Consider the following 57,671-nt stretch of genomic DNA (forward strand, 5'->3'; position numbering starts at 1 on the left):
CGGCCCGGATCATTATCCAGCGCACTCAGGTTCTCTTCATCCGTGTCACGCAGCTGTCGCGTAACGGAACCCGAGACCCGGATAGGCAGTATGCCCTGATAGGCGGCCTGCGAGAGCTGGCGGCGAAGGCCTTCGATATCGGCTTCCATGGCGCCGGAGAGAACGATGGTTCTGGCATCCTTTTGACGAGCGGCTTCAATGAGTTCGCCAACGGGGACCGGGCCATCAAAAAGCGTGATGTAAAAGCCGGCGCTGCTGGCCGTAAAGGCAAACAGCAACTGCCAGAGCGCGCCGCAGCCACCGGGGAGATAGCTCATGAGAATGCGGGGCTCGGTATTCTCATGATTGCCATGATACAGCCGCAGGCCCAGTCGGGTTCTTAAAAAGGACTCCAGAAAGCAGCGCTGGGCCATGGGCGTGGAATGATCCTTCCAGACATTCTCCAGGCGCTCGACCACAGGCTGCCAGAGACGCGAGATGGCCGTGTTGACCGGATACAGTCCCATGCTTCGAGTGAATAGATTCTCGAGTCGGTTGGTATCGAACTCGGCCACGGCGTCGATGACTTCGAGTCGCTGACCTTCCCAGTCATGATCCGGGGCGGTGTCTTCGGCAACCGACGACTGAGCGCTGTCTTCTGGCGTGGCGGCATCGCTTGAGCCTGAGGCCTGATCGAGCAGTTCTCCTACCTGACTGACCGGTACGCCCCGGTTGAGCCACTGCAGGATACGCTCGACCCGCTCGATATCTTCGCGCGCATAAAGCCGATGCCCCTTGGGGGTACGTCTGGGCTGGATCAGACCGTAACGGCGCTCCCATGCACGCAGCGTTACCGAGTTGACGCCGGTCAGGCGTGACACCTCTCTTATGGGGTAGAGCGGTCCGCCGACAGCATTTGCCACTTTCTCAGTCATAGTAAACGAGAGCCTCCTTCGCAGTTCCTGCTGGCAGGAACGTGGATACGCATATTGAGACGTCCACGTTGCGAAAATGAGCTATTCGACCTGCATGCATGATGGCTTCAGCGATCATGGTCGAACAAATAAATTTAACCTGTGTAGGACAAGAGTGTAGCAGTATTTACACAGGTGTTGTACGTCAATCTTTATTCTGTACAACTGCTGTCACGCTGATTCTCTGCCACGATCGAGACAACAACGTCGGCAAATGACGGGTGCTGGCCGACCGGGTCCAGCAGGGTGAGAGAGAGTTCGGGGCTGGCATGACGCAGCGCTTCCAGCTGCGCCGGCACGTCCTCGCGCAGATGGCGCCCGGCGGCAAAAAAGAGCGGCAGGATATCGATGCTGTTGAACCCTTCGGCGTGCAGCTCCTCGACCACGGTTTCAAGCAGCGGGTCACAGAGTTCCATATAGGCCAGTCGCACCGGAGAGGACATGCGCTCCTTGAGGCGCTGCTCCAGTGTTTCAAAGGGTGCCTGCCAGCGGCTGTCCGTGGAGCCGTGGGCCAATACGATCAGTGCAGTTGTCATGACAGTTTTATTCCTGAGTCAGCAAAATATTATCGAACCGGGTGACCGCGTTCATGAGTTACAAATAGCCCGGGCAAGCCGAGTACCCGATAGCCAGGCCGCCTCGACACGGCCATCAATGTACCCGTCGCCACAAAGTGACAGGCCCTCTGGCATGTCGATGACATAGCCGGCGTTGTCGTCTGCCGGCCTGCGGGGCTGGGCGTATCGCCATCGGTGCGCGCCCTGCGCCTCGATCGCCGGCAGCGCTTCGGGATAAGCCTGTTGAAAGGCGTGCACCATCTCGTCGGCCACTCGAGCAGAGTCTCCTTCAAGGTGGCGATCAGACCAGTCATCGCGTGAGAGCAGCGAAAGGCGCTCTCCGTCGGGCTGTCCGGGGCGTGTCTGCTGGCGGGCCGCCCAGCGCAGCACCGGTGAGTCCTCAAGGAAGGCGCCGTGCCATGTGTCGATCCCCGCCGGCATGTTCAGCGGTGCCTCAAGGCACACCCATGTGCTCCAGCACGACGACATGTCGGGCAGGGAAAACCGGGAGGCCACATCGCCCAGCAATTCAGCCGCCTGAGGCGCCGGGATGGCCACGATGACATGGTCAAATCCCGACCAGCAGCGACCGTTCTGATCCTTGAGCACCCATTTTGACCGGGCACGAGTCATCGAGGTGATTCGCACCTGCTGGCGTATTTCCAGCGATTCGGCCAGCGCCTCGGGCAGAACCGCCATGGAGGGCATTCCCGCATAACGGGGATGCTCGGGGCGCTGTGTTTGCCATTGTCCGCCGCTTTGGGATGCCATGACCTGCGGCCAGCGAGTGACCACATCCTGCTGTTCGAAGGACTGAATGAGACGTGCGAAGTCAGGATCCCGTACGGTGAAATACTGGGCGCCCAGATCGAACAGGCCGTGCGCGTTACACCGTGAGGACATTCGCCCACCCGGGCGGCGCCCCTTATCGAAAATTTGTACATTCTTCCCCGCCTGCTGCAGCACTCGGGCGGCCGCCAGCCCGGCCATGCCGGCGCCGATGACGGCTATATTGTGCAAGAAGTCCACGAAAGCCTCAAATTGTCTGAAGGCGTTGAGCCCCGATCTCGCCGGGGCCACCGGGCGCCATCCTGATAAATCTTGTACGTTATATGTACCAAAAGGGCGTTGACGTTGAAAACGGCGCGTACGAATTCTGAATACCGGCCGTGGCCGGTCGGCACGATCTCCATGAACCGGAACGGGGGAGAGTAACGTGAATATAGTGATTACCGGAGCGACCGGCTTTGTCGGGCAGGCACTGTGTCAGTATCTGCATGAGAAGGGGCACACGCTGATGGTGGTGTCCCGCCAGCCGGACAAGGCGCATGCCACCATTGGTGTGCCCGTCATGGCACGTGCAGCCGCCATCGATTTTGCCGGCCAGACGGTGGATGCCGTGGTCAATCTGGCCGGCGAGCCCATTTTCAATCGTCGCTGGAGCGAGGCACAGAAACAAAAACTGATCGCTTCACGTCTCAAGGCCACGCGCGATGTCGGCGAGCTGTGTCAGCGTCTTGCAACGCCACCACGCCAGCTGATTTCAGGCTCTGCAATGGGGTACTACGGGGATCAGGGCAGTCGGGAGGTGACCGAGCAGACCTCGCCTCATGACGAGTTTGCCCACAGGCTCTGTCGGGAATGGGAAGAGGCCGCGCAGCAACTGGCCACGGATCAGATGAAGGTCGCCTGCATCCGCATCGGCCTGGTGCTGGACCGCGACGGTGGCATGCTCAAGCCCATGCGACCCATGTTCCGCCTGGGCGTGGGCGGTCGGCTGGGCAAGGGACGGCAGTACATGCCCTGGATTCATCGCCACGACCTGGTGCGCATCATCGATTTTCTGCTGCAGCGTGATGATGCCGAAGGCGTCTGGAATGCCGGTGCGCCGCAGCCCGTAACCAACGCGGAATTTACCCGCACGCTGGCGGCCAGCCTGAATCGGCCGGCGCCCTTTGTCGTGCCGGGTGGGGTTATATCGATGGCGCTGGGCGAAATGTCACAGCTGTTGCTGACCGGGGCACGCATGCTTCCGGCAAGGCTTGAAGCCGCCGGTTTCCGGTTTGACTATCCCACCCTTGAAAAGGCCCTGACCGCCATCGAACATCGCGCCGCCTGAACGGCGCGACAGGCCAGATGACCCGCTTACTGCGGATCAACGGTCACGATGACACGCACGGCATCCAGCTGCAGACGGGTGCCGGCGATGGCATTTTCAAGGGCTGCGCGCTCCTGGCGGAGCATTTCAACCTCCTCGGCGCGCACGTCCGGATTACGCTGTGCCAGTGCCTTGAGCCGATCGATTTCACTATTCAATTGCTGCGTCATCTGCGCTCTGGCCTGATCCACCAGTGCCGGCAGCTCCAGCTCGGCCTGCTGTTCGGCCTGATCGAACAGCTCGCGCAGCTGCTGCTGGCGTTCCCGCACCAGATTCCGGGCCACCCCTTTCTTGACGTGACGCAGGTTCTTCGCCAGACCGCCAAAGGAGACCTTGTCGGAGAGCACCTGGCCCGATTCATCCAGCAAAACGCGCACCGTGGCCGGCGGGAAAAAGCGGTTGACGTGCAGTGCCTTCGGCGCGCTGGTACGCGTACGGAAGATGGCTTCCAGCATGAAGCGACCACCCGGGATGGACGGATGGGCCAGCAGTGCCAGCGCCGTATTGCCCATGCTTTCGTTGGTGGCCCGCGAGAGCATCTCACGCACCAGCGGATGCTCCCAGGACAGGCGCTGCAGGTCATCGCGGGACAGCGCGCGCTGGCGTGAACGGGTAGCGGTAAAGCCCTCTTCACCACGGATCAGGCCGGGCATGCCATCGACCATGTGAGACCCCGGGTGCAGATAGCTCAGGCCTTCGTCCGTTTCACGGGTGTCGATACCAAAGACGTCCAGCGCCTGCTCGAGATAGCGATCAAGCGTTGCATCCTCATCCAGTGACTGTACGGCCTCGATCATCTCGTTGGCGTGATGGGCGTCAAACGAGCTCCAGCTCAGCAGACGATCACGCCCGGCCTCGCGCTCCTGGCGTGTCTGCACGGCCAGCGTACGGGACGCCTCGATCACTTCCTCCAGGGCTTCATCGTCCAGCAGGGCTTCAAACAGTGCATCCCCATGGGCATCGCTGATAACGCTGCCCAGACCACTGGGGGCCTCAAAGGCGGCCAGTGCCTCCTGATACCAGCGCAGCAGGGCGGCGGCCGGGCTGCCTGCCATGACCGGCAGATGGATCTCGACATCGTGCTGCTGGCCGATACGGTCCAGGCGGCCGATACGCTGTTCCAGCTGATCGGGATGGGGCGGCAGATCGAACAGGATCAGGTGGTGGCAGAACTGAAAGTTGCGGCCTTCCGAGCCGATTTCCGAGCAGATCAAAAGCGGGCTGCCATCCTCGGCTTCGGCAAAGGCCGCCGCGGCGCGGTCGCGCTCGATCAGTGTCATGTTTTCATGAAAGACCGGCACATGCAGTCCGGTGAGGACCTGCAGCCCGGCGGCCAGCTCGCGCGCGGTTTCGCCGTAGTGGCAGATCAGCAGGGCCTTTTCGCCGGGATGCGCCTTGAGCCATTCACGCAGCCATGTCATGCGCGGATCAAAGCGCCACCAGCGGTCATCGTCCTGGGTGTCCTGCCGGCGGGCCTCAAAGGTGGCCTCGGGGTAGAGCAGAATCTCCGGGTAGTCCAGCCCGGTTTCGATCAACAGGCTGTCGAGATGGTCCTCATCCCGGCTGATGCGTTGCTCGATGCGACGATAGGCGCCCGGGTTTTCCAGCTCGCTCACCTGCAGGCGACGCGCTGGGAAACCGCTGACATGCCGGCGACTGTTGCGGAACATGACCCGGCCCATACCGTAGCGGTCAAGCAGCACCCGGCGCAGCGATTCGCGCAGCGACGGCTGTTCGTCATCTCCGGCCTGCATCAGGGACTCCAGCAGGGTCAGCGCCTGCGGGTCATCCTCCACGATGCGGTGCAGGACATCACGATGCTGCGTCTGCGCGGGCAGGTGCTCGAGGGCCTCGATCGCCTCGGCAAGCGTTGCGTGGCCGCGCTGCTCGGCGCGAAAGGCGTCAATGTCATGATAGCGCTCGGGATCCAGCAGACGCAGACGGGCAAAGTGGCTGACATCGCCCATCTGCTCCGGCGTGGCGCTCAGCAGCAGCAGCCCGGTACGCTGGGTCGCCAGTGCTTCAACGCACTGATAGCCGGTATCACCGCCGTTTTCCGGGTCCCACTCGAGGTGCTGGGCTTCATCGACGATCAGCATGTCCCAGTCACAGGCCTGGGCCTGACTCTGGCGCTCGGGATTGGCGAAAAGCCACTGCTGGCTGGCCAGTACCAGCTGCGCGGACTCAAACGGGTTGCCGTCGCTGCCACGCGCCTCGCTTTGCTGCTCATCCAGCAGCGTGACTTCAATGGAGAAACGACGCAGCAGCTCTACCAGCCACTGGTGCGTGAGGCTGTCCGGGACCAGAATCAGGGCGCGCTCGACGCGGCCGGTCAACAGCAGGCGATGCAGCACCAGACCGGCCTCGATGGTCTTGCCGAGGCCGACCTCATCGGCCAGCAGCACACGTGGCAGGCGGCGACTGGCGATATCGTCGGCGATATGCAGCTGATGCGGAATCAGGTCGATGCGCGGGCCGGAAAGGCCGAAGCCGGGGTGGCGTTCGATGCGCGCCAGATGCTGAAGGCTACGGTAGCGAAGGTTGAAGGCGTCATTGCGATCGATCTGGCCGGTCAGCAGTCGGTCACGGGCCTGATGAAACTGCATTCGATCGCTGATGCGTGATTCGGGCAGTTCACGCTCGCCGTTGCTGTCCTGACCGATATAGGTGATCCGACCGCCTTCGTCGCGCAGCTCGCTGACCAGCAGGACCTGACTGTCATCGGTATCGATGCGGTCGCCGCGTCCGAATACCACGCGGGTCAGGGGGGCTTCACGCACGCTGTAGGTTCGGGTTTCATCGCTGGCGGCAAACAAAACGGTCACGCTGCGGGCATCGCAGCTCAATATGGTGCCAAGACCCAGCTCGGTTTCGCCGTCACTGATGAAGCGTTGACCGGGAATAAAATTGCTCATGATGCCTCGAAAATGTCGCCTCGTGGGGGCGCGGTACAGATGTGAATCGGTCATCGACTGGAGATGAACTGTCGTGGATCACCGGCACGGCCTGCCGTCAGCGATGACCCTTGAAAAGGGTGCCCATCTTAACCAAAAGAGAGGACCTGCGGGGCGTTGATGTGAGCATGTGTTACCGCGGCGATGACGCGATCAGAGCCGGCAGGTCATCCACGCGCCTCAGGGCGCTGTCCGGCCCGACCTGCAGCAGCACCGGCAGGCGGCGGCTTCCGGTCAGGGCCAGCAGGTGCTGACGAGGATCCAGCAGCAGTGCCGTGTCTTCCAGTTCGAGCTGGTGGTCGGGATGTTGATCCAGATAGCGGATAACGCTTAAAAGCGGCTCTCCCTGATTGACCAGCGCAAGTTCCGGGCGTTGCCCGGCGGGCAGATCGGCCAGCTTTTGAAGCCACTGTCGGCAGGGGGTGCAGTCACTGCGCCACAGCAGGAGATGACGGGCAGGGGCATCATGGGCCGGTGTGATCGAACGGCCTTCAAGTGACTTGAGGGTCAGCGCGGCCAGGGTGTCGGGAAGCGGTGTCTGCAGACCTGATCGATACTGCTCCAGCCCCCACCAGAGCCCGTTTGTGATCATGATCAGCAGGCAAAGCCTCTGGCGCAGGGTTGGACGCTGGCGGCAGTACCACAGTGTCCAGACCAGCAGTGCGATCAGACCGCCGGCGGGGGCAACGCCGGTACTCCAGAGATGCCCTGACCACACAGGATGGCGCAGGGTGGTGTCCTGGAAAAGCCATGTCCAGAGGCTGGCGCCGGTCAGCCAGAACACCAGGGCGCCCAGTGCCCAGCATGTTGTGGTGGTGCGTGCCGCCGGGCTGATGACATGTGCCGCCAGCAGCGTCATCGTGGCGCATGCCACGGCCAGCTGCACAGGAGACAGGGAGATCATGGCACCCTCAAGAAGATCCATTGGTTTTTTCCATCATGCGTTAAACTTGGACAGTCCGGCATGGCCGGTCATGCTCGCTGATCCATGTCGTTGCCGGTGATTGTCATGCCTGATTCCCGTTCCACACGCCCTCGACGTCGCGATACACCACGTATCGTGGCCATCTCTGCCCAGGCGTTCGGCTTTATTCTGATCGTGCTCTTTGAGACCCTGTTGCCTGAACATCTGAAACGTCCATCCCAGGGCCTGGTCCTGGCCGCCATGCTCGTGGCAGCGCTCTATTCTGCGCTGCTGCGCCGTTATTACCGCAATCGGTCGCTGAAGCGCCGCGACCATGAGTCCTTCCATGACCAATGACAGCAATACCGGTGCGCTGGTGCACTGGGCAAGCCAGCATGGCGCAGCGTCGGACGAGTGCAGCGGGATGCGCCTGTTGTCCGACGGTCTTGATGCCTTTGAAGTGCGTGCCCATCTGGCACGCCATGCTGAACACAGCATCGACAGTCTGAGCTATATCCTTGAGGAGGGCACCACCACCCAGGTGCTGATGGCCGAACTGCTGGCCGCGGCCGAGCGCGGTGTCGATGTCAGGATGCTGGTGGATGACATGAGCGCCATCAACGTGCAGCGCAAGCTGCGCGCCATGCAGACTCATCCGCGCATCGAGGTGCGCCTGTTCAACCCGGTGACCTTCTGGCGGCGCCATTACTGGAGCCATCGACTGGCGATGGCACTGACCATCCGCCGCTCGCATCGTCGCATGCACAACAAGCTCTGGCTGGTGGATGGTGCGGTCGGCATCGCGGGCGGGCGCAATCTCAGCGATGACTACTTCATCACTGAAAGCAACTACAACTTCGCCGATCTCGACATGCTGGTCGCCGGCGGCCGTATCGCCGATCAGATGCGCGAATGCTTCAGTCGGTACTGGCATGGTCACTGCGTGCGTACGCTGGCGGCCCTGGTACCGGAAGAGCCGGGCTACGACTGGCAGGCGTTGCGCGATGAGCTCAGGCGTAAACTGTCCGGCGAATCACTGGCGGACTCTCCCTTTCTGCCCATCCATCATGATGAAACACGCGGGCTCGACGAGGGGCTGGGCGAGCTGGTGCAGGCCAGCGGCGAGCTCTACTGGGATCATCCCGACAAGTCCTGCCAGCCGGGCCGGCCTGGCCGCGAATTCATCATGGGGCCGCACATTGGTGCCATGGTGGCCGATACGCAACACCATATAAAGATTGTCTCGGCCTACTTCATTCCCAGCGAGCGGGACGTCATCGATCTGGAAGCGCTGCTGGAAAGAGACGTCGAGGTCACCGTGTTGACCAACTCCCTGAAGGCCAGCGATACGCCGGTGGTCAACGGCGGCTATGCCCCCTGGCGCCGGCGCTTTCTGGAAAGGGGGGCCCACATGTATGAGCTGCGACACGGTCACAAGCCGCGCCGGCGGCGCATGTATCACTTTGGCGCGATGGCCTCGAGTCTGCACGGCAAGGCCATGGTGATGGACGATAAAAGACTCTTTATCGGTTCGTTCAACGTGGATCCACGCTCGACCTGGTGGAACAACGAGATGGGGTTGCGCGTGGATCATGACGGTCTGGTGTCAGAGCTTGATGACGTGATCGAGAGGGCGTTGAGCCCGGCCAGCAGCTTCAGGGTTGAGCAGGATGGCCGGGGGCAACTCTCCTGGGTGACCGTTGACGAAAATGAGCAGGAGCACCGCCTGACCAGAGAGCCCGGCAGCCTGCTGGCTCGGGCCCAGAAATGGCTGGGTGGTCTGCCAGGCGTCTGGAGGCTGCTCTAGCCGTGTCGTGAAAGACGCAAGGGGCGTGGTGGGGGCTTAGCTGTTGTGTTCGATGGCTTCCTCGGCGGTACAGGCGATATTGTCGATGATGGTCCACTGCTCCGGTGTGCCCCCTTTTTCTACCGCTTCAATGAGGGCTGCGGTGGCACGGCGTACATAGGGCTTGCCATCCTCCTCGTGCGCCTTTTCAAGATCACTTTCCATATCCGCAATCAGCGCCTCGACGCCGTCGTAGTCATCACTCCACTCCAGCGCCTGTTCGGCCGCCTCGTTGATGGTCTCTCCAACGCCAATGATGGCGCTGTCACTGGCGACAATATAACCGCTGCTATTCATGGGTATGCATCCTCTGTAGCCGTTCGAGGGGTACCGGCAGTACCGGGATTTGTCGGACATGAGCCCAGTATAGGCATGCCTGTGCGGTCATCGACAATCGATCGCTGCCATATACGATGACGAAAGCTATGCTCAGCAGGAAATTTCAACCTTTGTGTCAGGGAGAGAACATGCTGCCACTGATCGATCGTGGCCAGGGCGATACTGCACTGGTGATGATGCATTTTTTCGGCAATTCACACCGTGAATGGCTCGATGTTATCGAGCATCTGGGGGCGGCCCATCGCTGCATTGCGCTGGATCTGCCGGGATTTGGCGATGCTGCCGACCGCGACGGGTTTGATACCCGCGCCATGGCGGATCAGGTGGCGCAGACCATCGAGGCGTTGGGGCTTGAGCGGGTGGTGCTGATCGGCCACTCCTTTTCCGGCAAGGTGGCCATGGTGCTGGCGGCCAGACGGCCAGAGTGGCTGGCCTCGATGGTGCTGGTGGCGCCGGCCCCGGCACTACCGCAGCCGGTCAGTGACGAGGAGCGCGAGTTTCAGCAGGCCTTTGATCACAGCCGTGAGCAGGCCGAGGCCTTTATCGACGGCGCAATCGCACAGCCCCTGTCGCCGGCGCGCTATCACGATGCTGTAGAGGATGCCATGCGCGCCTCGCCCGAGGCCTGGCAGGCCTGGCCGCGTCACGGCAGTCGAGAGGACGTCTCGGTCGAGGTCGGTGTGCTGGAATATCCCGCGTTGATCGTCGTGGGAGATCAGGATCCCTCATTACCGCCGCGGACCCAGCGCGAGCTGGTGCTGGGCCAGTTCGCCGCACCGCGCCTTGAGATCATTCCCGATCATGGGCACCTGCTGCCAGTGGAGATGCCACAGGCACTGGCGGCGCTGATCGATGATTTCGTCGGCCACGACGGACAGATATGAACGCTTGAGCATAATCTGTGGTGCCTTTTCAATACGACCAATGGATGCCCTGCCTGGCGCGCCCGAAGCGCCGGGTACGTTGTGTTACGACAGGGCCCCTGTATACATTGATCCCGCATAACAGCGTTCGAGTGACAAGGGCGTACGACGATCAATGGATCAGGGGAAGGCATCATGACTTATAAAAGCGGACTGATAGCGGCCTCGCTAGCACTGTTGATGCTCGGTGGCTGTGGTGATGACAGCGACACCGAGCAGGCGGACAGTAGCGGTTCGAACGCACAGCAGGACAGCGGCGACAGCCAGAACAACGCAGGCGAGGCGACGGCGGATCCCGTTCAGGTGGTGTTTGGTACCGGGGGCACCTCCGGGGCCTACTATGCGCTCGGCGGTGCGTTGAAGTCCGTGCTTGAAGCCAGTCCGCTGGTGCGTAACGTCCAGGTGGTCTCCACCGGTGCCTCGGTGCAGAACATCCAGAACATTCAGGACGGCCTGAATCAGCTGTCGATCGTCATGAGCGATGTGGCCTATGACGCGGTCAACGGCCAGAATCAGTTTGAAGGCAACGCCGCCGATATCACCGCCATCGCCGGACTGTATCCCAACGTGGTCCAGGTCGTGGCGCTGGGCGACAGCGGCATCGATAGCATCGAGGATATGGCCGGCAAGCGTATTGGTGTCGGCCAGGTAGGTTCCGGTGTGGAAGCCAGCGCCAAAATCGCGCTGGCCTCGGCAGGCCTTGATTACGATGATCTGGCACGCGTCAGCCATACCGGTTATGCCGACAGCGTGACCGAGATGAGCAACGGCAATCTGGACGCTGCCTTTTTTACCTCGGGTGTGCCCAACAGCAATATTACCGGCCTGATGCAGAGCCGCGACATCAGGTTCGTCAACATTGACGGCGATATCGCGCAGACGCTGATGGACGACTATCCCTACTATCAGAGCTACACCATCCCTGCCGGCGCAGCCGAGCGCTATAACCTCTCCGAGCCGGTCAATACCGTGGCCATCCGCAACCTTCTGATCGCTCCGGCCAGCATGCGTGACGATGTGGCCGAGGAGCTGGCGCGTCGCTTTGACGATTATCTCGGTTCCGGGCAGGTGGCTGTGGGTGCCCTGCGCGAAGTGGGTGAAGATACCCTGGATCAGGATCTGGTTTTGCCGGTGCATCCCGGCGCGCAGCGCTACTACGACAACCGCGCAGACAGCGCGTCGCAGGACGACAGCGCCAGCGATGGTGACAACAGCGACAACAGCTGATCCTGCGCGTGCCGCGTCGCCGGCTCTGGCTGACGCTGTGTGCGCTGGCCCTGACGGTCGCGCTTGGCTGGCCCCGCCCCTGGCTGGTGGTCAGTGAGCTGACCGCTCAGGGGGAGGTTGCGCAACGCTACGTGTTTCCCGGTGGCGATGGCACGACCTTTTCGCTGCGCTGGCAGCACTCGGTCGAGCGTGAGGACTGGATCGAAACCTTCAGCCTGTCCGGCGGCGACATTCGCGTGGTGCGCAGTCGTTTCAAGACCTTCGGCGCCGGCGTGCCGGATACCGGCCATGCCAGTCACCTCGAGCGCGGCTGGGTGGTGCTGGACGATATCGCACGCCAGGTCGATCCTCTGCTGGTTCAGGCGGCCTCGCGCGAGCACTACCGCATGGGATACAGCGGTTACTGTTTCGACCTGAAGGCCCTGGGCGCAGCGCCGCTTTTGCACTTTCAACAGCAACGGCTGCCAACGGCGGCAGTGATCGGCGCCCTGTGGCGTCCATGGTGGCATTGGTTGACGTCGAAGGGTCGACAGGGCCCCGCATTGTCACAGAGAGAACAACATGAGCAAGAAAATGGATAACCGCGACGGCGCCGAGCTGACCGGTGGTCTGGCAGGCAGGGACGATAGTGCGGCGCTGGACCCGGCGCTGATGGAAAAATACGACCGCGAAAGCGCCATACGTCATAGCCTGCCGCGCCTTTTTGCCCGTATCGTGACATGGCTGGGCGTGGCACTGGCTCTCTTTCATCTTTATACCTCGACGGCCGGGCCGCTGATTGATATCCAGCAGCGCAGCATTCACCTCTACACGCTGCTGGCGCTGGCCTTTGTGCTGTATCCCTTCACCCGCAAGGGCGCGCGCGATCGCGTACCGATCCGCGATGTAATACTGGCGCTACTGGCGCTGGGCATTGGCATCTACATGATCGTGTCCACCCAGCGAATCATTCTCGCCGCCGGGCGCATCACCGATCTGGACATGGTGATTGGCATAGTAGCCATTTTGCTGGTGCTGGATGCCACCCGGCGCGTGACCGGCTGGGGGTTAACGCTGCTGGCCACGGCCTTTCTGGCCTATGGCCTCTACGCACGGCTGTCGTTCTACCCCGAGCTCAATCCCGATATTCTGATGGCGATCGGCCGTCAGCTGATGTCACATCTGGTCTATATCACCGAAGGTCTGCTGGGCTCGGCGATCGCCGTGTCGGCCAGCTATATCATCCTGTTCATTCTCTTTGGCGCCTTTCTGGGCAAGTCCGGACTGGGGCAGCTCTTCAATGATCTGGCGCTGGCGGTGGCGGGCCACTCCCGCGGCGGACCGGCCAAGGTGGCGGTGATTGCCAGCGGGTTTCTGGGCTCGATCAACGGCTCGGCGATTGCCAACGTGGTCACCACCGGTGCCTTTACCATCCCGTTAATGAAAAAGACCGGCTACAAGGCCAACTTTGCCGGCGCCGTGGAGGCGGCGGCGAGTGTGGGGGGGGCAGATTCTGCCGCCGATCATGGGGGCGGCCGCCTTCATCATGGCCGAGGTGCTGTCGGTGCCGTATACCCAGGTGATGCTGGCCGGCATCATCCCGGCGCTGCTTTTTTATCTGGGCGTGCTGATCCAGGTGCATCTGCGTGCGCTGCGCAATGGTCTCAAGGGCATTCCGCGCGACCAGCTCTCCCCGGTACGGGCGGTCATGGTCGAGCGGGGCCACCTGCTGGTGCCAATGGCCGTGCTCATCTGGCTGCTGGCCGACGGACGCGCGCCGTTTTTTGCCGCCTTCTGGTCGATCGGCGCCACGGTGCTCATCTGCGGCACGCGTCGCGTGGTGATCGGACTGTCGTTGATTCTGCTGGCACTGATCTTTCAACCACAGCTGGAAGGGCTGATTGGAGGTCGTGGCATACCCGATATCTCTTCGGGACGGCTGTGGCTGCTGGCGGTAATCGCGGTGCCGGTCATCATCAACGCGTTGCGCGCCACGCGCGGGATCGTGGCCGAAACCATGACCGCGCGTGACTGTGTCGATGCCATGGAGGGGGGAATTCGCAACGCCATTCCGGTGGCCGTGGCCTGCGGTGCGGTGGGCATTATCGTGGGCGTGGCCACGCTGACCGGCATTGCGCTGGAGGCGGCAGATGCCGTGGTGGCGCTGGGCTCGCAGATTCCGAGTCCGATGGTGCAGCTGATGGTCACGCTGCTTTTGACCATGCTGGCGTCCATCGTGCTGGGCATGGGCCTGCCCAGTATCCCGACCTATATCATTACCAGCACCATGGCCGCGCCGATTCTGCTCAATCTGCCGCTGTTTCGCGAGCTCTCCGGCAGCAATGAAACGGCGGTGTTCGTGGCGCACATGTTTGTCTTCTACTTCGGCATCTTTGCCAACCTGACGCCGCCGGTGGCACTGGCCGCCTATGCCGGCGCCGGTATCAGCGGTGGGTCGCCCAACGCCACGGGCTTTCAGGCCATGAAACTGGCCATTGCCGGGTTCGTGGTGCCCTTCATGTTTGTGTTCGCCCACGAAATGCTGATGATCGATTCCACGATCACCAACATCCTGATGGTGCTGGTGACCAGCGTGGCCGGGGTCACGTTGCTGGCCATTGCCGCCGAAGGCTACCTATGGACGCGGGTCAACATGGCCATGAGGCTGCTGTCTCTGGCAGGCGCGCTGATGCTGATCTTCCCGGGACTCTGGACCGACCTGGGCGGTGCGGGTATCGCGGTGATGGTGTTCATGATCAACCGGGCGCTGGCGGCCCGGGAGAGGGCAGGGGCGTCAGGCAGTCCTGCCTGACCCCCTGAAAGACCGGTCGGGGCGCTTAACGGCGTCCCGACCGGATATCGGCGAGAATCTCGTAGCTGCGCAGTCGGTCGGCGTGATCATAAAAGTCCGAGTTGATCATCACCTCGTTGGCACCCGTGCGCTCGATAAAGGCTTCGAGCTCGCGGCGAACGGTGTCCGGGCCGCCCACGATGGACGCGCCCAGATTATTGGAGATGGCGGCCTGCTCATGCGGGCTCCAGTCCATCTCGCGCACCGGCGGGGCCAGCTGAATACGACGACCGCGTATCAGCGACAGGAACTTCTGCTGCTGGGTCGTGGCCTGATACTGCGCCTCTTCATCGGTATCGGCGGCCACCACCGGAATGCCGACCATGGCATAGGGCTCATCAAGCACATCGGAGGGCTGGAAGTTGGTGCGATACAGGCGCAGCGCTTCCATCATGTAGCCCGGCGCGAACTGCCCGGCGAAGGCGAACGGCAGGCCCAGATGAGCGGCAAGCTGCGCGCTGTAGCCACTGGAGCCCAGCAGCCAGAGCGGCACGTGAGTGCCCTGACCCGGCCAGGCACTGACGCGCTGTCCGGGCTGCTCATCGCCCAGATAGCGGGAAAGCTCCGCCACCTGCTGTGGAAAATCGTGGACGCCACTTTGCGGGTTGCGGCCAAGGGCTGCGATGGTGGCGCCATCGGTGCCGGGCGCGCGGCCCAGGCCCAGATCGATGCGATCAGGATAGAGCGTGGCCAGTGTGCCGAACTGCTCGGCTACCATCAGCGGCGGATGGTTGGGCAGCATGATGCCGCCGGAGCCGACCCTGATGGTGGACGTGGCACCGGCCACATGGCCGATCAGCACTGAAGTGGCCGCGCTGGCGATACCGGCCGCGTTATGGTGTTCGGCCAGCCAGAAACGATGAAAGCCCAGCGACTCGGTATGGCGTGCAAGGGTGACCGTATTGTCAAACGTCTCGCTGATGGTGCCGCCCTGACGTACGGGCGCCAGATCCAGTACGGACAGGCGGGTATTGGCAAGTAGGGACATGATGGCCTCTGGAAATTGCGAAAAAGCACTGCTGCCAGCATATCATTAGCAGGCTCATTATGCGTGACGTCGGGGCGTATGACCGGTAATTCAAGGGCTGCCGGGCACATGACAGGGTCACCAATGCCAAAAAAGCCGGCAGAGCCGGCTTTTTAACGATGGGGCAGAGACACCCGACTAGCGATGGCGTGCGTGGCGAATCTCGTATTCACCTTCCAGCGTGGCGTGGTCGTCGGACGCGCCGGTCTGCCCCTGCCAGGTTTGGCCCTTCTGGCTCGCCTGTTTTTTCATGCGATGACGCACCAGCGGCATCATGGCCCAGCCCAGCAGGATAAAAAACAGGGCCAGTACGCTGCCAAGCATCAACAGGATGCCAAAGATCATCCAGGCGCCCAGCATTTTCAACGCGCCGGGCTGTCGAGAGGGCTGTGCTGCCCGGGCGCGTGACTTCATCTCTTCGGCCATGCGCCAGGCGGCGTTATAACTCTGATCTGCCATGTAAACACTCCTCACGGGTAGTGGCTGAAACAAAATGGCTGACTATAAGACAATAGCGTCCATGACAGGTTCATGCCCGGATGCGTGATTCAGTCTGATTTATGGCGCAGCGATCTGACAGGGAGAGGGGGTCATGCAGGATCAGGGTAGGGCAGCCCTGACGCCCGAAAGGGGTTCTTTCGGGCATACAGGAGCGCTGCGGTGTTCGGATATCGGTCCGAACAGGCCGTGCTACACGGGCGAAGCGCGCCCGGAGTCTTACTCGGCGTTGTTGCGCGTACCGAAGTTGCCGAAGCGACGACGGAACTGTGCTGCACGACCTTCAGAGCTGGCCTGACGCTGCTGGCCGGTATAGAAGGGGTGCGATGCAGAGGAAATATCCAGACGTACCAGCGGATAGGTCTCGCCTTCAAACTCGATGGTCTCGCCAGTGCTTACTGTCGAGCGAATCTTGAAGTGTGTATCGGCGTTGGTGTCGTGAAAGATCACCGTACGGTACTGGGGATGGATGCCTGCTTTCATGGCGCGCTCCGGAAAGATGTTGGTCAGCCAAATTTAATGGCCGGGTATGATGAGCCAGCGTCAATATTTTTTCAACCGTTTTCCGGCCGGCGCGACCCGCCAGGGCAGGTTTTCGCCGGCCTGCCCCGGAAAGTTCTGGCTGTAAAGGGCGGTTGGCAGCCCTCTCCCGGAGATGGATCCTATTGAACCCACGACTTGTGAGCCGCGCCCGACCAGGTCACGCTGCCTGCCGGTTGGATCGAAAGGACTATCAGGCAATGCAGGCGATAACAGGGCTCTGGCCGCTGACAGCCATGCGCCAATTGTGCGCAATATTTACGCTGATGTTGATGATGCTGGCGATGGTACCGCAGGCCCACGCCTCGGCCGCCGAGCTTGCCGGGCTGGGTTCGGGCGGCGGCGACAGCGCTGACAGCAGCGAGCAGGCCTCCCCCGAGCAGATTCGCGACTCGCTGGATCAGCTGATCTCCACGCTTGAGAACAGCGAGCAGCGCGACTCGCTGTTACAGGGGCTGCGGGATCTCAGGGAGGCGAGTCAGGCGCGTATCGACAGCGATGAGGCGCAGGGGCCGCCGGGGGCAACCGGGCGCGGCCTGCTGGGAGCGTTGGCGGCCACCTTTGAGGAGGTGACCGGTCAGGAGGGCGAGGGGCGCAGTCTGGCCCAGAGCTGGCAGCGAAGCGCCGATAACGCCCTGGATGACCTGTCCGAGCGCTTCGGCGAGCGCGGCAGTCGCTGGACACTGCTGCGGGATTTTCTGGTCACGCTGGCAGCGCAGCTGGTCGCGGGCCTGCTGCTGTATACGCTGATTCGTGCCGTGGGCAAGCATTATGGCGTGGTGCAGCGCCTCCCCGAGCAGCCCACCGCGGTGGTGCTGATGCGTTACTGCCTGAGAAGGCTTTTGCCCATGGGCCTGGCCTTTGCCGGTACCCTTGCGATCACCTTTCGCATGGGCCCCACCCCCGGCATGACGCTGGCAACCACGCTGGGCTGGGCTGCGCTATGCGGCATGGTGTTTGCCTCGGTCTGTGAGGTGGTCTTTTCCCTGTTTTCCTGGGGGCATCGCCGTACGGCGCTGCGTCTATTGCGCCAGCAGGCGGCATGGCCGCTCTTTTATATCGGCAGTGTCGCCGCGCTGGGAGATGCCCTCAATGCTTCCCTGCTGACCGAGGCGCTCGGCAGTGATCTGGCCGGCTTCAGTGCCGAGGTGGTCAACATCACGGCCGTCTTGCTGACCGGATTTTTCGTGGTGCGCTTTCGGCGCCCGATTCGCCATCTGATTCGCAATCGCCCGCTGAGCCAGCGCCAGCAGGGCGGTGCCATCAGTGACCTGATTCAGGTGCTGGGCAGGGTCTGGCATATCCCGGCGCTGTTGATCGTGGCCGCTTCGCTGCTGGCCATTTTGACCTACAGCGGTGACGTGCGTTCGGTCTTTGCCCGGGCGCTGCTGACGGCCGCGCTCATGATCGTGACGCTGATCGTGACCGGGCTTTTGCGCCGCAGCAGCCAGCAGGTTCGCCAAAGACCGCGGCGCTCGCTCTATGTTCGTCGCCTGACCCGGTTCGGCTACGTGCTGGCGCATCTGGCCTGCTGGGTCATTTTTGCCGAATGTGCCGCGCAGACCTGGGGGTTTTCGCTGTTGAATCTTGGCCGGACCGGCGGGGTGGGCGAGCGCATCGCTCAGCCCCTGATCAGTATCGGGCTGACGGTGCTGTTTTGCTGGCTGATCTGGATTCTCACCGATACGGCGATCCATCGCGCCATGACCTCGACCTCGCGCTCCCAGCGCGGGCGGGCCCGTCGCGCGCGAGCCGAAACCATCACACCGCTGATGCGCAACGTGGTGTTTGTCACCATTGTGGTGATCGGCTCGATCGTGGCGCTGGCCAATCTGGGCGTCAACGTGACGCCGCTGCTGGCGGGTGCCGGTGTCATCGGTCTGGCGGTGGGCTTTGGTGCCCAGACGCTGGTGCAGGATCTGATTACCGGTATCTTCATTCTGGTCGAGGACACCCTGGCCATTGATGACTTTGTCGACGTGGGCGGCAATCTGGGCACGGTCGAAAAGCTCAGCCTGCGTACCATTCGCCTGCGTGATCTGGACGGCATCGTCCACTCGGTGCCCTTCAGCCAGATCAAGGCGGTGCAGAACTATTCGCGCGAGTTCGGCTACGCCATGTTCCGGGTGCGCGTGCCTCAGCGCATGACCATCGACCGGGCCATCGAGATGATCGAGGAGACCGCCGGTGGCATGCGCAACGATCCGATGTTTCGCTTCAAGATCTGGTCGGCGCTCGAGATGCAGGGCGTGGAGAGCTTTACCGAAGGCTCGGCCATCGTACGGGCCCGCTTTCGTACCGCGCCGGTCATGCAGTGGGAGGTCGCCCGCGAGTTCAATCTGCGCCTCAAGCGGCGCATGGACGAGGAGGGCTTTGACCTGGCCGTGCCGCGCACCAGCATCCACCTGGAAAACATCGATGCGCTGCTGGCGCACCTGCAGGGGAAGGAAGCCGGTGCAGACCAGCCGCGCGAGAACCCTGACGTGATGGCGGCACCGCCCGAATCGCGTGATGAAGAAGATGCTGACGCGCCGTCGGACGCCCCGCCGGAGGGGGGTGATGCCCCCTCGCGGCCCTGATGCGATACTTCGGTGTCGCTCAGCCGGTTTCGCCGGACAAGTGAAGGTGGCCTCGCACCACCTGGCGAGTGCCGCGTCGACTGCCGGACTGCAGGGCATCCTCGATCAGATCCATGGCCTGGGTGGCCATGGTCACCAGGTCATGGCGGATTGAAGGAATGGCCGTGCCCAGCAGTTCGGCATGCGTGATGCCGTCGATGCAGAAAAGACGTGGCCCGCCGGGGTGCTCGGGCAGGGGTAGCTGTGCCCGGCGATAGGCGGCAAGAACACCCAGCGTGATCTGGTTGTTGATGCCGATCAGGGCATCCGGCAGCGGCGCCTGGCCGAGTCTTTCGCTCAGGAAGCGCTCGGTAGGTGACATGGAAAAATCGCCATAATGCACTTCAAGACTGATGGGGCTGCCGGCGAGCGCCTCACGAATCCCTGACACCCGTCCGATGGTGACCAGTGAATCCGACGGTCCCGACAGAATCAGCAGCCGCTCGACCGGCTGGCGGCGCATCCAGCGCCCGGCCTGATAGCCACAGTCGAGATTGTCGATGTAGATGCCGCCATGGTGGGGCCCCTCGACCTCCCGATCCAGCAGCACTACGGCAATCCCGGCCCGGGCAAGCCGCTCCAGACACGCCGCCTGATGATGCGTATCCGATGAGATAAACGTCAGAATAATGCCATCCACGCCACAGGCGATCAGCCGATCGATGGCCGCCCTTTCCTGTTCGGGAGAGTCGCGGGAATCCATCGTCAGCACATCCACTTGGCGGGTCTCGCCCAGCTGGCCGATAAGACAGGTCAGTTCATGGAAAAAGGGGTTGTCGGACTGTGGATTGATGATGCCAATCACGCCGCGCGGGGGGGCGACAGGAAGTGCCGTTGACTGGCGCGGGCGTGCCAGATAGCCCATGGCACTGGCGGTATCCAGCACATGCTGGCGCGTCTGCGGATGCAGCTGGTGGGGCGAGCTGAAGGCGCGTGAGACGGTAATCGGGCTGACGCCAGCGGCCATGGCGACATCCTTTAACCGAATTCTGCCCGTTGATGGGGGTTTTGCCATGGCATTCCTGCGTGTCTGTTCAGTGAAGGCCGCTGGCACGGCCGTGCAATCAATACCTTTATCTATCATTTTTTGTCATCGATGCCGCCTGAAAAGTGGTCGCGGTGGGGGTGACATTCGTCGGTCGATAGCGTTGTTGTTTTTCTACCAAGGCTTATCAATTGGTCTTTATGGTTTTTAACCTTATGTTTTATAAAGTTTTTAAGAAAATGGCTCGAGTTGCTTGAAAGACGTTACTGCTTAACGATATGTCGATGATGTGAATGACACCGAATGACAAGAAAAGACAGATCGGTGCACCACAATGAAGCGACTTCCTGCCGCGGGAAGTCCGTCAATGACCAGGGCAGGCATTACAATGAAAACGTCATGGATCGTGCTATTGGCAGGACTCGGAAGTGCCGGTGTGGCTCAGGCGCAGACCACGATTACTGTAGCGACCGTCAACAATCCCGACATGGTCACCATGCAGAAGATGACCAAGGCCTTCAACGAGGCGCATCCGGATATTCGGGTCAATTACGTGACGCTGGCCGAAAACGAGCTGCGCCAGAAAATTACCACCGACATTTCCAGCGGCGGCGGTCAGTATGACGTCATTACCGTCAGCAACTATGAAACGCCGATCTGGGCCAAAAACGGCTGGCTCCGGGCGATGGACCATCTGCCGGAGAGTTATCAGGTCGATGATCTGATTCCGACCGTGCGCCAGGGCCTGTCCGTGGACGGCGAGCTGTATGCCCTGCCGTTTTACGCCGAATCCTCGATGACCTACTACCGCAGGGATCTGTTCGAAAAGGCCGACATCGAGATGCCTGACCATCCGACCTGGAGTCAGATGGAGGAGTTTGCCCAGAAGATTCATGACCCGAAAAACGGCGTCTACGGCATCTGCCTGCGCGGGCTGCCCGGCTGGGGCGAGAACATGGCGCTGTTCAGCACCATGGTGAACAGTTTCGGCGGGCGCTGGTTCAACGAGCAGTGGGAGGCGCAGCTGACCTCTCCGGAGTGGAAAAATGCCGCCAACGCCTACAAGACGTTGCTGACGCAGTACGGCCCGCCGGGGTCCACCTCCAACGGCTTTACCGAAACCGAAACGCTCTTTGCCAACGGCCAGTGCGGTATGTGGGTGGATTCCACGGTCGGTGCCGGCTATCTCTCCAACCCCGACAACTCGAAGGTGCACGAACACCTCGGTTTTGCCCAGGCGCCGCATGAAACCACCGAGGCCGGCTCGAGCTGGCTCTATGCCTGGGCGCTGGCGGTACCGGAGTCGGCCAACAATCCTGAAGCAGCGCAGACCTTTGTCGACTGGGCGACCTCTGCCGACTATATCCAGAACGTGGCCGATACCCACGGCTGGCTGTCGGTGCCGCCCGGCACGCGTGAATCGACCTACGACAGCGAGGGCTATCAGGAGGTGGCGCCCTTCGCCGGTCTGGTCGAGGAAGCCATTGCCAGCGCCGACCCTGAAAATCCGACCGCCGAGCCGGTACCTTATACCGGTATCCAGTTCATCAGCATCCCACAGTTTCAGGCCATCGGTACGCGGGTCGGCCAGATCATGGCCGGTATCCTGAGCGGCCAGACCAGCGTGGACCAGGGGCTTGAACAGGGGCAGGCCTTTACCGAACGGCTGATGCGTCGTGCCGAGGTGGCGCAGTAATCGGTGGCCCACCGATGACCGAGCGTCGGTAACCAGTGTGACCACGCGGGTATTGCCCGCGTGGTCTCCGGCGTTGATGATTTCTTTCATGCGAGGCCCATGACATGAGCGCTCCCTCCACCAATGCGCCACCGCAGCGGCGTGCACCGACCAAGCGTCTGATGGCGCCGTCCGTGCTGTTTCTGCTGGTCTGGATGATTGTCCCGCTGGCGATGACGCTGTACTACTCCCTGCAGGACTACAACCTGATGATGCCGAACACGCGCGGCTTCGCAGGGTTTCTAAGCTATGAACTGCTCTTTACCGACCCCGTGTTCTGGGACGCGCTGCTCAATACGCTATTGCTGGTGGCGACCTGTCTGCTGGTGACGGTTGTGGCGGGGCTGGCGCTGGCGCTGTTGTTCAATCGCACCTTTGTGGGCCGGGGGATTGCGCGAACGCTTGCCATCTCGCCGTTTTTTGTCATGCCGGTCGTCACCGGACTGATCTGGAAATACATGCTGCTGGACCCGGTCTACGGGCTTTTTTCCTGGGTGATGCGCTCGGTAGGACTTGAACCCATTCAGTGGCTGTCGAGCTATCCGCTGCTGTCGGTGGTAATGATGATCAGCTGGGAGTGGACCCCCTTTGCGCTGCTGATTCTGCTGACCGGACTGCAGTCGCTGCCGGAGGATCAGCTCGAGGCCGTGCGTCTGGACGGCGCCAATCGCTGGCAGGAGTTTCGCCACATCGTGCTGCCGCATCTGGGGCAGGTGCTCTATGTGGTGATCATGCTGGAAAGCATCTTCTTTTTGACCTCCTTTGCCGAGATCTACGCCACCACCAGCGGCGGCCCGGGCACGGCGACCACCAATCTGCCGTATTACATCTATCTGAGTGCGTTTTTCCAGTACGACATCGGGCTCTCCTCGGCGGCGGCTGTAGGAGCCGTCATTCTGGCCAATATCTTCGCCATATTCCTGATCCGGTTTGTGGCCGGCAACCTTAATGCAGGGAGCCAACGATGACTGCCTCCAACGTTGATCAAGCGCCCGGGCGCAAGAGCGGTGCTGGCGGTACAGCGCTGACGCTTTTGGCCTGGCTGATCGGTATCACGATGTTTTTTCCGATCCTCTGGGTGGTACTGACGGCGCTCAAGACCGAGCAGACGGCGTTCAGCATGACGCCGACGTTTATCTTTTCGCCCACGCTCGAAAGCTTTCGCAGTGCGCTGGCCCAGGGCAGCGGCTACTGGCACTACGCGCTCAACTCGGTGATTACCGCGCTGGGCTCGACCCTGGTGGGGCTGGCACTGGCCATACCGGCGGCGTATGCCATGGCGTTTTATCCCTCCAGGCGGACCGACTTCACGCTGGTCTGGATGGTGTCGACCAAGTTCATCCCGGCCGTGGGCGTTCTGATTCCGGTCTTTCTGGTCTATCGCTCGCTGGGGCTTCTGGATACCCGACTGGGCCTGACAATGCTGTTTACCGCCATGAACCTGCCCATCATGGTATGGATGGTGTACTCGTACTTTCGCGATATTCCGGTCGACATCGTCGAGGCGGCCAGCATCGATGGTGCCAGCACGACCCAGACCATGTTCCGTGTGATTCTGCCGCTGGCCCTTCCCGGCCTGGCCTCGACCGGGCTTCTGGCGCTGATTCTGGCTTGGAACGAGTCGTTCTGGAGCCTGACCATGACCGATTACCACGCCGCCACGCTTGCCGTGTATACGGCCTCGTTCAAAAGCGGTGAGGGGCTTTTCTGGGCGCGACTGTCGGCCGCTTCGGTGCTGACTATTGCCCCCATCGTGGTGCTGGGCTGGTTTGCCCAGCGCCAGATGGTCCGCGGACTGACCTTTGGCGCCGTTAAATAGGCGCAGTGACTCGATCTGCGCAGCCGGATGGCTGTGCCTGAAAAAGGAAGAGCTTCGATGGCGATTGTAGAACTCAAGGATGTGGCCAAGCGCTACGACAGCGTGCCGGGCAAGAAGGGCGCCGAGCACGCCAATGCGGTCGAGGATTTCAATCTGACCACGAAGGATGGCGAATTCGTGGTGCTGGTCGGGCCGTCCGGCTGTGGCAAGTCCACCACCATGCGCATGATCGCAGGCCTTGAGCACAACACGGCCGGCGAGATCCGCATCAACGGTCAGGACGTCAGCGACGTCGAGCCGCGCGACCGTGATATCGCCATGGTGTTCCAGAGCTACGCGCTCTACCCGCACATGAGCGTTTATCACAACATGGCCTTTGCCCTGGAGCTTAAGAAAACCCCGAAGGAGGAGGTGAAAAAGCGCGTCCAGGAAGCGGCCAAAATTCTGGATATCGAGCATCTACTGGATCGCAAGCCGCGGGCACTTTCAGGTGGCCAGCGCCAGCGGGTGGCGCTGGGACGAGCACTGGTGCGCCAGCCGCAGGTCTTTTTGATGGATGAGCCGCTGTCCAACCTGGATGCGCGCCTGCGCGTCGAGATGCGCGCCGAAATCACGCGGCTGCATCGGCGGCTGGGCGTGACCACCTTCTACGTCACCCACGACCAGACCGAGGCGATGACCATGGGCCAGCGCATCGTGGTCATGCGTGATGGCCGCATTCAGCAGATCGACACGCCCTATAATCTCTATGAACGCCCGGTCAACCGGTTCGTGGCAGGCTTTATCGGCACGCCGTCGATGAACTTTCTGCAGGCCGATCATCAGGGTGAAACGCTCAAGGGCGAAGGGTTTTCATGCTCGCTGAGTGCGCACCAGCGAACGGCACTGGGCGATGCCGGCCAGCGCCCACGATGCTGGCTGGGCATTCGGCCCGAACATCTGCATCAGGTCGGGGCCTCAAGCGGCAGCGGCCGACTGGAGGGTGTCATCGAGGTCATCGAGCCGCTGGGACCGGTCACCATGGCCCAGGTGCGCATCGGTGAGACGCTGGTGACGGCGCAGCTGGGGGCGCATCCCGGGATACAAATCGGTGACACGCTGACGCTGGCCTTTGATCCGGATCATGTCCATCTTTTTGATATCGACAGCGACGAGGCGCTGGGGGTGGCAGAAGCCCCTTCCGCATCCTCGGCGCAGGCCACCGCATAATGACGGCAACGGGCCGGGTAAACGATCGACAACACAGGGAGTGACGGCATGACAGCGCTGAAGGCAGACAATCTTGATCAGCTGGGCGGGGAGATCGCACGGCCTCGCTACAATCGTGACGATGTCAGCGTCGGCATCTTTCACTTCGGCGTTGGCGGCTTTCACCGCGCTCATCAGGCCATGTATCTCGACGAACTGATGAACGACGGCCGTGCGCTGGAATTCGGCATCTGTGGCGTTGGCGTGATGCCGGGGGATCGACGCATGCAGGAGGTGCTCAAGGCGCAGGACGGTCTGTACACCCTGGTGCTCAAGCATCCCGATGGCCAGTGGGAACCGCGGGTAATCGGCTCGATCGTGGACTATCTCTATGCCCCGGATGACCCCGAAACACTGATCGAGCGCCTGGCCGCCGACACCACCCGTATCGTCTCGCTGACCGTCACCGAGGGCGGCTACAACTTTCATCACGTCACCGGTGAGTTCAATTTCGACAATCCGGACGTGCGCCACGATCTGGACGCCGACGCCACGCCGAAAACCTTTTTCGGCCTGATTACCGAGGCGCTGGCGCGCCGGCGCGAGAAGGGCCTCGAGCCCTTTACGATCATGTCGTGTGACAACATCCAGGGCAACGGCGATGTGGCAAAGGAGTCCTTTGTGGCCTTTGCCCGCCGTCGCGACCCCGAGCTGGGGGACTGGATCGAACAAGAGGTGCACTTTCCCAATTCGATGGTGGATCGCATTACGCCGGTGACGACCGACGAGGACCGCGCCGAAATCCAGCAGCGCTTTGAGATCGAGGATGGCTGGCCGGTGGTGTGTGAGCCCTTCACCCAGTGGGTGCTGGAGGATCATTTCAACCAGGGCCGCCCGGCCTATGACGAGGTTGGCGTGCAGGTGGTCGATGACGTCATGCCCTATGAGCTGATGAAGCTGCGCCTTTTGAACGCCAGCCATCAGGCGCTGACCTATTTCGGCTATCTCGACGGCTACCGCTACGCTCATGAGGTTTGCCAGGACGAGCTGTACGCCGATTTTCTGCTCAATTACATGGTCGAGGAGGGCACGCCGACGCTCTCGCCCGTCCCCGGGGTCGATCTTGACGACTACCGCCGTACCCTGATCGAGCGCTTCGCCAATCCCGAAATTCGCGACACCCTGGCAAGACTGTGCGCCGAAAGCTCCGATCGCATCCCGAAATGGCTGTTGCCGGTGATCCGCGAGCAGCTCGAGCGTGACGGCGAGATCAAGCGCTCGGCGGCGGTGGTGGCCAGCTGGGCCCGCTACGCCGAAGGCGTTGACGAGCAGAATGAACCGATCGAGATTGTCGATCGCATGAGAGACGAGCTTCACGAGATCGCCCAGCACAATCGCGATAACCCGCTGGCCTTTATCGAAAACCGGGAAGTGTTCGGCGATCTGGTCGACAACGAGCGCTTTGTCGAGGCTTACACCCAGGCGCTGTCTCGCCTGCATCAGCAGGGCGCACGGGCCACGGTGGAATCGGTGCGCTAACCCATTCCCACGACAGCATTTTCGAACAGGACGGGAACATGTATATCGGCGTGGACTGCGGAACGCAGAGTACCAAGGTGGTGGTGCTGGATGCGCAAGAGGGCATCATCATCGGCGAAGGACAACACACGCACGAGCTGATCAGTCGTGAAAGCGGTCGCCGTGAGCAAAATCCCGAGTGGTGGATCGAGGCGTTTGAAGTGGCGTTCCATCAGGCCATCGAGGCCGCCGGAATCGACGTCGGTGCGATTCGCGGCATCGGCATTTCCGGGCAGCAGCACGGCATGGTGGCGCTCGATAGTCAGGGCGTGCCGGTCTATCCGGGCAAGCTCTGGAACGACACCGAATCCTCGAAGGAAAACGCAGAGTACGTCGAGGCCCTCGGCGGCGAGAAGGGCTGTCTGGACGCGCTCGGGCTGGTGCCCCAGACCGGCTACACCGCCTCCAAGGTGATGTGGCTGCGTCGCCACCATCGCGACGCCTATGACCGTATCGCGCACATCCTGCTGCCGCATGACTACCTCAACTTCTACCTGACCGGCGAGTACACCGCCGAATGCGGTGACGCCTCGGGCACGGGCTGGTTCGATACCCGACAACGCTGCTGGCATCTCGAGGCCTTTTCACACGTGGCCCCCGAGCTGGACCCCGAGCGCGTACTGCCGCGGCTGATCGAGCCACATCAGCCGGCCGGCACCGTGCGTCGCGACATCGCCGGCCGTCTGGGGCTGGGAAGCAATGTCATTGTTTCGGCCGGCGGTGGTGACAACATGATGGGGGCGATCGGTACCGGCAATATCCAGGCAGGCGCTGTCACCATGAGTCTGGGCACCTCGGGCACCATTTATGCCAGCGCCAGCCAGCCGGCGATTACCGATAATGGGCTGGTGGCGAATTTCTGCGCCAGCCACGGCGGCTGGCTGCCCCTGATCTGCACCATGAACGTCACCTCCGCGACCAGTCAGCTAAGCCGCGTACTGGGACATGACGTCAAGGCCTTCAATGAGGCCGTGGCGCGGGCGCCCATCGGCGCCGAGGGTGTCAGGGTGCTGCCGTTTTTCAACGGTGAGCGCGTGCCCATGCTGCCGGAGGCCACCGGCAGCTTTCTGGGGCTTTCGGCGCACAATTTCTCGGCTGACAATCTCTGCCGGGCGGCCATGGAAGGCGCAAGCTTTGGACTGCGCTACGGGCTGGACCTGCTGGAGGCGTTCGATATTCGCCCTGAGCAGCTGCGCCTGGTCGGTGGCGGGGCCAACAGCAGTGTCTGGCGACAGATGATTGCCGACATCATGAACGTGGAAGTGGTGTGTCCGGTGATTCGAGAGGCGGCCGCGCTGGGCGGCGCGCTGCAGGCGCAGTGGTGTGATGAATACATGCAGGGGCGCAAGACAGCACTGGCCGATATCTGCCGCCATGCGGTTGATATTGACCAATCTACCCTCACATCTCCTGACAGGGATAACGTCTCGCGCTATGCAGATGTCTACGCAGACTATGTCGAAACGCTTAAAGACCGCTATCCTGAATCTCTGACACGGTAGAATTTCGTTGCAGACGGTCATGAGCCGTCTCTACATGAATATCGCGGTCAGTCGATGCTGCCCGTCGGCTGCCCCCAATCGATTCGATGGAGTGATACATGGCAACTCAGCTTGAATCCCTCAAGGCGGTTTCCAAGGTTGTCGCCGATACCGGTGACCTGGAAGCGATCAAGAAATATCAGCCCCATGACTCCACCACCAATCCTTCGCTGCTGCTCAAGGCCTTTGATCTGGAAGGCTACCAGGAGCTGATCGACAAGACGCTTGCCGAGGTCAAGAAGGAGACCGAGGGCCAGAGTCGCGAAGCGCGCCTTGAGCACGCCGTGGACCGTCTGTCGGTGGTCGTGGGGACCGAGATTACCAAACTGGTACCGGGGCTTGTCTCCACCGAAGTGGCGTCCAAGCTGTCCTTTGATCGCGATGCGAGTATCGAGAAGGCACGCAAGCTGATCGATCTGTACAAAAAGGCCGGCGTGGATCGCGACCGCATCCTGATCAAGCTTGCGTCCACCTGGGAAGGCATCCGCGCCGCCGAACAGCTGCAGAGCGAGGGCATCAACTGCAACCTGACGCTGCTGTTCAGCGATGCCCAGGCGCGTGCCTGCTTTGAAGCCGGTGTTTTCCTGATCTCGCCCTTCGTGGGCCGCGTCACCGACTGGTACAAGAAGCGTGACGGCGTTGAAAGCTACAGCCCCGATGAAGACCCGGGCGTGAAGTTCGTGCGCGGCGTGTGCGACTACGCCAGCAACTATGGCTACGACACCGTGGTCATGGGCGCCAGCTTCCGTAATACCGATCAGGTGTTGGCACTGGCCGGCTGTAACCGCCTGACCATCTCGCCGGACCTGCTCGAAGAGCTGGCCAACGCCGAAGGTGAGGTTGAGCGCAAGGTGACCGATACCGGCCCCGGCGACAAGAAGGTCGAGAAAATGACCGAAGCCGAGTTCCGCTGGCAGCACAACCAGGATCCCATGGCCAACGAAAAGCTGGCTGAAGGCATCAGCAAGTTCGCCGATGATCAGGAAAAGCTGGAAGGTCTGATCGAAAAGCGTCTGTAAATTTAGCGCTTTCCATGAAAAGGCCGGCTCCATTGGAGCCGGCCTTTTTTTATCCTTGATTCGATGCTCCGGGGCATCAGCTTAGCTGGCGGTCGATACGCTCTGGATCCAGTAGATGATCAATGATCAGGTGTGTGGCCCCCATGATGCCGGCGCGTCTACCCAGATGACTGATCTCCACCTTTAGATCACGTGTGGCCAGGGGAAGCGAGCGTTGATACAGCGTCTCGCGAAAGGCGGCAACGCATTCATCCTGACCCTCGATCAGCGTCCCTCCCAGTACCACGACTGCCGGATTCAGTAGACTGACGGCATAACTGGCGGCCAGTCCCAGACGCTTGCCGCTCTGGCGTAATGCTTCGATGGCCTGTGCATCGCCACTTTTTGACAGTTGCACAATGGCTTGGGCACTGTCGACCATATGCCCCTGTTCACGCAGGGTGCGTACCAGCGACCAGCCCGAGGCGTAGGCCTCCAGACAGCCGCGCTTACCACACCGGCACGGGGCCGCCGGCTGTGTGGGCGTATCGGTCTCGATCATCAGATGGCCGATATCGCCGGCGCTCCCGCGTGCGCCACGCTGTAGCCGGCCCTCCATGATAATGCCGGCACCGATGCCGGTGCCCATCTTGATATAAAGCAGATCCTGTACCTGCGCGCGTGCCGTCCGGTACTCCCCCAGTGCCATCAGATTGACATCGTTGTCGATGATGACCGGGCAGTCGTAGGCCTGCCGGAGTGTCTCGACGATTGGATAGTCGTCCCAGCCGGTCATGATGGGCGGGCGGACCACGCGCCCGGTCTCGAACTCCACCGGTCCCGGCAGCCCCATGGCAATGCCGGCCACATCGCCACCCTCTATTCCCGCTTCCAGCAGCAGCGCTGCAAGTGCCTGTTTGATCAGGGCCAGTGTCTCGTCGGGGCCCTTTTCTATGGCATGAGCAATTTCCCGCTCCAGGCGGATCTCGAGGGTCAGAGTGGTCAGGGCCAGACGCATGGAGGTCGCACCGGCATCCACTACCAGCAGGGCACCATAGGCGTTATTCAGGCAGAAGTGCCCGGCCGGCCGGCCGCCGGTCGAATCACCACTGTCTGCTTCACATATCAGGCGACTTTCCAGCAGTCGCTCAAGACGCTGCGCTACTGTCGAGCGTGACAGGCCGGTCACCCGCATGATCTCGCTTCGAGTGGTGGCACGCCGGGTGCGGATCAGATCAAGAACGATGCCATGGGTCGCCAACACGAACTCCTTCCAGGATTTTGAACAGTTATATTCTGACACAGGGTGGTTATGACGTGTCATCTCCTTACTTATGTATTATTGTCATGCAAAAGGTGTGTTTTTAAAATACATAAATAGCTTGTTTCTTGGCCTTCAGGTGGAAAACGTTATGGCAGCAGGAAATTCGATGGGCATTCATGCCCTGGTCTGGACCGGTGGAGTCGATGGGCAGTCGCTGGAACGTGCCGTCAGGCAGAGCGCTGACAGCGGTTATCAGGTGCTGGAGCTGTCGCTTCATGACCTGGAAGGGATGGATGCAACGCGGACACGTCGTGCGGCTGAAGACGCCGGTATCGAGCTGATCTGTTCGCGCGGGCTGGCCTTTGACGCCGATGTCTCCAGCGATGATAAGGAGGTGGTGGCGCGTGGCGAGGCGCTTTTACAGGCCTCGCTTGAGATGGCTGAATCGCTGGGATCGCGCATGCTATGCGGTGCGCTTTACAGTGCGCTGGGCAAGTACGGTCAGCCTGTCAGCGCCCAGGGTCGTGCCAATGCTGTTGAGGTGATTCGCCGTCTGGCCGACAGCGCGGCGAAAAAGGGCATCACGCTGGGTATCGAGGTGGTCAATCGCTATGAGTCCAACGTGATCAATACGGCCGGGCAGGCGCTGTCGCTGATCGATGAGATTGGCCGAGACAACCTCTGTGTACATCTGGATACCTATCACATGAACATTGAGGAGGCCGATCTGGTACGTCCAGTGATCGAGTGCGGTGATCGCCTGGGCTATGTCCATATCGGCGAGAACCACCGCGGTTATCTCGGCTCGGGATCAATCGACTTCAATGCCTTCTTCCACGCTTTGGCGGGCATTGGCTATCAGGGGCCCATTACCTTTGAAAGCTTCTCCTCGGCAGTCGTAGCGCGCGGGCTTTCCAATGATCTGGGGATCTGGCGCAACCTCTGGTCCGACAGTGATGACCTTGCACGTCATGCGCGTGAATTCATGGGCAATCAGCTGCATGCCACGCAGCAGATGATACGTGTGCAATAAGGCACGACCGGACTGCGCCCGCACGTTCTTGCCGAAAGACGTGCGGGCCGCGTTTTGCTGTTAATCAGGATGTAGAACATGGATGCCGCTCAATCCGGGCCGCTTTTAAGCCTGAACGTAATTGATTACATGATTCTGGTGTTTTATTTCGCCATTATCATCGCCATCGGCTTTCTCGCCCGTCAGACCACGAAAACATCTCAGGATTTTTTCCTGTCCGGGCGATCGATGCCGGCCTGGATGACGGGGCTGGCCTTTGTTTCGGCCAACATGGGGGCACTGGAGATCATCGGTGGTGCGGCCAACGGCGCCCAGTATGGTGCCTCGGCCGTCCACTTTTTCTGGCTCGGTGCGATCCCGGCCATGGTGTTTCTGGGTGTGGTGATGATGCCCTTTTACTACAGCTCCAGGGTCCACAGCGTGCCCGAGTATCTGCGGCGACGTTTCAATGAACCCACGCATCTGCTCAACGCGATGGTCTTTGCCGTGGCCCAGCTCATGATTGCCGGGGTCAATCTCTACGCTCTGGCGCTGATCATCGAGAGCCTGACCGGTATGCCGCTGTGGACGTCCATCGTGATAGGCGCGGTGGTGGTGCTCATGTACATCACCCTGGGCGGACTGACTGCGGCCATTTATGGAGAAGTGCTGCAGTTTTTCATCGTGCTGGCAGGGCTGACCCCTATCGTGGTGGTCGGGCTGCATCACGTGGGCGGGCTGGACGCACTGATGGAGAGTGTCAGCAGCCACGGCCCGCAGATGCTGTATACCTGGGAGGGGACCTCAGTCGGCAACTGGGTCAACCCACTGGGGGACTGGATTGCACTGGCGATGGGGGAAGGCTTTATTCTGGCCTTTGGCTACTGGACCACCAACTTTGCCGAGGTGCAAAGGGCCCTGTCTGCGGGAAGCCTCAACAGTGCGCGCCGAACCCCGATCATCGGGGCCTTTCCAAAGATGGCGCTGCCGCTGTTTACGATCGTGCCCGGCATGATTGCGCTGGTATTGATACCGGGGCTGGGTGGTGGTGAAGGTCCCTCCTACAACGATGCCATCCCGCTTCTGATGGCGCGCTTCCTGCCCAATGGGGTGCTGGGGCTGGCCCTGACCGGGCTGCTTGCGGGCTTTATGGCGGGCATGGCGGCTAATATCAGTGGTTTCAATACGGTATTTACCCAGGATATCTGGCGTACCTATATTCTGCGAGGACGCAGCGATGCGCACTATCTGCGCGCCGGTCGTGTGGCCACGGTGGTGGGCATTATCATCAGCGTGGGCACGGCATTTATCGCTGCGGGCTACAGCAATATCCAGAACTACCTTCAGCTGCTGTTCTCGTTTTTCAACACACCGCTGTTCGTCATTTTTATCCTGGGACTTTTCTGGGCACGCACCTCGCCCTGGGCGGCCTTTACGGGCATGCTGGCCGGGACCATGGGCGCCATGGCGGCGCATCTGAGCGCACCTCATATCAGCTATTTCTACCAGGGTGGTGTCATGGAGGCGGCGCGCTACAGTCCGCAAATGGCCAACTTCTACTGTGCCATTGCTGCCGGTCTTGCCACGCTGGCGGTGGTTGTGGGTGTGACGCTTTTCACTCCCGCAAAAGCGCGCGGCGAGCTCAAGGGGTTGGTCTGGGGCATCCCTGATCCTGAATCGCCCGACCTTGCCGAAATCAAGGCAGGTGTTCCCTGGTGGCGTTCTCCTATCCTGCTGGGCGGTCTGGCGCTGGCGGTGGTGGCCGGGCTTTATATCACCGTGATGTGGCGCTGGTAGAGCGCCCCTAAAGGGAGAAAGGCATGATACGTAACGAGTCAAAAAAGCGGCGCCCCTTCGACCTGCGCCACCTGATTGCCTTCGTGCTCGGGGTCTACGGTATTCTGCTGGGCGGCAAGGGGCTGCTCGATAATGCGCAGACGCTCGAAAAGGCGGACGGGCTTGCCATCAATGCCTGGATGGGGGTCGCCATGCTGGCCCTTGGGGCGTTAATTTGGCTATGGAGTCGGCTGGACCCTCTGCCACCGGTCAGTCCTGATGACGATACGGATGAATGATCAAATTCAGCGGACGCATGGCGCGTCATGTCTGATCCTTCTGTAGAGGAAATGCAATGAGTACCCCTGTCTCGAGTGACCATGGTGCCTCGGAAAACGATATTGCCGGGATAGCAATCGATGAGGCAGTGGTCGCGGCGGCCCGGGCGCTGATTCGTGATCGGCCCCGGGCACTGCTGGGGCTGGTAGGCGCGCCGGGGGCCGGCAAGTCCAGTGTCAGCGAGGCGCTGTTGAGCCATCTCGGTGAGCAGATGCAGGTGGTGCCGATGGATGGCTATCACCTCTCCAATCGTGAACTGGCCCGTCTTGGGCGTGCCGAGCGCAAGGGTGCTCCGGATACCTTTGATGGCGCCGGTTATGTATCGCTGCTGGAGCGATTGCGCACGCCCAAAGCGGATGAAATCGTCTACGCGCCAGGCTTTTATCGTGAGATCGAGGAGCCCATTGCCGCCAGTATTGCCGTGCCACCGGACACGCCGCTGGTGGTGACCGAGGGCAACTATCTCCTGATGGAAGAGGCGCCCTGGGATCGCGTCAGGGCGATGCTCGATGAAATCTGGTATGTCGAGGTCGACACCGAACTGCGCGAGCAGTGGCTGGTGGAGCGGCATATGCGCTTTGGACGCAGTGAGCTTGATGCCCGGGCGTGGGTGGCCAGCACCGATCGTCCCAATGCCGAGCGTATTGAAGCCACCCGCGCGCGCGCTGACCGTCTCATCGGCTGGGATGGCGGTTGCATCCGGTTTTTATAAGCTTGCGATGGTTTTTAACACGATGTCACCATTTTCAGGCGTTTTCGCCGCTCATCCGGGGCGGCATCAGCGTGGCTTCAGGCTATAATCATGACCAGCAGGCTCCGGCGTTGATCGTCGGGGCATTTTTTTGAGTATCAAGCTGACACGATTCAGTTAGTTTCAGGAGTTGTTCATGAACCATCACGCAGGGAGTGCGCACAAGGGGCCGCAGGGCAAGACCCTGGTAGCGCTGGTATCCATCATTGCCGCCCTGGGCGGTCTGTTGTTTGGCTATGACACCGGCATTATCGGTGTTGCCCTGCTGGGGCTGGCCCGCGATTTTGCCCTCGATGACACGCTTAAGCAGATCGTGACCGGCGCGATCATCCTCGGCGCGCTGGTGGGGTGCCTGGGCACCGGGCCCATCTCGGATCGTATCGGTCGGCGCTGGTCGATCGCGCTGGTTGGGCTGGTGTTCACCCTGGGATCGATCCTGTCGGCGGCCGCGCCCAGCGTGGGTGTGCTGATTCTGGCGCGCTTCATCCTGGGGCTTTCCGCCGGCAGCGCCACGCAGATCATTCCGGTCTACATTGCCGAGGTTACGCCCCCGGCGCATCGCGGCAAGCTGGTGGTGATGTTTCAGTTCATGGTGGTCTTTGGCATCCTGGTGGCCTATCTCACCGGGTATGGCCTCGGGCACCAGTGGCGCTGGATGTTCGGACTCGGCATTATTCCCTCGGTGGTGCTGATGATCGGCATGCTATTGCTGCCGGAGAGCCCGCGCTGGCTTTTGGGCAAGAATCGCGAGGAGGAGGCGCTGGGCATTCTGGAGCGCGTACGGGGCGACCGGCAGGGCGCGCAGCAGGAGCTTGACGAGATCAAGGAGATCGCCGCGCAGCCGGAGGGCAGCTGGCGAGACCTGTTCAGCTCCTGGGTACGCCCGGCCCTGATTGCAGGTTTTGGCATCGCGATGTTTTCCCAGATCACCGGCAACAATGCCCTGATCTACTATGCCCCCACCATCCTGAGTGACGCAGGCTTTGGCGACAGCGCCTCGGTGCTGGCGGCCGTGGGCGGGGCGGTGCTGATCAATCTGGCCACCGTGCTGGGTATCTTTCTGGTTGACCGCATCGGTCGCAAGCGCTTTCTGCTGTGGATGGTGCCGGGTTCGGCCGTCGCGCTGATCGTCATGGGCGCGCTTTTTATCGGCGGCTCACCGGAAAGCACCGCGGCGCAGTGGACCCTGGTAGCGTGTCTGGCCATCTACATGGCGCTCAACTCAAGTTTTGGCGTCTGCCTGTGGCTGATCAACGCCGAGGTCTATCCGCTGTTTGTCCGCGGCAAAGGGGCAAGTGTCGGGGCCTTCAGCCACTGGATATTTAATCTGCTGATGACGCTGACCACGCTGTCGCTGATCGGGGCGCTGGGCACGTCGGGCACCTTCTGGCTCTACGCGCTGATTACCATTGCGGCTTTGGTGTTCATCGTGCGCTACGTGCCGGAAACGAAAGGGCGCTCGCTTGAAGAGATCGAGGCGGATCTACGCAGTGGCACCTTCTTCCCGGCCAAACGCAAGAAGGCTGCGAAGTGAAGGGCAGTGCGTACCTGACCAAAGAGCGATATTGAGCCGCCTTTCGAGGTGACGGTTTTTGTATTGAGGTCCAGATCATGTCTACGCGCGCCAGGTCGTGCGATTAAGGTATGCTCGCTCGGAGGTTAGTGGCCGGCAGGGGATCATGTTCGACTTCAAGGAAATCGAAGCTTTTGTCTGGATCGTGCAGCTGGGATCCTTTCGTCTGGCGGCGCGTCATCTTCATCTGACCCAGCCTTCGGTATCGGATCGGATCGCCCGGCTGGAGTCACTGATGGGTGAACCCCTGCTTGATCGGACGCAGCGTCCCATCAAGCCGACGCTTAGAGGGCGTCAGTTTTATCAGCATGCCCTCATTCTGATGGAGGCGCGCCAGGAGGCCATGGCGATGCTGGAGCTGGCGACCCCCTTTCAGGGGGCGCTGCGTCTGGGGGTTGTCGAGTCCATTGCGCATAGTTGGCTGCCCCGATTTCTTGCCGAGCTGGCGCAGCGTTTTCCCGAGATGACGCTGGAACTTGAAGTCGATACCTCACCTGGTCTGGCCGCCAAACTACATAATCGCGATGTGGATATGGCCTTTCTCATGGGGCCGGTGAACACGCCAGAAGTCCTCAACCGTTTTCTCTGTCACTATAAAATGGGATTGATTGCAAGCCCGGAGCTGGCTATCGATCCTGATGATTTCTCGCTCCAGAAGATTCCCGATCTGGCGCTGATCACCTTTGCCAGAGACAGCCGCCCTCACCGCGAGCTGGGCAATCTGCTTCATCAGCAGCGTCTGGAACGCTGCAAGCTTCACTGCTCAAGCTCTGTATGGACCATTGTGCGCATGACACTTGATGGCATCGGTATCGGCGCCATCCCGCCGCGTCTGGTGCACGATGAGCTTGTCCAGTCGAGGCTGATTGAGCTGCCGGCTGATCTTCCCGAACTCGAATTTACGGCCTCATGGCCGCGCCATCTTGATAAGTCACTGGCCGATGGCATTGTTGAACTGGCCATCGAAATTGCACGTGAAGATCAGGCGCGTTATCCCCAGTATTCCCTCTAAATACAGACATCGATATCGATCACTTCCCCCTTCCTGTGACGGGCATTGAGGTGGATACGCAGCGTCTGCCGGGCAGTGAAAGGTTTTTTCGATTTTAACGAATCAGAAAAATCGATTTGCCTTATCAAAGCTTCCTTCTTATTGTCGAGAAAACAATCACAATACGGGCCATCAAGTGCCTGATATGCGCTACATCGATAATAAGTGGACAGGGGAACATATCGATTAACGATAGTCCTGGCCATGATTTGCAGTACGGCCGGCTCTGCTCCTATCGAGCTGTCCTTATTGCAATGGCTCGGCACAACATCAACAACAAATGCCAAAAGCGAGGCCTACCCCATGAATTGCCAAACCATCAATGGCACTGCGCGTTATCGTGCCCTGATTCCCCTTGCCGCTACCGTGCTTGGTATCGGTACTGTCTCATCGGCCTCCGCCGAAACGTCGCTCAACGTTGTCGGCAGCTGGGGCAGCCTGGAGATGCATCAAAAGTTCGAGCAGCCCTTCTGGAGCAGGACGCTGCCCGAAGCCAGCGACGGCGAGATCATGACGCAGGTCACCAGTTTCGATCAGATGGGTATCGCCAACAGCGATGTCTTCCGCTATCTCGGTGATGGCCTGTTCGACGTGGGCATAACGGTGGGTGACTACACCGTCAGCGACGCACCGGAGCTCGAAGGGCTCGATCTGCCAATGATGACTACCGAAAGCGATCAGGCCCGCGAGGTGGCAGAAGCCTTTCGCCCCATCGCCGAAAGGGCGCTGAACCAGCGTTTCAACAGCCACGTGCTCGCTATCGTCCCTTACCCCGCCCAGGTGCTGTTCTGCAACACGCCGATCTCGGGGCTTTCGGACCTCGAGGGCAAGAAGGTGCGCGGTAGCGGTCGTTCGACAGGAGAGTTTCTCGAAGCCCTCGGCGCGCAGAGTCTCAACATCGCCTTCAACGAAGTACCCGGGTCGCTCGAACGCGGTGTGATCGACTGTGCCGTGACCGGTTCGATGTCCGGCTACAGCGCCGGCTGGTACGACGTTTCGAGCCACATGCTGCCGCTGCCGATCGGCGGTTGGGACTATGTCATCACCGCCATCAATCAGGACAAGTGGGAGAGCATCGACGTCGCCGAGCAGCAGCTGATCCAGGATCAGGTCGATGACGCCTTTACTGCCCCGGTCTGGGCCAACGCCGAAAACGAAACCCAGCGCGGCATCGCCTGCCTCACGGGTAAGGGCGACTGTCCGGCGGGCGACCCCGCCGGCATGACGCTGATCGAGCCGACCCGGGCCGATACCGAGCGCGCCCGCCAGGCGCTTCAGGACGTCGTGCTGCCGGCATGGGCCGGGCGTGTCGATGCCGATACGCTCGAGCAGTGGAACGCAGGCGTCGGCCAGGTCGTCGATCTGCAGGCCGAAGCCCCCTGACCCCGCGCTTCGACGCGCCGCCTGAAAGCGGCGCGTCGGGATCGCCACTTCCACAGGCAGAAACTTCCCATGTCTACCTTCATCAAGGGACTCGACGGGCTGGTGTGCTTCACCCGTGGCGTCTCCCGACTGGCGGCGCGCGTTATCGGTCTGGCGCTCCTGGCCGTGGTTGTCTTCATCGGCGTCGAGATCCTGCTGCGCAAGTTGACCGGGCACTCGCTCTCCGGCGTCCACGAGTACGCCGGCTATGTGCTGGCGGTACTCTCGGCGTGGGGCATTTCCCACACCCTGCTCGAACGGGCGCATATTCGTATCGATGTGGTTCACGGGCGGCTCCCGCCGCTGTCGCGTCACACACTGAACGTCCTTTCGCTGCTGGCGCTCAATCTGGTCGCCTGGATGATCGCGATCAACGTCTACCCGGTGCTGGGTAAATCGCTCAACAACGGCTCCACCGCCAATACCCCGCTGGCTACGCCGCTGTGGATTCCCCAACTGTTGTGGGCGGCGGGCTACTGCTGGTTCGCCTTCACCACCAGCGTCATGGGTCTGCGAGTGCTCGCCGCGCTCTTTCAGCGAGACGTGGCCACGCTGGATGCGCTGGCCGGCATGGACAACGGTGAACTCACCGAGGCGCTACCTGCCAGGGAGGCCCAGCGATGATCGGATTTCTCTCGGCCGGCATCCTCACGCTGCTGCTTGCCGGCATTCCGGTGGCGGTGACGCTGTTTCTACTCGCCTTCGGCATCGATCAATTCTTTTCGTTCTTCCCGCTGACAAAAGCGCTGGGCCAGAACCTGTGGTCGGCGGCAGACTCGTTCCTGCTCATCGCCATCCCGCTGTTCGTTCTGATGGGCGAGATCATCGTGCGCGCCGGCATCGCCGAGAAGGCGTATCGCGCCATGGATCATTGGCTCTCCTGGCTGCCGGGCGGGCTGATCCACGCCAACATCACCACCGCGGCGTTGTTCTCGGCGACTTCGGGCTCGTCGGTCGCCACGGCCGCGACGATCTCCACAGTGGCGCTACCCCAGGGTGACAAGCTCAACTATGATCCGCGGCTCTTCTGCGGCAGCATCGCCGCCGGCGGCACGCTGGGTATTCTGATCCCGCCATCGATCAACCTGATCGTCTACGGCTTTTTGACCGAAACCTCGATCCCCCGGCTTTTCATGGCGGGGCTGATTCCGGGCCTCGGGCTGTCGCTGCTGTTCATGGCCATGGCTCTGGTGATGTGTCTGTGGAAGCCGAGTCTTGGCGGGCCGCGTAACGTCGCCAGCTGGAACGCGCGCCTGCGCAGTCTGGCGTTTCTGGTGCCGCTGCTGATCCTGTTTACGGTGATCGTCGGCTCGATCTATCTCGGCTGGGCCACGCCCACCGAGGCTGCCGCCATCGGCGTCATTGTCTCGCTGGGGCTGGCGGCGGCCAACCGGCGGCTGGAGGGCCGGATGCTGATGGCCGCTCTCGACGGTACGGTCAAGACGACCTCGATGCTGCTGTTCATCATCCTGGCGGCGTCGTTTCTCAACTTCGCGCTGACCTCGTCGGGGCTGGTCCAGCAGCTGAATACACTGCTCAATACCTGGGATCTTTCCCCCTACGCGCTGCTGCTGGCGGTGATCGCGCTGTTCATCGTGCTGGGCTTTTTCATCGAGACGTTGTCGCTGATGGTCATCACCATCCCCATTGTCACGCCGCTGATCGTCGCCGCCGGCTTCGACAAGGTGTGGTTCGGCGTCGTCATGATCCTGTTCGTCGAGATGGCGCTGATTACACCGCCGGTGGGGCTCAACCTTTACATCGTTCAGGCCGCTCGCCGCGGCAAGCCGTTCTCCGACGTGGTCGTCGGTACGCTGCCGTTCATCGGCGCGATGCTGCTGATGGCTGCTCTGCTGGTGTTCTTCCCTGGCATCGCGCTGTGGCTGCCCAACTCGCTGTGACCCGATCCTTTCATCGACGCTTTTCACTGTTTACGGAAACACGACTCATGCTGACTTTCACTACACCCCAGGGTTCTCTGACGCTCACGCCCCAGCGCCTGGCGATCGCCGGCTGGGCCGGCCGCGACCAGGCCGGCGTCCAGCACCACATTGCCGAACTCGCCGAGCTCGGCGTCAAACCGCCGTCGAGCGTGCCGCTGTTCTACCGCGCCAGCGCGCAACTGCTGACCCAGGCCGAAGACGTCGAGATGCTCGGCGGCGAGGGCTCTGGCGAGGCCGAGGTGTGCCTGGTCAGCGACAGCGACGGCCGACTCTGGGTGACGCTCGCCTCCGATCACACCGACCGCAAGCTGGAAGCCGTGGGCGTGGCAGAGTCCAAGCAGCTCTGCGCCAAGCCGGTCGCCACGAAGGCGTGGGCGCTCGATGAGATTTGCGAGCACTGGGACCGGCTGGAGCTTTCGAGCGAGATCGAGGAAGACGGTCAGCCGGTGACCTATCAGCAGGGCACCCTGGCCGAGTTGCTGGACGTGGAGACGCTGCTGGCCAGGCTGCCCGCCGCGCTCAAGCAGGGTGAATCGCTCGCGCCCGGCACGCTGCTGCTGTGCGGAACGGTGCCGGCGATCGGCGGCATCCGCCCCAGCCCGCGCTTTTCGATGTCGCTGGTGGATCCCGTGCTCGACCGCCGCCTTGATCACACCTACCGCATTGTCGAACTCGAGGTCGCACAGTGAGCGGGGCCGATAACGCCACGGCGTTCTGGCAGCGCGTGCCGAGTCAGCGACGGCTGGTGGATTGGCAGGCGGCGCTCGCCGCGGGCGAATTCACCCCGGTGGAGGCGCTCGAGGCGCTGATCGAGCGTGCCGGATCGATTCCCGACGTCACCGCCACGGCGTTTGTCGACTTCGATGCCGACACGCTGCGCGAGGGGCTGAAAGAGATCGGTCGCGACGAGGCGCTGGCCGGTCTGCCGGTCAGCATCAAGGATCTTTTCGACGTCCGCGGTGAGGTCACCGGTGCCGGCTCGAAAGTGCTTGCTGACGCTACCGCGGCCACTCGGGACGCCCCCGCCGTGGTGCGCCTGCGCCGAGCCGGGGCCTTGCTCACCGGGCGTACCACCATGAGCGAGTTCGCGTTCTCGGGACTCGGCCTCAATTCGTACTGTGGCACGCCGCCCAACCCCTTCGATGCCGAGCGCATCACCGGTGGCTCGACTTCCGGAGGCGCCGCGTCCATCGCCTTCGGTCTGGCCGCGGCAACGCTGGGCAGTGATACCGGCGGCAGCCTGCGCATCCCGGCGGCATTCTGCGGCCTGACCGGCTTCAAGCCTAGCCAGACAAGCGTTCCCGGCGAGGGCGCCTATCCGCTGGCCCCGAGCCTCGACTGCGTCGGTCCCATCGCGCCGAGCGTCGACTGCTGCGCGCGGCTCTGGTCGGTGCTTGCAGCAACTCCCATGCCCACCCTCGACCCTACGCCACGGCCGCTGCGGCTGGCGGTACCCGTCGGCGGTCTGCTCGAGGAGCTGGACGATACCGTGCGCGACGGCTTCGAGGCGGCCATCGCCCGGTTGGAAGCAGCGGGCTGCCACGTCGAACGCCTGACGTTCGAGGCGGTCGACGGGGCGCTTTCGATCAACCAGCAGGGCGGGCTCGTCGTGCCGGAAGCCGCCGCGCTGCATCGTGAGCAGCTCGAACGCGCGCAGGCCGACTACGATCCGCTGATCGCCGAACGCCTGACGGGCGGCCGTGACGTCAGCGCGACGGACTATCTCCAGCGCCTCTGGCCCCGTGCCGGCTGGCAGCAGCGTTTCGGCGAGGAGATGAGCGGCTTCGACGCGGTGCTGCTGCCCACGGTGGCGACGCTGCCACCGAAGCGCATTGAGCTGGAAAACGACGCCGCGGCGTTTCAGCGCGCCAACCGGCTGGCGCTGCGTAATACCAGTGTCTTTAACTATCTCGATGCCGCCTCGATTTCGCTGCCGTTTTTCACACCAAAAGAGGCACTGCCCATTGGCCTGATGCTGTCGCGGCCTCAAGGGCAGGATTGCCGCCTGTTGCAGCACGCAAGCGTTGTGGAAGCGATGCTGGCATCCTGAAAGTAGTGCTTGAGAGGTCGCCTCTGTCGGCGATCGACATAAAAAAAGGGCGCCTTCGGGCGCCCTTTTTGCGGTCGGCATGCATCGGCCTAGTAGGATGCGCGACGATACTGACGATAGCGCGGGCGCCAGAAGTTGGCGTCGATCGCCTGGCGAATGGTGTCGTCATCGGTTTCAAGCGCCACGCCGTCCTGCTGGGCACGCCGGGCCACGGCGATGGCGATCTTGCGGCTTACTTCCTGGATGTCCGACAGCGGCGGCAAAACGGCGCCCTTGCCTTCAATCGCCACCGGTGAGCAGTCGGCCAGCGCTCTGGAGGCGGCCATCAGCATGCCATCGGTGATGCGCGAGGCTTTCGCGGTAATCGCGCCCAGCCCGACACCCGGGAAGATATAGGAGTTGTTGCACTGGGCGATGGGAATTTTGCGCTCGCCAATGGTGACCGGCTTGAAGGGGCTGCCGGTGGAGACCAGCGCTTCACCGTTGGTCCACTCGAGAATCTCGCGCGGTGTGGCCTCGATGCGAGAAGTCGGGTTGGACAGCGGCATGACCAGCGGCTCGCGGCAGTGCTCGTGCATGGTTCTGATGACGTTTTCGGTAAAGAGACCGCGCTGGCCCGAGACACCGATCAGGATGGTGGGTTTGGCATTGCGCACCACATCGATCAGCGCCAGGTCCCCACTGCCGGTGTCCCAGTCGCTGAGGTCGGCGCGCTTTTGCACCAGACGGCGCTGGAAGTTGACCAGGTTGCTCATGTCATCGGTCAACAGGCCATAGCGGTCGATCATGAAGATGCGCTTGCGCGCCTCCTCCTCGCTGAGCCCCTCTTCCTGCATGGCCAGCACGATGTGCTCGGCGATGCCGCAGCCTGCCGAGCCGGCGCCGACGAAGGCCACGCGCTGCTCTGAGAGCTTTTCACCCTTGGCCTTGCAGGCTGAAAAAAGCGTGCCCAGCGCCACGGAGGCGGTGCCCTGGATGTCATCGTTGAAGCAGCAGATCTCGTCGCGATAGCGCTCCAGCAGCGGCATGGCGTTGGCCTGGGCGAAATCCTCGAACTGAATGATGGCGTTGGGCCAGCGGCGCTTGATGCCCTGAATGCACTGGTCGACGAACTCGTAGTACTCCTCACCGGTAACACGCTCGTGGCGCCAGCCCATGTACATCGGATCGTCCAGAAGATCCTGATTGTTGGTGCCGACATCCAGCACTACCGGCATGGTATAGGCCGGGCTGATGCCACCGCAGGCGGTGTAGAGCGAGAGCTTGCCGATCGGAATGCCCATGCCGCCGATGCCCTGATCGCCCAGCCCCAGAATGCGCTCGCTGTCGGTAATCACCACCACCTTGACGTTGTCCTTGGTGGCACTGTGCAGGATATCGGTGATGTAGTCGCGGTGATCATAGGAGATGAAGATGCCGCGGTGGGAGCGATAGATCTGGGAAAAGGACTGGCACGCCTCGCCGACGGTGGGCGTATAGATGATCGGCAGCATCTCTTCGAGATGGTCTTCCAGCAGGCGAAAGAACAGCGTTTCGTTGCTGTCCTGAATCGAGCGCAGATAGATGTGACGATCCAGGTCGCTGGACTGCTGTTCGTACTGCTGATAGGCGCGCTCGGCCTGCTCCTCGATGGTTTCGATGTTCTGCGGCAAAAGACCCAGCAGGTTGAACTGAATGCGCTCTTCAAGCGAAAAGGCACTGTCCTTGTTGAGCAGCGGTGTTTCGAGCAGGGTGGGCCCTGAGTGCACGATATAGAGCGGGCGAGAGGGATTCTGGGACATCGTCATGACTCGCTGTAGACAGAAAGTGAAGGGATACCCAGGACGCGGTGTGCAGGGTATCGATGGGGTCGTTCACCGCCGGCGGCGTTCCCACTATAGCCATCTCCCGGAACGCGACACAGCGCAACCATGGCCTGACGCGTACGCCAGCCATATTGATCAGCTGTTCAGTGACATCAAAAGCAGTGGCAGCATCATGTAAAGCTCAGGGTGTGACTCACCGTTGACGCGAAGGTCCCGGCTGTCCATTTGTACATCCACACGGTAGCGCTCGCCGTCGCGGACCAGCAGCCCCTCCTGTTCGAGCCCGTCAAGCAGCGACGCCGGTCGTCGGGCGTTCGGGCCGGACCGCGTGACCAGCCGCTCAAGCAGCGTGCGATCCGAGGCCATGTCCAGCGTCAGGGCTGCGCGGCCCAGCGCTGACGTGACGGGAGAGCGCTCGCTACCATCGCCCGGTTCGAGATTGATGGCCAGCTTGCCTTCCAGCGACCCCCGCGGCGTATCCAGACCGGCCACCGTGGTTTCAAGCGTCGGCGCCCCCTGAAGGACCGCCATCAGGTACTGGGTCATCATCTGCTGCACCTGCCCCGAGACCTGATCCTCGTCCAGGGAATCATCCAGAGTGGACAGGCCGATCAGCAGATGACGCGTGGCGTCGCGGGGCAGGCCCTTGAGCAGCAGGGTCTGGGTGGCATTGTTGATGATCAGTGGCTCGGCAAGCGACGGAGAACGCATCAACATGTTGCTGAGCTGCCAGGACCCGGTCATCGACAGGCCCTCATCACCGCTGTCCCGCAGCTGCGCCTGACCGTCCAGGCCCAGCTTCAGGGCCACGTCTTCGCTGTCATTTTGATAGTGCAGCTGGCCCAGCGTGGTCTTGAGACGGCCATCCCAGAAGTTGTCCATATTGGGCCAGTCGGGGCCGCCGGCGCCGCTGCTTTCAAGCCTGAGCGACTTGAGCACCAGAGTGGCATCGTCACTTGTGAAATTCAGCGACGGGATCGAGACGTCTGAAGCGGTGCGGTCATCGTCCAGACGGTAGTGGCCTTCCATACCGCCCCAGGCCAGTCGCGCGCCCGGCACTTCAGGCACCTTGGTCTCTTCAAAGGCCGGCGAGCGCCAGTCGATGTCGACGTCATTGTCAAAGCCCACGGTGGTTGTGGCCTCAAGCGCCGGCTGATCGCCGAAATAGTGCGCCACGGTGGGCTGATGCTCACCCAACTCGGGCGTACTGTCGATGTGCGCCCAGCCAAAGCCCCATGGGCCGTGGGTGATGTGGTGATGCACATCGACCGGAAAGGGGCCATCTTCGGTGTCGATAACGGTGTGGGTCACGGCCTCGGAGGTGCGCCAACCCCGGTCATAACGGGTCACTTCCGTGGGGACGCTGGTGGAGATCTGACCCACGCCCTGGCGAAATTCCTGCTCGATCCGCTGGCCGGTGTACCAGGGCGCTGCAACGCCTGCCGCCACGATAATCACCGCGGCGATACCAATAATGCCCGTTGTCTTGCGCATGAAGATTCCTGAACGTTCGTGTGATGTTTTGAAGGTCAGCGTTCGGTGCCGGTCATGACTTGTCTACCTGTCGTATCCCATCGTTATCGATGGTAATCAGGCCCTGTTTATAGAGTCCGCCGATGGCCTTTTTGAAGTTGCCCTTGCTCACACCAAAGGTGCGCTGGATCAGGGCCGGATCGCTCTTGTCGCTGATGGCAAGCGTACCGCCTGCCTTTTGCAGCCGTTCAAGAATCTGCTCGGCCAGGGGCTCTGCCAGCACTTCGCGACGGGGCTGCAGGCTCAGGTCTACCTTGCCGTCGTCACGTATCTGGCGAATGTAGCCCCTGGTATGGGTCCCCATGCGCAGCGGGCGAATCGCTTCGCTCTTGTGCAAAAGCCCCCAGTGGCGATGGTTGATGATGGCATTGAAGCCCAGATCGGTCGGGCCGGTAATCAGCAGGTCGACTTCCTCGTCACGGCCGTAGTCGGCCGGCTCGCGACTCAGGTAGCGATCCAGTCGCATCGAGGCGGTAATGCGTTGGGTGCGATCATCCAGATAGGCGACCACCACGCAGCGATCCCCCTGACGCAGCGGCCGGCTGGTGCGCTCCTCAAAATGTGGCAGCAGCAGATCCTTGGGCAGCCCCCAGTTCAGAAAGATGCCGACCGGGGTGCGCTCGACCACCTCAAGGGCGGCAAACTCGCCAACCTGAATTTTGGGTCGCTCGGTGGTGGCAATCGGGCGGTCTTCACTGTCGAGATAGAGAAATACCCGCAGCGAGTCGCCCGGCTCGGTAGACGTCCCCCGCGGTATCTGGCGCGTCGGCAGGAGTATATCGCCCAGCGTGCCACCGTCGAGAAACAGCCCGATAGACGACGTTCTGAGGATTTCCAGCGTATTGAAACGGCCCATTGCCGGCATGGTCAGGCCCCGTGAACAGGATGAAAACGCCATGTTAACGCAAACGCAGCGATGGCGGGCAGGGGAAGGGCATCCGTGATGCACGGCTTGTCATGGCCGTGGGGCAGTGCAATCCTTTTATCCGGAGATGGCATGCCTCCCGAAGCGCCCGCTTCAAACCATCACGTCCTGTCGCGACGTGGTTGATGATGCCTGCAGCGCATCCTGCCCGGGGTGCGAGCGCAGGCGCGTGTCGACATGCCGTTGTCGACCGCTGCCTCGACATTATCGAGATTCGAGGAGTGCCGCATGTGGTTTTCCATTCTTGCCATCGGTCTTGGGGCCGCGCTGGGCGCCAATCTGCGCTGGGCGCTGTCACTGGCGCTCAATGCGCTGTTTCCACCCCTGCCGCCCGGAACGCTGGTGGCCAATCTGCTGGGGGGCTGGCTGATCGGGGTCGCCTTTGCGCTGTTCAATCTCCTGCCGGAGTTGAGCCCGCACTGGAAGCTGTTTGTTGTGACCGGATTTCTGGGCGCGCTGACGACCTTTTCCACCTTTTCACTGGAAATCACCGGACAGCTGCAGGCCGGTCGCTATCTGAGTGCTTTTGCCGGCATCAGCGCCCATCTTGCAGGATCGCTGCTGATGACGGCACTGGGGATGGCCTGCGTGGCGCTTGTGCATCAGTGGCTGCGCTAGCGGCCATTGATGATATATGGCAGCGCTGCAATAAAACTGACATATTTGCTTGCTAACCTGGCGTCGTGTTGAGCAGCCGCCCCTTTATTCCGGGCGGCATGATTACCAACAGGGCGCCAGGCGCCCTGGCGCAAGGGAACGGAGCAATTCTGATGATCAAGCAAGTCGCTGCAGCCTTCATCGCTACCTCGCTGGCGGCCACCGCCTCGGCCGCTACCATCACCGGCGCCGGTGCGACCTTTCCCTACCCGGTCTATTCGCAGTGGGCCGATGGCTATCAGGATGAGACCGGCAACGGCCTCAACTACCAGGCCATCGGCTCCGGCGGCGGTATCCAGCAGATCACGGCCAGTACGGTCACCTTCGGGGCCAGTGACGCGCCGATGACGCCGGAAGAGCTCGAAGAAAACAGTCTGGTTCAGTGGCCGCAGATCATGGGCGGTGTGGTACCGGTCGTGCACGTGGAAGGGGTCGAGGACGGTGCGCTGCGTCTGGATGGTCAGACACTGGCCGATATCTACCAGGGTAATATCACCACCTGGAATGATGATGCCATTTCACAGCTCAATCCTGATGTAGAGCTGCCCGATACCCAGATCACTCCGGTCTATCGCGCTGAAGGCTCGGGCACCAACTTCCTCTTCACGCACTATCTGGCCCAGGTTAGCGAAGAGTTCAAAAACGAGATCGGTGAAGGCAAGTCGGTCGCCTGGCCTGCCGGTGTCGGTGCCAAGGCCAATGCCGGTGTGGCCAGTCAGGTCAATGGCATCAACGGTGCGATCGGTTACGTCGAATCGGCCTATGCCGAGCAGAACAATCTGAACGTGGCGCAGATGGAAAACCAGGCCGGCAACTTCGTGACCGCCGGTAGCGACTCCTTCCAGGCCGCGGCCGCCAATGCCGACTGGGAAAATGCCGAGGGCATGTACCTGGTGCTGACCAACCAGCCGGGTGACGACAGCTGGCCGATCGTGGGCGCCTCCTTCATTCTCATGCATACCGAAGTTGACGATGCCCAGGCCGCTCGTGATGCGCTCGCCTTCTTTGACTGGTCGTTTGAAAACGGCGGCGACATGGCTACCGAGCTGGATTACATCCCGATGCCGGAAAACGTGGTCAGCATGATCAAGCAGGACGTCTGGTCGCAGATCAAGGACAGCAGCGGCAACGCCGTATGGCAGCAGTAATCCCTGCTGATGAGCCGATGTGTCAGGCCGGGGCCATGTGCCCCGGCCTCTGTCCACCTGACGAACCCATGACCGTTTATGCACAGGTATGAGCCATGACAACCGGCAGCAGCGTCACACATAAGGCCGCAGAGGGCGATCGGATGCAGAAGCTGTCGGCAAGTGCCCAGGAACGTGCCGCGCTCAAGCGCAACGGCATTATCGATCGGGCCTTTGAGTTGACCACCCGAGGCTCGGCACTGATGGTGCTGCTGCTTCTGGGCACCATTACCGGTTCTCTGGTACTGGCCGGCTGGCCGGCCCTGTCGGAGCTGGGACTTTCCTTTTTTACCGAGGACCGCTGGGCGGCCAACGTCAATCGCTTCGGGGCACTGCCGGCCATCTACGGCACGCTGATCACGTCACTGATTGCGATTGCCATCGCCATTCCGGTATCGCTGGGCATTGCGATCTTTCTGACCGAAATTTGTCCGCCGAAGCTGCGCCGTACCATCGGCACCATGGTCGAGCTGCTGGCGGGGGTGCCCTCCATCATTTACGGCATGTGGGGCATGGAAGTACTGGCACCGTTTCTGCAGTCCCATTTCCCGTCGGTATTCCCGGCTGGTACCGGACTGACCACGGCCGGGCTGATCCTGGCGATCATGATCATTCCCTTTATCACCGCCGTGACCCGCGATGTCATGAACACCGTGCCGCCGATCATGCGCGAGTCCGCCTATGGGCTGGGGTGTACCACCTGGGAGGTTGTGCGTCACGTTATCTTTCCGTCCGTGAAAGCCGGCATGCTGGGCGGCGTGATTCTCGGTCTGGGGCGGGCGCTGGGGGAGACCATGGCGGTCACCTTCGTGATCGGCAACAACCTGTTTTTGAACGCCACCGTGACCGGGCAGGGCACCTCGATTGCCGCCCTGATTGCCAATCAGTTCTCCGAAGCCGATGGTCTGCAGCGTTCGGCGCTGCTGCTGCTGGGTCTTGTCCTGTTTTTGATCACCTTTGCGGTGCTGGCACTGGCACGCTTCATGCTCAGACGCATGGAGCATCGGGCCCCATGAGGAGCGCATCATGAATCCTGTCTATCGTCGTCGGCGGATGGTCAATCGCACCATCATGACGGCATCACTGCTGGCCTCGGCCTTTGGGGTCATCTGGCTGTTTCTGATTCTTTTGACGCTGGTCACCAAGGGCGTCCCGGCCCTGTCGATCGATGTGTTTACCGAGCGCACCCGCATGTCCGGCGGCGGGCTGGGCAATGCCATTCTGGGGTCGCTGATCATGACGGCACTGGCTACCGTGGGTGGCACGATCATCGGCATTGCGGCCGGTACCTGGCTTGCCGAGTATGGCGGCCGCTCGCGGCTGGCCAATCTCATCCGTTTTATCAACGATGTCCTGCTGTCAGCGCCCTCCATCATCATTGGTCTTTACATCTACGCCGTCGTTGTACTGCCGATGGGACACTTCTCGGGCTGGGCCGGCGTGGCGGCACTGATGGTCATCATCATTCCGGTCGTGATCCGCTCGACCGAAGATATGCTGCTGCTGGTGCCCAATTCGCTGCGTGAAGCGGCGGCGTCACTGGGCGCGCATCGCTGGCTCATCGTGCTCAAGGTCTGCTATAGCGGTGCAAGGGCAGGGATCATCACGGGGATACTGCTGGGATGTGCGCGCATCAGCGGCGAGACGGCACCGCTGCTCTTCACGGCGCTCAATACCAATCAGTGGAACTTTTTCAACATGGGCGGCGAGATGCCCAACCTGCCGATGGTGCTTTACCAGAACATGACCATCAATTCGTTTATCCCCGAACAGGTAGCGCTGGCGTGGGCAGGGGCACTGATACTGACGGCTGCGGTGCTGATTCTCAACATTCTGGCGCGCGTGACGTCGGCGCGGTCACAGAAGTAGGCATCGAGGGGCTTTCATTTCATGAATATGCGATCAGAGAATTTCACCATGGCGCCCAGGCAGACATCCAGGAATGCTTCCGGAAACACCAGTGTGGCAGCCCCTGCCAAGCTGTCGGTCAATGACCTGAATTTTTACTATGGCGATTTTCAGGCGATCAAGGGGGTCTCGATGGAGATCCCGTCCAATCAGGTGACGGCCTATATCGGGCCGTCGGGCTGTGGCAAGTCAACGCTCTTGCGCTGCTTCAACCGCATGCATGATCTTTATCCGGGATTGAAGACCGAAGGCGGCCTTTTGCTGGATGGTCAGGACATCTATGCCTCGGGCGTGGATATCAATCTGCTGCGCGCCCGTATCGGTATGGTGTTTCAAAAGCCGACGCCGTTTCCGATGTCGGTCTATGACAATATCGCCTTCGGCGTGAAGCTCTACGAACGATTGTCGCGGCGCGACATGGATGAACGGGTAGAGTGGGCGTTGAAAAAGGCCGCGCTGTGGGGCGAAGTCAAGGACAAGCTCAAAACCAACGGACAGTCACTCTCCGGCGGACAGCAGCAGCGCCTTTGTATCGCGCGCACCATTGCGGTCAAGCCCGAAGTGATTCTGCTTGATGAGCCGACCTCGGCGCTGGATCCGATTTCGACCGGCTACATCGAGGATCTGATCCACGAGCTCAAGGCCGACTACACGATCGTGATCGTGACGCACAACATGCAGCAGGCGGCACGTGTGTCCGATATTACGGCGTTCATGTATCTGGGCGAGCTGATCGAGTGCGGACAGACCGACCAGATCTTTACCGACCCCGCAAAAAAGCAGACCGAAGATTATATAACGGGGCGTTATGGATAGGGGGCGTTATTGCGGCTAGAATTTGATCGTTCTGCAGCGCAAGCAAGAAAGGGGGCACAGACGTGCCCCCTTTTGCGTTTCGGACGTATCGGTAGGGTGGTGGCGCACCACACCGATGCATGTCAAGAGGCTAGGCATTGAAAGGTCAAAAATATCAATGGCTTGCCTTTATTTGCCTTACTCGGGATGTTTTTGGACTAGGCTTTGATGACATTCCAACAATGACAGGGGATCGACGCATTTATGGCTATTGCTCCCAGACAGCGTGTCTTTGTCGCCTCCACGATGATTATCGTGCTCCTTGTGGCCATCGGCGCCATCTTTCCCGAACAGTTCAGCGACGCTGCCAGTGCCGCCCTGAGCGGTGTAACCCATCTGTTCGGCTGGTTCTATCTCTTTTCGGTTTTTGGTTTTGTCATCTTTTTGCTGGTACTGGCCTTTAGCAAGTACGGCAAGATTCGTCTCGGTCCTCAGGAAAGCAAGCCATCCTACGACTTCTTTTCCTGGGTCAGCATGCTGCTGGCTGCCGGCTTCGGGGTGGGGCTGGTGTTTTACGGCATGGCCGAGCCGATGACTCATTTCATGAACACGCCCTTTAACGATATGGAAGGCGGCACGCCGGAAGCCGCGCGCTACGCCATTCAGTATTCGTTTTTCAACTGGGGCGTGCATCAGTGGGCGGCATTTTCGGTGGTGGGCCTGATTATCGCCTACACCCAGTTTCGCAAGGGGCAGACCGGGCTGGTCTCAACGGTCATGTCGCCGCTGACGGCAAAGCTTGGCAAGGGACGCGTCTTTGCCGGCGGGCTTCTCAATACCTTTGCGGTCGTGGCGACCGTCATGGGGGTAGCGACTTCCATCGGTCTGGCAGTGCTTCAGATCAATGGCGGTCTGCATGCCGTCTTTGGGGTGGCCGAGGGCTTCATGTGGCAGGCCATCATCCTGTTTGCCATGTTCATCTGTTACATGATGTCCACGGTCTCCGGGCTCGACAAGGGCATCAAGCGGCTGTCGAATCTCAACATGGTGCTGTGCCTGGGACTGATGCTCTACGTTCTGTTGACCGGCCCAACGGTGGCCATTCTGGAAACCATTACGGTCGGCATGGGGGACTATCTACAGAACTTTCTGGGCATGAGCCTGCGCATCAATCCCTTTACCGACAATGACTGGATCAGCAGCTGGACCGTGTTCTACTGGGCCTGGGTCATTGCCTGGTCGCCGTTTGTTGGCACCTTCGTGGCGCGCGTCTCCCGTGGGCGTACCATCAAGGAGTATGTCTTCGGGGTGCTGATCGTGCCGCCGCTGCTGGCCTGTCTGTGGATCGGGGTCTTCGGCGGTGCCGCGCTGCACATGGACCTCTATCAGGATGCAGGCCTTGCCTAGGCGACCAGCGACAACATCACCTCGGCGCTGTTCGTGATGTTTGATCAGATGCCGTTCTCCTTCCCGCTGTCGATCGTGGCCATGATCCTGATCTTTATCTTTCTGGTCACCTCGGCGGATTCCGCGGCCTATATCGTGGGTCAGATGACCGACAAGGGATCGCTCAATCCGCCGCTCTACAAGCGAGTGACCTGGGGGGTGCTGATCGCTGCGATCTGTCTGATCCTGATTTCGGCAGGCGGCGAGAGCGGGCTCAGCGGGTTGCAGTCGGCCGCCGTGGTGTCGGCGCTGCCGTTTACGCTGATCATCTATGGCATGGTTTATGTGCTGCTCAAGGAGCTGCGTGCTGACCGCAAACAGATGCTGCTCAATCTCTATCGTCAGCATAACGAGACGCCGGTCGGGGCGGATGCCTTTGAGGCCGATGAAATGTCCGATACCCATGCCGAGCGTCTCCGTCGTGTGCCGGATGTCAAGAATCGCCGGATCAATCGGGGGCGGGGCACCGGGCAGATCGAGCAGGATTAAAGGGGAGCAGGTTTAAAGAGGAAATGACGTGATAGCTATGGGCCGGACTTTATGTCCGGCCTGATTATATTTGTCTATTTCGATGATCCGCAATGATGATTAGCCTGTTAACAGGTCATGCCTTAACCTTGATCTCGATTCGAGCCGCCAGACTCGAATCTGCTTTATCTTGCATCGTTGATGCATTGCAACACCCCCTTCTCTCCCGCATGTTCTTCATGCGGGATTTTTTTTGCCTGTCGAGCCATCAGGAGGGGACATGCGCTACGTCGTATTGATCATCCTGTTGATACCGGTGGTGGTAGCCGCAGGCCTCTGGCAGCAGTGGCCGGGCAGCGAGCGCGTGCCATCAAAATACAATCCCTTTGCACCGTTTAACGTGGATGATCCGTTAAACCCGATTACGCGTTTCAAGCTCAAGGCGCTCGATCAGGACCCGCAGCGCTGTCTGGCGGCGCTGGCCGGGGCGCGCGAGCAGGGGGCCATCGATTATGTCGAGGTGGGCAGCCCCGAGATCGGGGCGTGTCAGCTCGATCACGCCGTGCGGGTGCGTTCCACCTCAGTGCAGTTCAGTGCCAGCTTTCTGGCCAGCTGTCCGCTGGCGCTCTCCTGGGTGGTGTTTGAACGACAGCGTCTGCAGCCCGCCGCGCGCGAGATCTTCGGCCGCGACGTCGCTCGGGTGGATCACGTGGGCAGCTTCGCCTGTCGCAACGTTTATCACCGTGCCAGCGGTCGCCGCAGTGAACATGCCACGGCCGAGGCGTTCGATGTGACCGGGTTTCGCATGGAGGATGGCACCCGGACAACGGTGGCCGGTCACTGGCAGGACGAAGGGCCGCGGGGCCAGCTTTTGAGGCGCGCCTTCGAGGGCAGCTGTGACGTCTTCGGCAACTCCCTGGGGCCGGAATACAACGCGGCCCATCGCGATCATTTTCATCTCGGCATGCGGGGCTATGGGCTTTGTCGCTAGGCGTTTCAGGCGCCACATTGCATACGCAGCGTCACAAAAAGGCTGATGTCACGCCCTGGAAGGCTGACTATGGTAGGAGAATATCGGCTGCTAAAGCTTACTCCCCAATAACAACCTCGAGGAGCTCTGCTGCATGATCATTGTCCGTCGGCCAGTGAGCCCGTATCGCCCTTCAGCGCTGCCTTTCAGGGGCCAGGCCATCTGCAGGGGAGACGTATAGCGCCATGTTTACCCATATCCACCTTGGTGCGCGCGATCTGCCGCGTCTGGCCGCCTTTTATGACCATGTGCTGGAACCGCTCGGACTGGTACGCCTTTTTGAGGAGCGCGATGGCGGGCCGCCTGATGCCATCTGGCACTACCCGGGCAGACACTGGCCGCTGTTTGTCATTCAGTATCCCTTCAACGGCCTGCCGGCCACCTGGGGCAACGGGGCTCAGGTCAGTTTCATGTCGCCGTGCCGGCAAAGTGTTGATGATGTCTGGCATCGGGTCATGGCCTGCGGTGGGGGCAGTGAAGGGCCGCCGGGCGTGCGCGACTGCTACGGACCGGATTTTTACGCCGCCTACTGTCGCGATATCGAGGGCAACAAGCTCTGTTTTGTGCATGCCGCCACGATGCAGGCGTTTTTCACATGAAAGAGGTGAGCGAAGCGGCCATTGCCGACACACTGATGGCGCTTGCCCATCGCCGCGGACATGACAAGAGCTTTTGTCCGTCGGAGGTCGCCCGTGAGCTGTTTGACGAGGCGCACTGGCGCGATCACATGGACGATGTTCGCCGGGTGGCCGCCGAGCTTGCGCGACAGGGCCGACTGGAGATGCTGGCCCGCGGGGCGCGATTGTCGCCGGATGTGGCGCATCGTGGGCCGATACGTCTACGGTTGTGTTAAATCCTGCAAACGGCGTGTGTTCATGGGTGAACGCATGCCGGGCAGAGCAGACCTTCAGGGAGTGACCGCGTGAGCGATTTTGTTCTTTATGGTTTCGATGGCAGCACCTATGTGCGCACGGTGCGCATGCTCTTTCTGGAAAAGGGCGTGACCTACGACCAGGTGGCGGTCGATGTGCTCAAGGGCGAAACCCATACCCCCGAGCACCTGCGCCGTCATCCCTTTGGCAAGGTGCCGGCACTGGAAACCGGCGGGCGTATTTTGTACGAAACCGACGCTATCGCCGAGTTTCTGGAGGGGCATTTTCCGGCGCCGGCACTGGTGCCGCGCCAGCTCGATGACCGGGTCGACATGCGCCAGTGGGCGGCGGTGATCAACAACTACTACTACCAGGCCATGATCATGGAGCTTGCCTGGCAGCGCGTCATCAATCCGCTGCTGCAGCGCCCGGTAGACGAGACGGTGATTGCCGCGGCCCTGCCGAAGGTGCGCCACCAGTTTTCGCTGCTGGAGCGGTCACTGGCCACGCGCACCTGGCTGATCGCCGGGCCCGTCTCCTATGTGGATTTCCTGCTGGCCCCGATCATGGCCTATGTGGTCATGACGCCCGAAGGCCGCGAGATCATGGCCGATTTCCCGGGTGTGCAGCGCTGGTGGGACAACATCCAAAAGCGCGAAAGCTTTGAGCGCACCATCCCCGAGCGCTTTCGCCACATCGATTGAGCATGGTCCCAGGCGGCGCCGACCATCCCCTGCCATAACGGGCTGACGGGTGCCGTGGCTTTCCCCCCTTTACCCGAGCGGGTATCCTGCACGGTTTTCCAACATGACGCAGCGACGCGACCACCGCGGGCGCTGCTCTGTTCCTTGTCGAATGTTCATTGCCGAAAGGGGAGTGCCGATGCAGCCGCGTGTGGGAGTGATCATGGGATCGAAGTCGGACTGGCCGGTCATGGAGCATGCCGTCAACATGCTGACGCGCCTTGGCGTGGCGTATGAAACGCGCGTGGTGTCGGCGCACCGAACGCCGGATCTGATGTTTGAATATGCAAAAACCGCGGCCGAGCGAGGCATCGAGGTGATCATTGCCGGCGCCGGCGGCGCGGCGCACCTGCCCGGCATGGTGGCTTCCCAGACACCGGTGCCCGTTCTTGGCGTGCCGGTGGAGTCCAAGGCGCTCAAGGGCATGGATTCATTGCTCTCGATTGCCCAGATGCCGGGCGGCGTTGCCGTGGGAACGCTGGCGATCGGCAAGGCCGGAGCGACCAATGCCGGTCTTCTGGCCGCCCAGATCATCGGCACGCACGACAGCGAGGTTCGTCGCGCCGTCGAGGCCTTCCGGACCGAACAGACGCAAAACGTGCTGGATAACCCCGACCCGAGCGCCGAATAGCACTGTTGAAAAGGAGTACGGTTAAAAACCGTACTGGCGCAGGGTTTTCTCATTTCCTCCAATCAGCGAGACATGGCAATGCAGATCGGCATTCTGGGAGCGGGACAGCTCGGACGCATGATGGCACTGGCCGGCCTGCCGCTGGGCCAGCGTTTTACGCTTCTGGACCCGGGCGGCGCGCCCAGCGCCGGGATCGGTGAGATTCTCACCGGCAGTGATGACACAACGCTTGAGGACTTCATTGCCCGCGTGGACGTGGTCACCTATGAGTTCGAACATCTGCCGGTGGCGCTTTTGGAGCGCATCGAGCAGGTGAAACCGGTGTATCCCTCGAGTCGCGCCATTGCGGTGTGTCAGCACCGGGCCCGTGAGAAGGCGCTCTTTTCGAAGCTGGATATCCCCACGCCCGAATATCGGCTGGTCGACAGCGCCGAGGCGCTTGAGGCGGCGGCACGCGAGCTGGGCTGTCCGGTGGTGGCCAAATCCACGACCGAGGGTTATGACGGCAAGGGCCAGGCCGTATTGCGTGCGCCCGAGCAGGCACATGATGCCTGGCAGAGCATCAATCATGATCAGCTGGTGGTCGAGGCGTTCGTGGACTTTGTGCGCGAAGTCTCGTTGATTGCCGTGCGCGGACGAGACGGCGCCGTGCGTACGTACCCGATCACGGAAAACCAGCATGAAGAGGGCATTTTGCGCTATTCGGTGGCGCCGCTGCCGGATGTCGATGCCGAGCTGCAGGCCACGGCGGATGGCTATATCCAGAAGCTGCTTGATGAGCTGGACTATGTCGGCGTGCTGTCGCTGGAGCTTTTCCAGACCCGCGATGGCAGGCTTTTGGCCAACGAGATGGCCCCCCGGGTGCACAACTCCGGTCACTGGACCATGAATGGCGCCTTCACCAGTCAGTTCGAGAGCCATCTGCGCGCCATCGCCGGGCTGCCGCTGGGCGATACGAGCGCCCGCGGCCTGACCTGCATGGTGAACGTCATCGGTGAAGAGGGCGACAGCGCCGCGCTGCTGGCCCTTGAGGGCGTGCATCTGCATCGCTATGGCAAGGCGCCGCGGGCCGGGCGCAAGCTGGCCCACATCAATGTGGTGGCCGATGACTATGCAACGCTTTTGCAGCGCGCGCGCGCTGTTACCGCGCTGCTGCCCGGCGCGTTCGAGATCACCATGGCATGGGATGGCGTCTGACCCCCCCCCTGCCATTGCCTGCAGGGGCCGTCTGGTCCCTGCAGGCATCATGTGATGTTCTCTCTTTCCTTTTCT

51 protein-coding genes, 2 pseudogenes and 1 riboswitch (1 of these 54 only partly in view) are annotated in these 57,671 nt (G+C 61.4%); of the genes and pseudogenes, 39 read left to right on the forward strand and 14 right to left on the reverse strand.

Annotated features, from left to right (window positions below; genetic code table 11):
- From C8D72_RS11310 to C8D72_RS11320, 3 genes are all read right to left on the reverse strand, one after another.
- Positions 1–914, reverse strand: partial view of a MerR family transcriptional regulator gene (locus tag C8D72_RS11310; protein WP_115854555.1) — the 5' portion only. Its footprint begins 43 nt before the window's first position; the window shows 914 of its 957 coding nt (coding positions 1–914); it begins with the start codon at positions 912–914; its stop codon lies off the left edge, out of view.
- Between the two features lie 191 nt (positions 915–1,105).
- A complete protein-coding gene (locus tag C8D72_RS11315) occupies positions 1,106–1,489 on the reverse strand; it encodes a sirohydrochlorin chelatase (protein WP_115854556.1) in 384 nt (127 codons plus the stop codon).
- 51 nt (positions 1,490–1,540) lie between these two features.
- Positions 1,541–2,590 (reverse strand): NAD(P)/FAD-dependent oxidoreductase, encoded by a 1,050-nt coding sequence (locus C8D72_RS11320; RefSeq protein ID WP_115854557.1) that lies wholly within the window; start codon positions 2,588–2,590, stop codon positions 1,541–1,543.
- A gap of 136 nt (positions 2,591–2,726) precedes the next feature.
- Between C8D72_RS11320 and C8D72_RS11325 the strand changes: the two genes are divergently transcribed.
- Positions 2,727–3,629 carry a TIGR01777 family oxidoreductase gene (locus tag C8D72_RS11325; RefSeq protein ID WP_115854558.1) on the forward strand — a complete coding sequence of 301 codons (903 nt, stop codon included), beginning with the start codon at positions 2,727–2,729 and terminating at the stop codon, positions 3,627–3,629.
- Positions 3,630–3,655: 26 nt separating this feature from the next.
- Here the strand turns inward: C8D72_RS11325 and rapA are convergent, their stop codons facing one another.
- Both rapA and C8D72_RS11335 read right to left on the reverse strand, forming a co-directional pair.
- Positions 3,656–6,583, reverse strand: coding sequence for an RNA polymerase-associated protein RapA (rapA, locus tag C8D72_RS11330; RefSeq protein WP_115854559.1), 2,928 nt, complete (start codon positions 6,581–6,583; stop codon positions 3,656–3,658).
- A 172-nt stretch (positions 6,584–6,755) separates the two neighbouring features.
- Entirely contained in the window at positions 6,756–7,547 is a 792-nt protein-coding gene (locus tag C8D72_RS11335; protein ID WP_115854560.1) for a thioredoxin domain-containing protein, read from the reverse strand.
- Between the two features lie 84 nt (positions 7,548–7,631).
- Here C8D72_RS11335 and C8D72_RS11340 point away from each other — a divergent pair, with 84 nt between their 5' ends.
- The gene (locus C8D72_RS11340; protein ID WP_115855096.1) at positions 7,632–7,883 is read left to right on the forward strand and encodes a hypothetical protein; all 252 of its coding nucleotides are present in this window, start codon (positions 7,632–7,634) and stop codon (positions 7,881–7,883) included.
- The gene (locus C8D72_RS11345) at positions 7,873–9,333 is read left to right on the forward strand and encodes a phospholipase D-like domain-containing protein (protein ID WP_170140579.1); all 1,461 of its coding nucleotides are present in this window, start codon (positions 7,873–7,875) and stop codon (positions 9,331–9,333) included. Before C8D72_RS11340 ends, C8D72_RS11345 begins: the two co-directional genes overlap by 11 nt.
- 36 nt (positions 9,334–9,369) lie before the next feature.
- On the opposite strand, the gene C8D72_RS11350 is transcribed toward C8D72_RS11345, so the two are convergent.
- On the reverse strand, positions 9,370–9,669 hold the full coding sequence (locus tag C8D72_RS11350; protein WP_115854562.1) for a hypothetical protein: 300 nt from the start codon (positions 9,667–9,669) through the stop codon (positions 9,370–9,372).
- Positions 9,670–9,839: 170 nt separating this feature from the next.
- On the opposite strand from C8D72_RS11350, the gene C8D72_RS11355 reads away from it, so the two are divergent.
- From C8D72_RS11355 to C8D72_RS11370, 5 genes and pseudogenes are all read left to right on the forward strand, one after another.
- On the forward strand, positions 9,840–10,595 hold the full coding sequence (locus C8D72_RS11355; RefSeq protein WP_170140580.1) for an alpha/beta fold hydrolase: 756 nt from the start codon (positions 9,840–9,842) through the stop codon (positions 10,593–10,595).
- Positions 10,596–10,769: 174 nt separating this feature from the next.
- On the forward strand, positions 10,770–11,861 hold the full coding sequence (locus C8D72_RS11360) for a TAXI family TRAP transporter solute-binding subunit (RefSeq protein WP_115854564.1): 1,092 nt from the start codon (positions 10,770–10,772) through the stop codon (positions 11,859–11,861).
- Positions 11,862–11,869: 8 nt separating this feature from the next.
- On the forward strand, positions 11,870–12,442 hold the full coding sequence (locus C8D72_RS11365) for a DUF1850 domain-containing protein (RefSeq protein WP_170140581.1): 573 nt from the start codon (positions 11,870–11,872) through the stop codon (positions 12,440–12,442).
- A 400-nt stretch (positions 12,443–12,842) separates the two neighbouring features.
- A pseudogene (locus C8D72_RS17765) lies at positions 12,843–13,280 on the forward strand (TRAP transporter large permease subunit); the annotation flags it as partial.
- Between the two features lie 106 nt (positions 13,281–13,386).
- Entirely contained in the window at positions 13,387–14,652 is a 1,266-nt protein-coding gene (locus C8D72_RS11370) for a TRAP transporter permease (RefSeq protein WP_281271622.1), read from the forward strand.
- Between the two features lie 25 nt (positions 14,653–14,677).
- On the opposite strand, the gene C8D72_RS11375 is transcribed toward C8D72_RS11370, so the two are convergent.
- The 3 genes from C8D72_RS11375 to C8D72_RS11385 form a co-directional block, all read right to left on the reverse strand.
- Complete coding sequence (locus tag C8D72_RS11375; RefSeq protein ID WP_115854566.1) at positions 14,678–15,679, reverse strand: LLM class flavin-dependent oxidoreductase; 1,002 nt, start codon at positions 15,677–15,679, stop codon at positions 14,678–14,680.
- A 177-nt stretch (positions 15,680–15,856) separates the two neighbouring features.
- On the reverse strand, positions 15,857–16,177 hold the full coding sequence (locus C8D72_RS11380; RefSeq protein ID WP_115854567.1) for a hypothetical protein: 321 nt from the start codon (positions 16,175–16,177) through the stop codon (positions 15,857–15,859).
- Between the two features lie 258 nt (positions 16,178–16,435).
- On the reverse strand, positions 16,436–16,699 hold the full coding sequence (locus C8D72_RS11385; protein WP_115854568.1) for a type B 50S ribosomal protein L31: 264 nt from the start codon (positions 16,697–16,699) through the stop codon (positions 16,436–16,438).
- A gap of 257 nt (positions 16,700–16,956) precedes the next feature.
- On the opposite strand from C8D72_RS11385, the gene C8D72_RS11390 reads away from it, so the two are divergent.
- Entirely contained in the window at positions 16,957–19,335 is a 2,379-nt protein-coding gene (locus C8D72_RS11390; RefSeq protein WP_245955235.1) for a mechanosensitive ion channel family protein, read from the forward strand.
- A gap of 19 nt (positions 19,336–19,354) precedes the next feature.
- Here C8D72_RS11390 and C8D72_RS11395 read toward each other — a convergent pair whose 3' ends face one another.
- The gene (locus C8D72_RS11395) at positions 19,355–20,458 is read right to left on the reverse strand and encodes a substrate-binding domain-containing protein (RefSeq protein ID WP_115854569.1); all 1,104 of its coding nucleotides are present in this window, start codon (positions 20,456–20,458) and stop codon (positions 19,355–19,357) included.
- A gap of 289 nt (positions 20,459–20,747) precedes the next feature.
- On the opposite strand from C8D72_RS11395, the gene C8D72_RS11400 reads away from it, so the two are divergent.
- From C8D72_RS11400 to tal, 7 genes are all read left to right on the forward strand, one after another.
- Positions 20,748–22,055 carry an ABC transporter substrate-binding protein gene (locus tag C8D72_RS11400; protein WP_115854570.1) on the forward strand — a complete coding sequence of 436 codons (1,308 nt, stop codon included), beginning with the start codon at positions 20,748–20,750 and terminating at the stop codon, positions 22,053–22,055.
- A gap of 104 nt (positions 22,056–22,159) precedes the next feature.
- Entirely contained in the window at positions 22,160–23,062 is a 903-nt protein-coding gene (locus C8D72_RS11405; protein WP_115854571.1) for a carbohydrate ABC transporter permease, read from the forward strand.
- Complete coding sequence (locus tag C8D72_RS11410) at positions 23,059–23,913, forward strand: carbohydrate ABC transporter permease (RefSeq protein ID WP_115854572.1); 855 nt, start codon at positions 23,059–23,061, stop codon at positions 23,911–23,913. The genes C8D72_RS11405 and C8D72_RS11410 overlap by 4 nt, the downstream gene beginning before the upstream one ends.
- A gap of 57 nt (positions 23,914–23,970) precedes the next feature.
- Positions 23,971–25,122 (forward strand): ABC transporter ATP-binding protein, encoded by a 1,152-nt coding sequence (locus C8D72_RS11415; protein ID WP_115854573.1) that lies wholly within the window; start codon positions 23,971–23,973, stop codon positions 25,120–25,122.
- 48 nt (positions 25,123–25,170) lie between these two features.
- Positions 25,171–26,640 (forward strand): mannitol dehydrogenase family protein, encoded by a 1,470-nt coding sequence (locus C8D72_RS11420; RefSeq protein WP_115854574.1) that lies wholly within the window; start codon positions 25,171–25,173, stop codon positions 26,638–26,640.
- Positions 26,641–26,678: 38 nt separating this feature from the next.
- Positions 26,679–28,181, forward strand: a complete 1,503-nt coding sequence (gene xylB, locus C8D72_RS11425) for a xylulokinase (RefSeq protein WP_115854575.1) — start codon at positions 26,679–26,681, stop codon at positions 28,179–28,181.
- A 98-nt stretch (positions 28,182–28,279) separates the two neighbouring features.
- Positions 28,280–29,239 (forward strand): transaldolase, encoded by a 960-nt coding sequence (gene tal / locus C8D72_RS11430; RefSeq protein WP_115854576.1) that lies wholly within the window; start codon positions 28,280–28,282, stop codon positions 29,237–29,239.
- 76 nt (positions 29,240–29,315) lie between these two features.
- On the opposite strand, the gene C8D72_RS11435 is transcribed toward tal, so the two are convergent.
- Positions 29,316–30,482 carry an ROK family protein gene (locus C8D72_RS11435; protein ID WP_170140582.1) on the reverse strand — a complete coding sequence of 389 codons (1,167 nt, stop codon included), beginning with the start codon at positions 30,480–30,482 and terminating at the stop codon, positions 29,316–29,318.
- 166 nt (positions 30,483–30,648) lie between these two features.
- Here C8D72_RS11435 and C8D72_RS11440 point away from each other — a divergent pair, with 166 nt between their 5' ends.
- The 11 genes from C8D72_RS11440 to C8D72_RS11490 all read left to right on the forward strand — a co-directional run bounded on the left by C8D72_RS11440 (position 30,649) and on the right by C8D72_RS11490 (position 42,399).
- Complete coding sequence (locus C8D72_RS11440) at positions 30,649–31,515, forward strand: sugar phosphate isomerase/epimerase family protein (protein ID WP_211308843.1); 867 nt, start codon at positions 30,649–30,651, stop codon at positions 31,513–31,515.
- Positions 31,516–31,593: 78 nt separating this feature from the next.
- The gene (locus tag C8D72_RS11445; protein WP_115854579.1) at positions 31,594–33,291 is read left to right on the forward strand and encodes a sodium:solute symporter family protein; all 1,698 of its coding nucleotides are present in this window, start codon (positions 31,594–31,596) and stop codon (positions 33,289–33,291) included.
- 23 nt (positions 33,292–33,314) lie between these two features.
- On the forward strand, positions 33,315–33,569 hold the full coding sequence (locus C8D72_RS11450) for a hypothetical protein (RefSeq protein WP_115854580.1): 255 nt from the start codon (positions 33,315–33,317) through the stop codon (positions 33,567–33,569).
- A gap of 56 nt (positions 33,570–33,625) precedes the next feature.
- Positions 33,626–34,321 (forward strand): nucleoside/nucleotide kinase family protein, encoded by a 696-nt coding sequence (locus C8D72_RS11455; RefSeq protein WP_115854581.1) that lies wholly within the window; start codon positions 33,626–33,628, stop codon positions 34,319–34,321.
- Between the two features lie 175 nt (positions 34,322–34,496).
- Positions 34,497–35,894 carry a sugar porter family MFS transporter gene (locus C8D72_RS11460; protein WP_115854582.1) on the forward strand — a complete coding sequence of 466 codons (1,398 nt, stop codon included), beginning with the start codon at positions 34,497–34,499 and terminating at the stop codon, positions 35,892–35,894.
- A 145-nt stretch (positions 35,895–36,039) separates the two neighbouring features.
- Positions 36,040–36,945 (forward strand): LysR family transcriptional regulator, encoded by a 906-nt coding sequence (locus tag C8D72_RS11465; protein WP_115854583.1) that lies wholly within the window; start codon positions 36,040–36,042, stop codon positions 36,943–36,945.
- A 342-nt stretch (positions 36,946–37,287) separates the two neighbouring features.
- Positions 37,288–38,367 carry a TRAP transporter substrate-binding protein gene (locus tag C8D72_RS11470; protein ID WP_115854584.1) on the forward strand — a complete coding sequence of 360 codons (1,080 nt, stop codon included), beginning with the start codon at positions 37,288–37,290 and terminating at the stop codon, positions 38,365–38,367.
- A 69-nt stretch (positions 38,368–38,436) separates the two neighbouring features.
- Positions 38,437–39,030 (forward strand): TRAP transporter small permease subunit, encoded by a 594-nt coding sequence (locus C8D72_RS11475; protein ID WP_115854585.1) that lies wholly within the window; start codon positions 38,437–38,439, stop codon positions 39,028–39,030.
- Entirely contained in the window at positions 39,027–40,307 is a 1,281-nt protein-coding gene (locus C8D72_RS11480; RefSeq protein WP_115854586.1) for a TRAP transporter large permease, read from the forward strand. Before C8D72_RS11475 ends, C8D72_RS11480 begins: the two co-directional genes overlap by 4 nt.
- A gap of 47 nt (positions 40,308–40,354) precedes the next feature.
- Positions 40,355–41,038, forward strand: a complete 684-nt coding sequence (locus C8D72_RS11485; RefSeq protein WP_115854587.1) for a DUF2848 domain-containing protein — start codon at positions 40,355–40,357, stop codon at positions 41,036–41,038.
- Positions 41,035–42,399, forward strand: a complete 1,365-nt coding sequence (locus tag C8D72_RS11490) for an amidase (protein ID WP_115854588.1) — start codon at positions 41,035–41,037, stop codon at positions 42,397–42,399. The genes C8D72_RS11485 and C8D72_RS11490 overlap by 4 nt, the downstream gene beginning before the upstream one ends.
- An 89-nt stretch (positions 42,400–42,488) precedes the next feature.
- Here the strand turns inward: C8D72_RS11490 and C8D72_RS11495 are convergent, their stop codons facing one another.
- The 3 genes from C8D72_RS11495 to C8D72_RS11505 form a co-directional block, all read right to left on the reverse strand.
- Complete coding sequence (locus C8D72_RS11495) at positions 42,489–44,180, reverse strand: NAD-dependent malic enzyme (protein WP_115854589.1); 1,692 nt, start codon at positions 44,178–44,180, stop codon at positions 42,489–42,491.
- Between the two features lie 159 nt (positions 44,181–44,339).
- A complete protein-coding gene (locus C8D72_RS11500) occupies positions 44,340–45,698 on the reverse strand; it encodes a DUF945 family protein (protein ID WP_115854590.1) in 1,359 nt (452 codons plus the stop codon).
- 52 nt (positions 45,699–45,750) lie between these two features.
- Positions 45,751–46,602: a CvfB family protein gene (locus tag C8D72_RS11505; RefSeq protein ID WP_115854591.1), complete on the reverse strand. Its 852-nt coding sequence runs from the start codon at positions 46,600–46,602 to the stop codon at positions 45,751–45,753.
- A gap of 114 nt (positions 46,603–46,716) precedes the next feature.
- Positions 46,717–46,804: riboswitch (Fluoride riboswitch) on the forward strand.
- Positions 46,805–46,890: 86 nt separating this feature from the next.
- Between C8D72_RS11505 and crcB the strand changes: the two genes are divergently transcribed.
- The 12 genes and pseudogenes from crcB to C8D72_RS11565 all read left to right on the forward strand — a co-directional run bounded on the left by crcB (position 46,891) and on the right by C8D72_RS11565 (position 57,596).
- A complete protein-coding gene (gene crcB, locus C8D72_RS11510) occupies positions 46,891–47,280 on the forward strand; it encodes a fluoride efflux transporter CrcB (protein WP_115854592.1) in 390 nt (129 codons plus the stop codon).
- 152 nt (positions 47,281–47,432) lie between these two features.
- Positions 47,433–48,467: a phosphate ABC transporter substrate-binding protein PstS gene (gene pstS / locus C8D72_RS11515; RefSeq protein WP_211308844.1), complete on the forward strand. Its 1,035-nt coding sequence runs from the start codon at positions 47,433–47,435 to the stop codon at positions 48,465–48,467.
- Between the two features lie 143 nt (positions 48,468–48,610).
- Positions 48,611–49,522 carry a phosphate ABC transporter permease subunit PstC gene (gene pstC, locus C8D72_RS11520; RefSeq protein WP_115855099.1) on the forward strand — a complete coding sequence of 304 codons (912 nt, stop codon included), beginning with the start codon at positions 48,611–48,613 and terminating at the stop codon, positions 49,520–49,522.
- Positions 49,523–49,532: 10 nt separating this feature from the next.
- Complete coding sequence (gene pstA, locus C8D72_RS11525) at positions 49,533–50,375, forward strand: phosphate ABC transporter permease PstA (protein WP_115854593.1); 843 nt, start codon at positions 49,533–49,535, stop codon at positions 50,373–50,375.
- A 48-nt stretch (positions 50,376–50,423) separates the two neighbouring features.
- Positions 50,424–51,230: a phosphate ABC transporter ATP-binding protein PstB gene (pstB, locus tag C8D72_RS11530; RefSeq protein WP_115855100.1), complete on the forward strand. Its 807-nt coding sequence runs from the start codon at positions 50,424–50,426 to the stop codon at positions 51,228–51,230.
- 243 nt (positions 51,231–51,473) lie between these two features.
- Positions 51,474–53,144 (forward strand): annotated as a pseudogene (locus tag C8D72_RS11535) (BCCT family transporter).
- A 259-nt stretch (positions 53,145–53,403) separates the two neighbouring features.
- On the forward strand, positions 53,404–54,114 hold the full coding sequence (locus C8D72_RS11540) for an extensin-like domain-containing protein (RefSeq protein ID WP_115854594.1): 711 nt from the start codon (positions 53,404–53,406) through the stop codon (positions 54,112–54,114).
- A 224-nt stretch (positions 54,115–54,338) separates the two neighbouring features.
- Positions 54,339–54,752 carry a VOC family protein gene (locus tag C8D72_RS11545; RefSeq protein WP_115854595.1) on the forward strand — a complete coding sequence of 138 codons (414 nt, stop codon included), beginning with the start codon at positions 54,339–54,341 and terminating at the stop codon, positions 54,750–54,752.
- On the forward strand, positions 54,749–55,006 hold the full coding sequence (locus C8D72_RS11550; RefSeq protein WP_115854596.1) for a DUF3253 domain-containing protein: 258 nt from the start codon (positions 54,749–54,751) through the stop codon (positions 55,004–55,006). The genes C8D72_RS11545 and C8D72_RS11550 overlap by 4 nt, the downstream gene beginning before the upstream one ends.
- Before the next feature lie 69 nt (positions 55,007–55,075).
- Positions 55,076–55,729, forward strand: a complete 654-nt coding sequence (locus tag C8D72_RS11555) for a glutathione S-transferase family protein (protein WP_115854597.1) — start codon at positions 55,076–55,078, stop codon at positions 55,727–55,729.
- 178 nt (positions 55,730–55,907) lie between these two features.
- Complete coding sequence (gene purE / locus C8D72_RS11560) at positions 55,908–56,399, forward strand: 5-(carboxyamino)imidazole ribonucleotide mutase (protein WP_115854598.1); 492 nt, start codon at positions 55,908–55,910, stop codon at positions 56,397–56,399.
- Positions 56,400–56,477: 78 nt separating this feature from the next.
- A complete protein-coding gene (locus C8D72_RS11565; protein ID WP_115854599.1) occupies positions 56,478–57,596 on the forward strand; it encodes a 5-(carboxyamino)imidazole ribonucleotide synthase in 1,119 nt (372 codons plus the stop codon).
- Positions 57,597–57,671 lie beyond the last annotated feature (75 nt).

This window comes from Kushneria indalinina DSM 14324 (assembly GCF_003385845.1).
In the GTDB taxonomy this organism is placed as follows: Bacteria; Pseudomonadota; Gammaproteobacteria; order Pseudomonadales; family Halomonadaceae; genus Kushneria; species Kushneria indalinina.

Excerpts from the sequence above, each read along its gene's own strand:
- C8D72_RS11395 (WP_115854569.1), bottom strand. The coding sequence starts at position 20,458 with ATGATAGATAAAGGTATTGATTGCACGGCCGTGCCAGCGGCCTTCACT.
- C8D72_RS11540 (WP_115854594.1), top strand. The coding sequence starts at position 53,404 with ATGCGCTACGTCGTATTGATCATCCTGTTGATACCGGTGGTGGTAGCC.
- C8D72_RS11550 (WP_115854596.1), top strand. The coding sequence starts at position 54,749 with ATGAAAGAGGTGAGCGAAGCGGCCATTGCCGACACACTGATGGCGCTT.
- C8D72_RS11440 (WP_211308843.1), top strand. The coding sequence starts at position 30,649 with ATGGGCATTCATGCCCTGGTCTGGACCGGTGGAGTCGATGGGCAGTCG.
- C8D72_RS11545 (WP_115854595.1), top strand. The coding sequence starts at position 54,339 with ATGTTTACCCATATCCACCTTGGTGCGCGCGATCTGCCGCGTCTGGCC.
- C8D72_RS11460 (WP_115854582.1), top strand. The coding sequence starts at position 34,497 with ATGAACCATCACGCAGGGAGTGCGCACAAGGGGCCGCAGGGCAAGACC.
- pstA (WP_115854593.1), top strand. The coding sequence starts at position 49,533 with ATGAATCCTGTCTATCGTCGTCGGCGGATGGTCAATCGCACCATCATG.
- C8D72_RS11335 (WP_115854560.1), bottom strand. The coding sequence starts at position 7,547 with ATGGATCTTCTTGAGGGTGCCATGATCTCCCTGTCTCCTGTGCAGCTG.
- C8D72_RS11495 (WP_115854589.1), bottom strand. The coding sequence starts at position 44,180 with ATGTCCCAGAATCCCTCTCGCCCGCTCTATATCGTGCACTCAGGGCCC.
- C8D72_RS11455 (WP_115854581.1), top strand. The coding sequence starts at position 33,626 with ATGAGTACCCCTGTCTCGAGTGACCATGGTGCCTCGGAAAACGATATT.
- C8D72_RS11385 (WP_115854568.1), bottom strand. The coding sequence starts at position 16,699 with ATGAAAGCAGGCATCCATCCCCAGTACCGTACGGTGATCTTTCACGAC.
- C8D72_RS11355 (WP_170140580.1), top strand. The coding sequence starts at position 9,840 with ATGCTGCCACTGATCGATCGTGGCCAGGGCGATACTGCACTGGTGATG.
- C8D72_RS11410 (WP_115854572.1), top strand. The coding sequence starts at position 23,059 with ATGACTGCCTCCAACGTTGATCAAGCGCCCGGGCGCAAGAGCGGTGCT.
- C8D72_RS11505 (WP_115854591.1), bottom strand. The coding sequence starts at position 46,602 with ATGCCGGCAATGGGCCGTTTCAATACGCTGGAAATCCTCAGAACGTCG.
- C8D72_RS11475 (WP_115854585.1), top strand. The coding sequence starts at position 38,437 with ATGTCTACCTTCATCAAGGGACTCGACGGGCTGGTGTGCTTCACCCGT.
- C8D72_RS11565 (WP_115854599.1), top strand. The coding sequence starts at position 56,478 with ATGCAGATCGGCATTCTGGGAGCGGGACAGCTCGGACGCATGATGGCA.
- C8D72_RS11375 (WP_115854566.1), bottom strand. The coding sequence starts at position 15,679 with ATGTCCCTACTTGCCAATACCCGCCTGTCCGTACTGGATCTGGCGCCC.
- C8D72_RS11315 (WP_115854556.1), bottom strand. The coding sequence starts at position 1,489 with ATGACAACTGCACTGATCGTATTGGCCCACGGCTCCACGGACAGCCGC.
- C8D72_RS11470 (WP_115854584.1), top strand. The coding sequence starts at position 37,288 with ATGAATTGCCAAACCATCAATGGCACTGCGCGTTATCGTGCCCTGATT.
- C8D72_RS11485 (WP_115854587.1), top strand. The coding sequence starts at position 40,355 with ATGCTGACTTTCACTACACCCCAGGGTTCTCTGACGCTCACGCCCCAG.
- C8D72_RS11480 (WP_115854586.1), top strand. The coding sequence starts at position 39,027 with ATGATCGGATTTCTCTCGGCCGGCATCCTCACGCTGCTGCTTGCCGGC.
- rapA (WP_115854559.1), bottom strand. The coding sequence starts at position 6,583 with ATGAGCAATTTTATTCCCGGTCAACGCTTCATCAGTGACGGCGAAACC.
- pstS (WP_211308844.1), top strand. The coding sequence starts at position 47,433 with ATGATCAAGCAAGTCGCTGCAGCCTTCATCGCTACCTCGCTGGCGGCC.
- C8D72_RS11400 (WP_115854570.1), top strand. The coding sequence starts at position 20,748 with ATGAAAACGTCATGGATCGTGCTATTGGCAGGACTCGGAAGTGCCGGT.
- tal (WP_115854576.1), top strand. The coding sequence starts at position 28,280 with ATGGCAACTCAGCTTGAATCCCTCAAGGCGGTTTCCAAGGTTGTCGCC.
- C8D72_RS11360 (WP_115854564.1), top strand. The coding sequence starts at position 10,770 with ATGACTTATAAAAGCGGACTGATAGCGGCCTCGCTAGCACTGTTGATG.
- C8D72_RS11500 (WP_115854590.1), bottom strand. The coding sequence starts at position 45,698 with ATGCGCAAGACAACGGGCATTATTGGTATCGCCGCGGTGATTATCGTG.
- pstC (WP_115855099.1), top strand. The coding sequence starts at position 48,611 with ATGCAGAAGCTGTCGGCAAGTGCCCAGGAACGTGCCGCGCTCAAGCGC.
- C8D72_RS11345 (WP_170140579.1), top strand. The coding sequence starts at position 7,873 with ATGACCAATGACAGCAATACCGGTGCGCTGGTGCACTGGGCAAGCCAG.
- C8D72_RS11415 (WP_115854573.1), top strand. The coding sequence starts at position 23,971 with ATGGCGATTGTAGAACTCAAGGATGTGGCCAAGCGCTACGACAGCGTG.
- C8D72_RS11420 (WP_115854574.1), top strand. The coding sequence starts at position 25,171 with ATGACAGCGCTGAAGGCAGACAATCTTGATCAGCTGGGCGGGGAGATC.
- xylB (WP_115854575.1), top strand. The coding sequence starts at position 26,679 with ATGTATATCGGCGTGGACTGCGGAACGCAGAGTACCAAGGTGGTGGTG.
- C8D72_RS11370 (WP_281271622.1), top strand. The coding sequence starts at position 13,387 with ATGGCCGAGGTGCTGTCGGTGCCGTATACCCAGGTGATGCTGGCCGGC.
- C8D72_RS11450 (WP_115854580.1), top strand. The coding sequence starts at position 33,315 with ATGATACGTAACGAGTCAAAAAAGCGGCGCCCCTTCGACCTGCGCCAC.
- C8D72_RS11405 (WP_115854571.1), top strand. The coding sequence starts at position 22,160 with ATGAGCGCTCCCTCCACCAATGCGCCACCGCAGCGGCGTGCACCGACC.
- pstB (WP_115855100.1), top strand. The coding sequence starts at position 50,424 with ATGGCGCCCAGGCAGACATCCAGGAATGCTTCCGGAAACACCAGTGTG.
- C8D72_RS11350 (WP_115854562.1), bottom strand. The coding sequence starts at position 9,669 with ATGAATAGCAGCGGTTATATTGTCGCCAGTGACAGCGCCATCATTGGC.
- crcB (WP_115854592.1), top strand. The coding sequence starts at position 46,891 with ATGTGGTTTTCCATTCTTGCCATCGGTCTTGGGGCCGCGCTGGGCGCC.
- C8D72_RS11390 (WP_245955235.1), top strand. The coding sequence starts at position 16,957 with ATGCAGGCGATAACAGGGCTCTGGCCGCTGACAGCCATGCGCCAATTG.
- C8D72_RS11445 (WP_115854579.1), top strand. The coding sequence starts at position 31,594 with ATGGATGCCGCTCAATCCGGGCCGCTTTTAAGCCTGAACGTAATTGAT.
- purE (WP_115854598.1), top strand. The coding sequence starts at position 55,908 with ATGCAGCCGCGTGTGGGAGTGATCATGGGATCGAAGTCGGACTGGCCG.
- C8D72_RS11340 (WP_115855096.1), top strand. The coding sequence starts at position 7,632 with ATGCCTGATTCCCGTTCCACACGCCCTCGACGTCGCGATACACCACGT.
- C8D72_RS11465 (WP_115854583.1), top strand. The coding sequence starts at position 36,040 with ATGTTCGACTTCAAGGAAATCGAAGCTTTTGTCTGGATCGTGCAGCTG.
- C8D72_RS11380 (WP_115854567.1), bottom strand. The coding sequence starts at position 16,177 with ATGGCAGATCAGAGTTATAACGCCGCCTGGCGCATGGCCGAAGAGATG.